Below are 57,671 nucleotides of genomic sequence, written 5' to 3'. Positions count from 1 at the left end.
AAACCGTCGCATATCAAATGCTTCTCGACGGCCGCGATGGTGCCCCGGATGCGCGGGTCTTCCGGCGCCAGGAAGCCGACACCGGGCAACAGCAGCAGGCTGGCATCGAGCAGTTTCGACCCATAGGATTCGACGAACGTCTTCTCCTGCGCATCAAATCCCTTATTGCAGACGTCGCGATGAATGGCCTCGCGCAAGGTGCGCCAGTGCAGCAGCGGCGCCCTGAAGCCAAACGTCTCGGCGCTCTTGATGGCCCGGTCGAAGGCAACCCAGGTCATTACCTTGGAGAACACGTAGTGCTTCGGCTCGCCGCGCCGCTCCCAGATGCCGTGATCGGGCTGGTCCCAGACTTCGGCAAGATGCTGCAGCACGGCGCATTCCAGCGCCCAGCTCTCCTCGTTCAGCTTGAGCCTGGCCATGCGTGACTGATGGAAGGCGTCAATCAGTTCACCGTACACGTCGAGCTGAAGCTGCGCATGCGCCGCATTGCCGACGCGCACCGGCTGTGCGCTCTCATAGCCGTCGAGCCAGCCGGCCTCCCATTCCAGGAGCCGCCGCTGCCCCCAGATGCCGTACATGATCTGCATGTTGGCGGGCGAACCAGCCGCTGCGCGCAGCAGCCAATTGTGCCAGGCTGACGCTTCCTCGGTGTAACCGGAGTTCATCAGCGCCAGCAACGTGAAGGTTGCATCGCGCAGCCAGCAGAAGCGGTAATCCCAGTTCCTGCTGCCACCAAGCTTTTCGGGAAGCGAGGTGGTGGGAGCCGCGACGATGCCGCCGGTCGGATCGAACGTCAGCGCCTTCAGCGTGATCAGTGAGCGCACGACCAAATCGTGATACGGGCCGTCGCGGGTACAAGGGCTGCACCACTCCTCCCAGAATTTCTCGGTCTCCCGGAGCGCGGTCTCCGGGTCGATCGGCTCGGGCGGATCGAGATGGGAGGGGCCGTAGGTCAGCACGAATGGCACGGTCTCGCCGGCTTTCACCTCGAACTCGGAGACCGTGGTCAGGTCCTCGCCGCGCGTCTCGGCCGGCGTGCGCAGCACGGTCATGTCCTGGCCGGCGATCGCCAGCAGCGAATGGTCGATCCGCCGTACCCAGGGGATATTGACGCCGAAGCCGAAGCGGAGCACGAGCTCCATCCGCATCTTCACTGTGCCCTCGAGGCCGCGCACCAGCCGCACGATGTCGGAAGCCTTGCCGCGCGGCGGCATGAAATCGATCAGCGCGACAATGCCGCTGTTCGTTTCAAAGCGCGTTTCCAGGATGAGGGTGTCGCCAACATAGCGGCGCGAAATCGCGGTCGCGTCCTCGCTCGGCGCGATCAGCCAGCGCCCATTCTTGTGGGTGCCGAGGATTGCGGCAAAGCAGGCGTCGGAATCGAAGGCTGGCCAGCACAGCCAGTCGATCGAGCCGTGCCGCCCCACCAGCGCTGCGGTCTCGCAGTCGCCGATCAGCGCATAGTCCTCGATCTTCTGTGACAATGTTTTCCGAACCCTGGAAATCCCGGTGAATCAACTCCCACCGTGCAGCGAACGTTCCCGCGTCGCGGCCTTCAAAGCCGCGAGATCGATCTTGGTCGCGATCTTGTCGAGGGCGACAGGCAGGCGCTGGCGCCAGTTCGGATGCTCGTCGATCGTGCCGGGAATGTTGGGCTGGTCGATCACCCCGAGCAGATCCTCCATCGACACCGCAAGCAGCCGCGAGGGCGTGCGCGACAGGAAGGTCAGCACCGAATAGAGATCGTTGGCGTTGATACCGTTCTGACGCAGGATCTCGTCGAGCCCGCCGAGCGCATTCCAGCGGGCCTGATCGTCCTCGCCGGGATCGAGCCTCAGCGATCGCTTCATCTTGAGATCGCTGAATGAGCGCCAGCCCGCATAGGTGCAGAGATCATGCGTGTTCAGCGTCACCAGCGCGTTCGGGCGGTAATGATCGACATTGCGGAAATGGCCGGCATCGTCGCGCTCGAACATCATGACGAGGTACGACCAGATGCCGAAATCCTGCATGGTCTCGCGAAAACCTTCCGGCACGGTGCCGAGGTCTTCGCCGATCACGATGCATTTATGGATGACGCTCTCGCGCACCACCGCGGCCAGCAGCGCCTCGAGCGGCATCTGCACATAGGCGCCGTTGTCGGGCTTGAAGCCGCGCGGCACCAGATAAAGCCGCTTCAAGCCCAGCACGTGATCGAGCCTGATGGCACCGGCATGGCGCATCGAGGCGGCCAGCATGTTGGCGAAGGGCACGAAGGATTGCGCCTCCAGGCCGCCCGCGTTGAAGCCGGCAAGGCCCCAATCCTGCCCGACAGTGTTGAGGACGTCGGGCGGCGCGCCGACCGCGAGGTGGCGGGAGATCGCCGCCTGCTCATTCCAGGCATCGAAGCCATTGGACTGCACGCCGACGGCGACGTCGAGATAAAGCCCGACGCGCATGCCGAGTTCGGTCGAGAGCTGCTTGGCCGCGTGCAGTTGCGCGTCAGCGGTCCATTGCACGAACTCGACGAACTCGACCTCCCGCCTGTCGGGGCCATTGCGCAGGCCAGCGCATTTGGCATCGTCCGGCTGCCGCCATTCCGCCGGCCATTCCCACCATGGCGCATTGAAACGATGCCGCAGCACTTCGAAGCAGGCAAAGCGCGATAACAGCGGTCCTCGGTCGGCGCGGAAAGCATCAAACTGATTTCGGCGGACGCCGCTCGCGCTTTTCACGAAACTGTCAAAGGCCGCACGCAGGCCCAGCCATTTCAGCGCCGCCATGTCGGCATAGGGGACACGGTCACCTTCGCGCAGCCGCGCGGCGGTGGCGGCCGCGTCCGGGATGAGGTCTGCCGAAAATTCCGGGATGGCCTCGACGTCGATGTAGAGCGGATTGAGAAACAGCCGGCTGTTCGGCGAGTAAGGACTGCAATCGCCCGGCTGGTCGTCGAACAGGACATGCAACGGATTGAGCCCGACGCCGTCAGCGCCCAATTGCTTTGCCAGCCTGACGAGGCCGGCGAGATCAGTGAAATCGCCGATGCCCCAATTGCGGTTCGAGCGGACGCTGTAGAGCTGCACGGCGAGCAACCAGCCGCGGTCGAACTCGCCGCCAAAGGCCCGCTCGGGTGCCACGATCATCGGCACCTCTTCCGTCGCCCCCGCACCGTCAGTCAGCGTCAGCCGGTGATAACCGAGCGGCAGGCCGGCGGGCCAGGCGATCACGGGCTCGCGCGTCTCGCCCCGTGCAATCACATTGGCTTTGTCATTGACTTGGCCGTTGGCGGTGATTTTCCACCTCAGCGGCGCAGTGCCGACAGAGGCAAGCTCGGTGCGCGGATTGCCCAGTGCGCGCACCACGACCGGCCCGCTTGCGAAGCAATAGACCCGCTTCTCCGGCAGGGCCTCGAGGATGGATTTGAGCGCCTCGGGCGCGGTGACCCGCAGCTTTCCGAGCGCATCGACGAATTCGGATTGGACGCCCTTGATCCGGGCTTGAGCTAAAAGGTCCATTCGGCACGCAGCTTGCAGGCCCTTATCAGGCCGGTGGCATCGATTTTAACGTGGTCGCGGAAGAGGTTAGTCGCACTTAACTCACGAACTGCGCCTGCTGTTCCCCAGGGAACCAATGACACACAAGCGGCTTTCTATAGTGGTATCAAGCGTAGGTTCCCGGCAAGGGAAACGGGCCCCTGCTTTCTTGTCAATGGCATCACCGTGAACAAGACAATTCAAACTGTCGAGAGTGCCGCTGCCGGCAGCGCTTTCCTGATCGAAGACGTCTATCCCTCGATCGACGGCGGCCGCTTCGCCGTGAAGCGGATTGCGGGCGATCGGGTCGAGGTGTGGGCCGACATCTATCGCGGCGGCGATGCGACCATCAGCGCCGCGCTGGTCTGGCGCGGCGAGCAGGAGCGGGAATGGCGACGCGAGACGATGATCCATCACGGCGATGACCGCTGGTCCGGCGCGTTCGTGCCGACCGAAGCAGGCCAATATGTCTATGCCATCGAAGCCTGGACCGACGAATTCGCCACCTGGCGCCACGGACTCGAACGCAAGCAGCTAGCCGGCGGCGATGTGACGCTCGATGCCATCGAGGGTGCGGGCCTGCTGACCAAGGCGCATGGTGCGCGGCAGGACGCCGCGGCCGTGATCACGAGGCAATGCGAGGATTATCTCGGCAGCGGCGATGTCGCGCCGCTGCTTGCGGCTGACCTTGGCGAGGCCATGGCCGAGAGCCAGGCCCGCCCCGACCTGACCCGCTCGCCAAACTTTCCGCTTGTTATCGACCGCGACAGAGCGCGCTTCGGCGCCTGGTATCAGATGATGCCGCGCAGTCAGAGCCAAGTTGCCGGCCGGCACGGCACGCTCCGCGACTGTATCGCGCGCGTGCCGGATATCGCCGCGATGGGCTTTGACGTCCTGTATTTCACGCCGATCCACCCGATCGGCCGCAGCAGGCGCAAGGGCCGCAACAATGCGCCGGTTGCAACCGAAGGCGAGCCGGGCTCGCCCTACGCCATCGGCGCTGCCGAAGGCGGCCACGATGCGCTGCATCCCGAGCTCGGCACCATCGAGGATTTCCGCGCGCTGGTCGCGACCTGTCTCGAATACGGCCTCGAGCTTGCGCTCGACTTCGCCGTGCAATGCTCGCCGGATCATCCCTGGCTGACGCAGCATCCGGAATGGTTCAAATGGCGGCCGGACCGTTCGGTGCGGACGGCGGATGGTCCCTATTCCGATATCGTGATTCCCGATTTCGCCTCCGTCGACCGGGTCGGGCTGTGGAACGCCTTTCGCGATGCCATGCTGTTCTGGATCGATCATGGTGTGACCATCTTCGCGATCGACAATCACGACACCGCGCCGCTTCCGTTCTGGGAGTGGCTGATCCGCGACATCCGCTCGCGACACCCGGAGGTGATCCTGTTCTCCAAGACCTTTGCGCGACCGAAGCTGATGAAGGGGCTCGCCAAGCTCGGCTTCTCGCAGTCCTTCAGCTATTTCCCCTGGCGCACCGGGAAGTGGGAGCTGGAGCAATATCTCGGCGAAATGACCGGCTATCCGGAGCGCGACTTCTATCGCCCGCACCTGTTCGCCAACACCGCGGACCTCCTGCCCTATCATCTCCAGAGCGGCGAAGCCTGGATGTTCAAGTCGCGCGTTGCGCTGGCCGCCACGCTGTCGGGCAATTACGGTCTCTATGGCGGCTTCGAGCTGCTTGAGCATGAGGCCCTCCCAGGCCACGAAGAATATCTGGATTCCGAGAAGTACCAGATCCGCCCGCGCGACTGGGACGAGCCCGGCAACATCAAGCCCTACATCACGGCGCTCAACCGCATCCGCAACGACAACGCGGCGCTGCAGCAGACCATCAATCTGCGTTTCCTCGGCATCGAGGACGGCGAGACGATTGCCTTCGTAAAGGAAGCAGCTGAGCTGGCCAACACCGTTGTCGCGGTCATCGCCCTCTCGCGCCACGTGCGTGAATTCTGGTTGCCACTCGGCGGCCTCACCATCGACGTCGGCGGCGAACGCCGCCACGTCACGACAATCGAAAATCTCATCACGGGCGAACAGTCCCGCATCGAATGGGGCGGGATCAGGTTGCGTATCGATCCCGACCGCGATCCGGCGCTCATGTTCCGCTGCCTGGCGTAAGGGGTCACGCCATGAATGTTCTGTCTTCCGTCGACACCAAGAAGGCTGAGGCTGCCGAGATCGTGGATGAGCTCTGGTACAAGGACGCCATCATCTACCAGCTCCACGTCAAGGCCTTCGCCGACAGCAACAATGACGGCATCGGCGATTTCGCAGGGTTGACCGAGAAGCTGCCCTATCTCCAGGATCTCGGCGTCACCGCGCTGTGGCTGCTGCCATTCTATCCCTCGCCCGGTCGCGACGACGGTTACGACATCGGCGACTACGGCGCCGTCAATCCTGATTTCGGGACGATGAAGGACTTCAAGCGCTTCATCCAGGAAGCGCAGAAGCGAGGCTTGCGCGTCATCACCGAGCTCGTGGTCAACCACACCTCGGACCAACACAAATGGTTCAAGCGCGCGCGACGCAGCCCCGCCGGCTCGAGTGCCCGCAACTGGTATGTCTGGAGCGACACCGACCAGAAATACCAGGGCACGCGGATCATCTTCACCGACACCGAGAAGTCGAACTGGACCTGGGATCCCGAGGCGGGCGCATTCTACTGGCACCGCTTCTTCTCGCACCAGCCCGACCTCAATTTCGACAATCCGCGCGTCGTCAGCGCCATCATCCAGGTGATGAAGCGCTGGCTGGATGCCGGCGTCGACGGCTTCCGGCTGGACGCCATTCCCTATCTCTGCGAGCGCGAGGGCACCTCGAACGAGAACCTCCCCGAGACGCACGCGATCATCAAGCGCCTGCGCCAGGAATTGGACGCCTACTCCAAGGGCAAGCTCTTGCTGGCCGAGGCCAATCAATGGCCGGAGGACGTGCAGGAATATTTCGGCCGCGGCGACGAATGCCACATGGCCTACCACTTCCCGCTGATGCCGCGCATCTACATGGCGATCGCGCAGGAGGACCGTTTTCCGATCACCGATATCCTGCGCCAGACGCCTGATATCCCCGCGAGCTGCCAGTGGGCGCTGTTCCTGCGCAACCATGACGAGCTGACGCTGGAGATGGTCACCGACGTCGAGCGCGACTATCTCTGGACTACCTATGCCAACGACCCCCGCGCCCGCATCAATGTCGGCATCCGCCGGCGGCTGGCGCCGCTGATGGACAATGACCGCCGCAAGATCGAGTTGATGAACTCGCTGCTGCTGTCATTCCCGGGCACGCCGATCATCTATTACGGCGACGAGATCGGGATGGGCGATAATATCTACCTCGGCGACCGCAACGGCGTGCGCACGCCGATGCAGTGGAGCCCGGATCGCAACGGCGGCTTCTCCCGTGCCGATCCCGCCCGCCTCTACGCGCCGCTGATCATGGATCCCGTCTACGGCTACGAGTCCGTCAACGTGGAGGCGCAGTCGCGCAGCCTGTCCTCGCTGCTCAGCGCCACCAAGCGGCTGATCTCGGTGCGCAAGTCGACGCTGGCCTTCGGCCGCGGCACCATGACCTTCATCCGCCCGGCCAACCGCGCCGTGCTCGCCTATGTCCGGCAATATCGCGACGAAGTGATCCTCTGCGTCGCCAATCTGTCGCGCGCGGCGCAGGCGACCGAGCTCGATCTGTCGCCGTGGAAGGACCGCATCCCGCAGGAAATGCTCGGCCGCACGCGCTTTCCGGCGATCGGCGAACTGCCCTACATGATCACGCTGGGGCCCTACGGCTTCTACTGGTTCCAGCTCCAGGAGCGCGACAAGTCCGAGCCGGTGGCGCCGCGCGCGGTGCCGGAGTTCGAAACCCTGGTGGTGCCGGTGAACTCGAACTGGGTCTCGCTCGCCCGCGAGCGCGGCGTGTTCGAGCGCGACGTGCTGCCGGGTTTCCTGTCGCGGACGCGCTGGTATCCCGAGCACAATCCCAAGCATATCAAAGCGACGCTGACGTCAGCGGTGCCCTTCAGCGACATCGGCGACAACAGGCCTTGGATCGCGTTCTTCGAGACGACGCAGGACGACGTCACGACCCGCTACGTGCTGCCGATGCAGATCGAGTGGGTCCGCTTCGACCGCGAGCGGTTCAACCCAAAGGCACTTGCCGCCGTGCGCCAGGGCGCACGCGAAGGTACGCTGCTCGACGTCGCCACCGACCAGATCTTCATCGGGCTGTTCCTGCGTGGCTTGTCGCAGAACCTGGTGGTGGAAGAAAACAATCTGCGGCTCGAGTTCAAGCCGACCAGCCTGTTCGCGGATTACATCGTGAAGGAGCCCGCGCGCATCCGTGCGGTCGAGCAGTCCAACAGCACTGCGCTGGTCGACAACCAATATGTCGCCAAGATCTATCGCCGCCTCGAAAGCGGCGCCAATCCGGAGATCGAGATCGGCCGCTATCTCACCGAGGTCGCGCGCTTTCCCAATACACCGGCGCTGCTCGGCAGCATCGAGCTGGTCGAGGGCGACACAAGCAGCGCGATCGGCGTGCTGCATGCCTATGTCGAGAACCAGGGTGACGGCTGGGCCGTCACCACGGGCTATCTCGACCGCTATGTCGACGAGCAACGGGTGTTGCCGGCCGGCGAAACGCAGCGCGAGACCCAGGAGCAGGCGCCCTATCTGCACTTCATGGCCCAGATCGGCCGCCGGCTCGCCGAGCTGCACATGGCGCTCGCCGCCGCAAAATCCGCCGACCTGGCCCCTGAACCTGTCGGTCCCGCGGACATCAAGCGCTGGACGACCGACCTCAGGGCGCGCGCGGAGCGCGTCCTCGAGCGGCTCGCCGATATCAGGGAGGGCCTGCGCGAAAGCGACCGGCCACTGATCGATCGGCTGGTCGCAGTGCGCGCGGCCTTGCCGGACCATATCAACGCGCTCTTGCCATCCGACATCGGCGGGTTGAACATCCGTCATCATGGCGACTTCCGTCTCGGGCAAACTCTGATCGTGAAGGATGACATCTTCATCATCGACTTCGACGGCGATCCGCATCTGGCGCTGGCCGACAAGCGGCGCCGGCTGCCGGCGGCCCGCGACGTCGCGGGCCTCGTCCGCTCGATTGATCTTTCGGTTAACGCGGCGCTCGCCCGGGCGCTCTCGGGCGGGAGCGACGAACAGGGCCGGATCACCACCGCGCTCGAGGAATGGCGCAAACACGCTACCGCGACCTTCCTGTCCGCCTACCGCGAGACCATGACCGACCGGCGGCTCTGGCCGGAAGAGAACCATTCCGCGGAAAGCATGTTAAGGTTTTTCCTGCTTGATCAAGCGTTCGACGAGGTAGAGTACGAGCTGTCCCACCGGCCTGAGGGACTCCACGCGCCGCTGGCCGGCCTGCTTCGCATTCTGTCCAGTGCCGCGAGCGGAGCCCATGCCTAAACTGCCTGCCGAAGCCTATGCGATCATCGAGGGCCGGCACTCCGACCCCTTCCACTATCTCGGACGCCACCCCGAAGGCGGCAAGAATGTCGTGCGCGCGTTTCTGCCCGACGCCTCGAACGTCGAGGCGGTCGGAGAACATGGCGAGGTCGCCAGGCTCGACCGCGTCCACGATTCCGGTCTGTTCATCGGCGCATTGCCCAACGGCTCCAGGCACTACCAGCTCCGGGCAAAATTCGGCGACAACGTCGTCGAATTCGAGGATGCCTATCGTTTCCCGCCGATCCTGACCGACTTCGATCTTTATTTGCTCGGCGAAGGCACGCATCAGCGCCTTTACGACAAGCTCGGGGCGCATCCGATGCGGCTGGAGGGCATCGACGGCATCGGCTTCGTGGTGCTGGCGCCGAATGCGCGGCGCGTCTCGGTGGTCGGCGATTTCAATTTCTGGGACGGACGGCGTCACCCGATGCGGGTGCGCGGCGCCGGGTATTGGGAATTGTTCATTCCCCACGCGAAGGCGGGCGATCATTACAAGTTCGAGATCATCGGGCCACACGGCCACCTGCTGCCGCTGAAATCCGACCCGCTGGCGTTCGCGAGCGAGCTGCGGCCGAAGACCGCCTCCATCGTGTTCGACGAGGCGCACTTGCCGCGGCCGCGCCCCGCGCCCGATGGCATCAACGCGCTGGCGGCACCGATGTCGATCTACGAGGTCCATCTCGGCTCATGGCGACGCAAGGACGGCAACGAATGGCTGAGCTATCGCGATCTCGCCGAGCAGCTGCCGGCCTATGCGCGCGACATGGGCTTCACCCATCTCGAATTCCTGCCTGTCAGCGAGCATCCGTTCGACGGCTCCTGGGGCTATCAGCCGACCGGACTCTATGCGCCGACCAGCCGCTTCGGCGGGCCTGGGGATTTTGCCGCGCTGATCGATGCCTGCCATCGCGAAGGCATCGGCGTGCTGCTCGACTGGGTCCCCGGCCATTTCCCCGACGACCCGCACGGGCTCGGCCAGTTTGACGGCACCTCGCTCTACGAGCACGCCAACCCGCTGCAGGGCCGCCATCTCGACTGGGGCACACTGATCTACAATTACGGCCGCACCGAAGTGACCAACTTCCTGGTCTCGAACGCGCTGTTCTGGCTGGAGCGCTATGCCATCGACGGCCTGCGCGTCGACGCGGTCGCATCCATGCTGTACCTCGACTACAGCCGCCCGCCCGGCGCCTGGATCCCGAACCAGTACGGCGGCCGCGAGAACATCGAGGCGATCAATTTCCTGCGCCGCTTCAACACCGAACTGTTCGCGCGTTTTCCGCAGGCGACCACGGCGGCTGAGGAGTCGACCGCCTGGCCGCAAGTCTCGCGTCCCGTGGAGTTCGGCGGTCTCGGCTTCGGCTACAAGTGGAACATGGGCTGGATGCACGACACGCTGAACTACATCAGCAAGGATCCGATCCACCGCAAATACCACCACGGCGAGATCCTGTTCGGCCTGCACTACGCGTTCTCGGAAAATTTCATCCTGCCGCTGTCGCATGACGAAGTCGTGCATGGCAAACGCTCGATCTTCGGCCGCATGCCTGGTGACGAATGGCAACGCTTTGCCAATCTGCGCGCCTATTACAGCTTCATGTTCGGCCATCCCGGCAAGAAGCTGCTGTTCATGGGCGGCGAGATCGCGCAGAGCAGCGAGTGGAATCACGACCAGTCGCTCGACTGGCACCTGCTCGAATACAAGTACCATCAGGGCATCCAGTCGCTGGTCCGCGACCTCAACCGGCTCTATCGCGCCGTGCCGGCGCTGCACCAGATGGATTGCGACCAGGCCGGCTTCGAATGGCTGATCACTGATGATGCCAACCGCAACGTTTTCGCCTGGCTGCGCAAGGGCTTTGACGACCACGCGCGGTGTCTCGTGGTCGTCAACTTCTCGCCCAATGTCTATCGCAACTACCGCGTCCCCGTGCCGTTCGCCGGCAAGTGGAAAGAGGTGTTCAATTCGGACTCCGCCCATTATGGCGGCACCAATGTCGGGAACATCGGCGAGGTCCAGACCGTTGACGGCAAGGCGCCCGAGCTCCGTCTCACCATTCCGCCACTCGCTGCGATCTTCCTCGTTCCGGAAAGCTGACCGATGCGCCTGACTGCTGGATCGCCCGCCCGCCTCGGTGCAAGCTGGGACGGCCGCGGCACCAACTTCGCGCTGTTCTCCGCCAACGCGCAGAAGGTCGAGCTGTGCCTGTTCGACACCCAAGGGCGCCGCGAGCTCGAGCGCATCGAGTTGCCGGAGCGTACCGAGGACGTCTGGCATGGCTATCTCAACGACGTCTCGCCGGGCCAGCTCTACGGCTATCGCGTGCACGGTCCCTACGAGCCCGAGCATGGCCACCGCTTCAATGCCAACAAGCTGCTGCTCGATCCTTACGCGAAGCGCCTCGCGGGGCGACTGGTGTGGAGCGACGCCCATTTCGCCTACCGCACCGGCTCGGCGCGCGAGGACTTGTCGTTCGACCGGCGCGACAATGCGCGCGGCATGCCCAAGGCCGTCGTGGTCGACGAGACCTTCAACTGGGGCCGCCGCGAGATCCGCCCCAACATCCCCTGGGAAGACACCATCATCTACGAAGCCCACGTCAAGGGCCTGACGCAGAAGCGCGACGACGTGCCGCCGAATTTGCGCGGCACCTATGGCGGCCTGTCGTCGCCCGCGATGATCGAGCATTTGAAGAAGCTCGGCGTCACCACGATCGAGTTGCTGCCGATCCACAGTTTCGTCGACGACCGCATCCTGGTCGAGAAGAAGCTCGCCAATTATTGGGGCTACAATACGTTATCCTTCTTCGCGCCCGAGCCGCGCTACGCTCAGGACAATGCACTCGACTCCTTCCGCACCACGGTCGCGCGTCTGCACGATGCCGGCATCGAGGTGATGCTAGATGTCGTCTACAACCACACCGCCGAGGGCAACCATCTCGGACCGACGCTGTGCTACCGCGGCATCGACAACGCCTCTTATTACTGGCTGAACCGCGAGAACCCGCGCTACTATGACGACTTCACCGGCTGCGGCTCGTCGGTGAACCTCACCCATCCGCGCGTGCTGCAGATGGTGATGGATAGCTTGCGCTACTGGGTCGAGGTCTGTCACGTCGACGGCTTCCGCTTCGATCTCGCCACGACGCTGGCGCGCGGCCCGAACGGTTTCGATCGCGGCATCTCGTTCCTCACCGCGATCCGGCAGGACCCGGTGCTGGCGGCCGTCAAGCTCGTCGCCGAGCCGTGGGACCTCGGCCTCGGCGGCTATCAGGTCGGCGCATTCCCCTCGCAATGGTCGGAGTGGAACGATCGCTATCGCAGCGCCATGCGCCGCTACTGGAGCGGCGAAGGCAGCCTGATCGGCGACATCTCCAGCCGCATGACGGCGTCCTCCGACCTGTTCAACCACGACGGACGGCGGCCCCGCGCCAGCATCAACCATATCACCGTGCATGACGGCTTCACGCTCGCCGACCTCTTCAGCTATAACGAGAAGCACAACGAGGCCAACGGCGAGGACAATCGCGACGGCTCCAACGACAACCACAGCAACAATTGCGGTATCGAGGGTCCGACCGACGATCCCGATATCGTAGCGCTGCGGCGGCAGCTGCGCAAGAACGCGCTGGCCTGCCTGATGCTGGCGCAGGGCATTCCCCTGATCCTTGCCGGCGACGAGGTCGGCAACACGCAATCCGGCAACAATAACGCTTACTGCCAGGACAACGAGGTCGGCTGGGTCGGCTGGGAGAATCTCGGCAAGGAGGGCGACGACATGGTCAGGTTTGTCGCCGATCTCGCCGACATCCGCCGCCGCTTCTCGCAGCTGCGCAGCCATCGCTGGCTCGACGGCCGGCCCAAGGATGGCATTTCCTACGGCGCGCTGTGGCTGACGCCCGAAGGCAACGAGATGACGGAGAGCGACTGGACATTCCCGGACGGGCGGTTCCTGTCTTATGTGATGGGACCGATGGAACCGGCCAGCGCGGCAATATTTATCGTATTGAACGCCGCTCCCGAAGAGATCGCATTCAAATTGCCCAAAATGCCCGAATACAAGAGCTGGCAGCAGATCCTGAACACGACGGATGCCAAGCTGAACAGCGTTGACTTCCTGCCGGGAAGCGACAGCAAGGCGCCGCCCCGCTCTGTGCTCGCCTTCGCGGGGGCGCTATGAGGCCATCGTTCGGGGCGAAGCCGACCAAGGATGGCGTGTCGTTCCGTTTGTGGGCACCAGGTGCGCGTCGGGTCGATCTCCTGCTCGAGCGACGACATGCGATGCAGCGCCGGCAGGACGGTTGGTACGTCGCCGAGATTGCCGACCTGCCCGTCGGCAGCCGCTACAAATTCAGGATCGACGACGACATCGACGTGCCCGATCCCGCCTCCGCGTTCCAGCCGGAGGACGTGTTCGGTCCGAGCGAGGTGATCGATCACGATGGCTTCGCTTGGCGCGCGGAGGACTGGCGCGGACGTCCCTGGGAAGAGACGGTGCTGATCGAGGCCCATGTCGGCACCTTCACGGCGGAAGGAAGCTACCGCGCCATGATCGACAAGCTCGATCATCTCGTCGCGACCGGTATCACCGCGCTGGAGCTGATGCCGCTGGCCGATTTTGCCGGCCGCCGCGGTTGGGGCTATGACGGCGTGCTGTGGTACGCGCCCGACAGCGCCTATGGCCGGCCGGAAGAGCTGAAGACGCTGATCGACGCAGCGCATCTGCGCGGGCTGATGGTATTTCTGGACGTCGTCTACAATCACTTCGGTCCCGAGGGAAACTATCTCGGACGCTACGCGCCTGGTTTCTTCACCGACGCGCACACACCCTGGGGCAGCACGATCGATTATCGCGTGTCGCAGGTCCGGGCCTTTGCCGTCGAGAACGCGTTGTCCTGGCTCACCGACTATCGCTTCGACGGCTTGAGGCTCGATGCCGCCAACCACATCATGGCGATTCCGGGCGAGCAGTCGATGCTGCAAGACCTCAGCGTCGCCGCGGGCGAGCTCGCGCGGGTCACAGGGCGGCACATCCATCTCGTGCTGGAGAACGGCGACAACCGCGCCAGCCTGCTCGACGCTGCGCAGGAGCCGCCGAATGGCAAATATCGCGCACAGTGGAATGACGATTATCACCACGCCTGGCACGTGATGCTGACCGGCGAGCACGCCGGCTATTACGCCGATTATCAGACGCCGCGCATGGATCTGGCGCGTGCACTCGCCTCCGGCTTCGTCTATCAGGGCGAGATCTCGGAGTTCTGGGGCAAGAAGCCGCGTGGCGAACCGAGCGGCGAGCTGCCGCCGGCGACCTTCGTCAACTTCCTGCAGAACCATGACCAGATCGGCAACCGGCCTCTCGGCGAGCGCCTCGAGAGCCTGGCACCGCCCGTGCAGATCGAGGCCGCACTCGCGGTGACGTTGCTCGCGCCGATGGTACCCATGCTGTTTCAGGGCGAGGAATGGGGCTCGAAAGTCCCCTTCCCGTTCTTCTGCGACTTCCAGGGCGGGCTCGCCGAGGCCGTGCGCAAGGGCCGCAAGCAGGAATATGCGTGGGCCTATGAGAAGTACGGCGACGAGGTGCCCGATCCGCTCGACCCGGCCACGCCGCAATCGGCGGTGCTGGACTGGACCAGCCGCACGCCGGAGCAAAATGCCCGGCTCGCGCTGGTGCGCGAGCTCCTCGTGCTCCGCCGCAACGAGATCATGCCACGGCTGAAGGGGGCGCGCTTCGGCAATGCCGAGGCAACGGACAACGGCGTGCTCACCGCGCATTGGCGCATGGCTGACGGCGCGACCCTGCGTCTCCTTGCCAACCTCTCCGACAAGGATGTTGCGTATTCCAACAGCATGACGGGCGCGCCGATCTGGGGCGGCGCGACCGGCGACCGGCTATCACCCTGGTCGGTGATCTGGCATCTCGGAGGTTGATATGCCTTCGGCGATTCCTCTCGCGACTTACCGGCTTCAGCTCACCTCGGATTTCGATTTCGACAAGGCCGCCGCCGTGGTGCCTTACCTCAAGGCGCTGGGCATCACCCATCTCTACGCCTCGCCGGTGATGAAGGCGCGCAAGGGCTCGACCCACGGTTACGACACGGTCGACCACAGCCAGTTCAATCCCGAGCTTGGCGGCGAAGCCGGGTTTGACCGGCTGAGCGAAGCGCTGGCACGTCACGACCTCGGGCTCATCATCGATTTCGTGCCCAACCATGTCGGCGTGCATTTTTCCGACAATCCCTGGTGGCTGGACGTGCTGGAATGGGGCCAGGCCTCGCCGCACGCAGTCTCCTTCGATATCGACTGGGATCAATTGCCCTACCGTGCCCGTGGTGGCGTGCTGCTGCCGATCCTCGGATCGTCCTATGGCGAGGCTCTGGAGCGCGGCGATATCGAGTTGCGCTACGATCCCGGCGAAGGCAGCTTTTCAGCCTGGTATTTCGAACATCGGCTGCCGATCGTGCCGGAGCGCTATGGTGAGATATTGCGGATGATCGTCAAGGAGGCAGACGCCGCCGAGACCGAAGGGGGCAGACGCCTGCTCTCGCTCGCCGCGCGCTACACCGGCTTGCGCCGTCCCAACCGCAAGGAGGCCCCCGCCTTCAAGGCGGAGCTGACGGATATCGCTGGCGCAGCCGGCATCATCGCCCACGGCCTTGCCGCTTACCGCGCCGGCAAGGATCGCCCGGCACAGACACTGGCGCTGCATCACCTGCTGGAGCGGCAGAACTACAAGCTCGGCCATTGGCGCCTTGCATCGAGCGACATCAATTATCGCCGCTTCTTCGACGTCAACGGACTTGCCGGACTGCGGGTCGAGGACGCGAGCACTTTTGCCGCCACGCATCGGCTGGTGAAGCAACTCGTCGCCGACGGCAGACTGCAAGGCATCCGCCTCGATCACATCGACGGCCTGCGCGATCCCGCGCAATATTGCCAGCGGCTGCGCCGGCTGGTGCGCGACGCGCAGGGCAACACAAAACCGTTCTATACCGTGATCGAAAAGATCCTGTGCGAGCACGAGAAGCTGCCGCATTTCGCCGGCGTGCAGGGCACCACCGGCTATGAGTGGATGAACGCGATCACCCAGGTGCTGGTGGATGCCAAGGGGCTGGACGCACTGGACGAGACCTGGCGACAGATCAGCAACCGGCCGCCGCGGCTCGCGCCCTACGTCAAGGAGGCCAAAAGGCGCGTGCTGGAAACGCTGCTGACCAGCGAATTCATCGTGCTGACGCGCCTGCTCGCACGCATCGCCAACGGCCACTATTCGACCCGTGATTTCTCCGCCGACAGCCTGCGGCAGGCACTCGAATTATACGTGCTGCATTTCCCGGTCTACCGCACCTATCTGACGCATAGCGGCCCGACCGCCCTCGACCGCAAGCTGATCGACGACACCATCGCGCGCGCCCGCGCCGAATGGTTCGCCGCCGACGAAGGCATTTTCGACTTCCTGCGCGATGCCCTGACCATGGACTTGCTCAAGCCCGGTCGTCCACCGCACAGCGCCCCGCGTGTGCGCCGCTTCGCGCTGAAAGTGCAGCAGTTCACCGGGCCTGTCATGGCGAAGTCGCTGGAGGACACGGCGTTCTACCAGTTCCATCGACTGCTCGCACTCAACGAGGTCGGCGGCGATCCCGCGAGCAAGGGCCTCACTATCCCCGCCTTCCACGAGGCGATGCGGGCGCGCGCCAGGGAATGGCCGCAAGGGATGACCGCGACCGCGACCCACGATACCAAGCGGGGCGAGGACGCCCGCGCGAGAATCGCGGCGCTCAGCGAGATCCCTGGCGAATGGACCAGCGCGGTGGCACGCTGGAAGGTGCTGAACGCGCCGCACCTCGCGCTTCACGGCCATCTGCGCGCGCCATCGGCAACCTTCGAATACATGCTCTATCAGACCCTGCTCGGCGCCTGGCCGCTGGAGGAGCCGGATGCCGGTTTCGTCGAACGCATCCAGGCCTATGCGCTGAAAGCCGCACGCGAAGGCAAGGAGGAGACGAGCTGGCTCAACCCTCACGAGGCTTATGAGAGCGGCATCAAGAGCTTCATCGGGAAGATCCTCGATCCGGCACTATCGGGCGAATTCCTGGACGCGCTCCGGACCCTGGCCCGGCGCGTTGCGCTGCTTGGCGCACTGAATTCGCTGAGCCAGCTCACGTTGAAGGCCACACTGCCGGGGGTTCCCGATTTCTACCAAGGCACCGAATTCTGGGACTTGTCGCTGGTCGATCCCGACAACCGCCGGCCGGTGGATTTTGCCGCGCGAGAGGCGGCGCTGGGCGCGCTGCACAATCCGGATTGGCGCGGCCTGACCAGGTCGCGGCCCGACGGCCAGATCAAACTGGCCTGGACGCGACACCTGCTCAAGCTGCGCAATGAGCTCCCCGACATCTTTGCCCAGGGCGACTACCGGCCGCTCGACGTCCAAGGTGCGCACGCCGATCATGTCATCGCCTTCGCTCGCCGCCGTGGCCGAACCGCGGCGATCGTCGTGGTCGCGCGCCAGTTCGCCCCTTTTACGCAAGCGGGTCGGGAATGGCCAACGCTCGAAGGATTCGACGCAACGGTCGACATCACCGGCTATACCGCACCTCACCTGACAAGCAATCAACTCCCCGTCGCGCAGGTTTTCCGTGATTTTCCCGCCGCCGTCATCGAAGCTCGTGCGGCAAGCGCCATCAGGGCTCCGCGGCAGCGCCTCAGCTCCTGAACCTACTTCCCCTCGTCCTTGGTCAGCAGCAATTGCCCGCGCTTCTTGATCGTCGCCTGCGCCATCTCGGCAAAGCGCTGGAGCAGCCAGGGCAGCACCACCTGCACCTTGACGTGATCGTCGGCAACATCGACCTGACCGCTCGCGACCTGGCCGAGCGCGCGGATTCGAAAATTCATGCTGTCGCCGGTCCAGCGCTCCTCCTCGACCTGCATGACTGGAATGCTCGCTGCGGCGCGGCCGAGGCCGGTCTTGAGGCGACGTAGCGCCTCCTCGCGGCCGAGGCGATGCGGAATGGAGACGACAAGCGGTGCTGACATGGCTTTGCCCCGTGATGAGTGATCCTCATCTAATCATGCCGGCTCGGCGAACAAAGGTTCCATGCAAGTCGGACCTGCGGCCCCGTTGCAAGACCGGAACTTTAAAACCGGGGCCAAGTTGCCTCCGCACCACAGGGACAGGTTCAAGCGACCCTTTGAAAAAAGGGCTGGAGGAAATTCATGTCTATTGGTCTGATCGTTCTGATCATCTTGATCATCGCACTGCTCGGCGGCTTCAGCGGCGTCGGCGGCGGCCCGTTCTATGGCACCGGCTATTACGGCGGCGGCGGCCTCGGGCTCGTCATCATCATTCTGCTGATCCTGCTGTTGATGGGAAGGATTTAGCGGCACTGCGAGAATCTCGTGAGGTGGGCAAAGGCGCCCTTGCGCCGTGCCCACCATCTCTCCCGGTCGCAAAAAAGCGTGGGCACGCTTCGCTTTGCCCACCCTGCGGCAGTTGCTCCCATAGCACCGGCCTACTTCATCTTTCCCGCCAGCTTCTTCATCGCCGCCTTGATCGAAGCGGCCGCATCGTCATAGCCATCCCAAGCCTTCGACCGCGGTAGCAAACCGGGCACCGTGCGCAGGGTGTATCGCTTCGGATCGAGATCGCTCTTCACCTGCGCCCAGGTCAGCGGCATCGACACCGTGGCGCCGGCGCGTGCACGCGGCGACAATGGGGCCACCGCCGTCGACATGCGGTCGTTGCGCAGATAATCGAGGAAGATCTTTCCCTTGCGCTGCTTCTTCGACATGTTGAGCAGATAGCGCTCGGGATCGTCATCCGCCATCCACTGGCAGACGCCTTGCGCGAATGCCTTGGCCTCCTTCCAGTCCACCTTGTCGCGCGCGCCGTGAAGCAGCGGCACCACGACGTGGAGGCCCTTGCCGCCGGTGGTCTTGCAGAAGCTTTCCATGCCGAGACCGGTCAGACGCTGCCGCATCTCCTTCGCCGCCTGCACGACCGCGGCGAAGTCGATATCGGGCGCCGGATCGAGATCAAACACCAGCCGCCCCGGCGTGTCGTAGGCATTGGGGGCGCAGTTCCAGGGGTGCAACTCGACCCCGCCGATCTGCGCAACGGCAGCGAGCCCCTCGATCCGGTCGATCTGCAGGTAAGGCTTGCGGTCGCCGGAGACTCTTGCGAGTTCGAGCAGGTTCGACGTGCCCTGCATGGCATGCCGCTGGAAGAAGCATTCGCCCTTGATGCCGTCGGGGGCGCGGATCAACGAGCATGGCCGGCCCTTCAGGTGGACAATCATCCATTCACCGACGGCTTCGAAATAGCGCGCGAGATCCAGCTTGGTCACCGGATGGCCCTCACCGTCGTCGGGCCAAAGCTCCTTGTCCGGCTTGGAGATGACAACACCCATCACCTCCGCGGTGCCGCCTGCCTGCTTCGCGGACCGAACGGATTTCGCATTTGCCCGGGATTTCGCCCGCCCCCTGGTCGAGGGCTCGGCGAGCTCGGTATCGACGGGCGTCTCGGCCTCGACCTCCTCAGCCGGCTTGTCCTGACGCAGGCCCTTGAACGCGGCCTGGCGGATATTGCCCTCGGCTGTGAAGCCGGCGAATTCGATCTCGGCCACGAGCTCGGGCTTCAGCCAGTGCACCTCGCGGGTCTTCTTCGGCGCATTCTTGCCGCCGAAGGGGCTCTCCTTGGCTTCCATGGCTTTCAGCGACGGCATGATCCGCTTGATCTTGTCGGCGCCAAAGCCGGTCCCGACCATGCCGACGAAGGCGAGATGGTCGCCGCGATGCACGCCGGCCATCAAGGAGCGGAATTTGCCATTGGTGGTTTTGTAGCCGCCGATCACGACCTCATGGCCGGCGCGGCATTTCGACTTGGTCCAGCTCTCCGTTCGTCCCGAGCGATAAGGTGCATCGAGCTTCTTCGACACCACGCCTTCGAGCTCGAGCTTGCAGGCCGATTGCAGCACCGCCTCGCCGCCGCTCTCGAAATGCTCGACATAGCGGATCTGCGCCGATTTCCGCTTGCGCGCCTCCAGCAAATCCTTGAGCCGTGCCTTGCGCTCGCCGAGCGGCAGACGGCGGTAGTCCTGTCCCTCGGCAAACAGCAGGTCGAAGGCAAAGAAGATGAGGCTTTCGGTCTTGCCGTCCGACAGCGCGGCCTGAAGCGAGGAGAAATTCGGCGCGCCGTTGTGGTCGAGCGCAACGATCTCGCCGTCGATCATCACGTCCGGCAGTGCGCCGGCCTCCTTCGCGATGCCCGCAAACTTGTCGGTCCAATCGAGGCCCTTGCGCGTCTTCAGCGTCGCCTCGCCGTCCTCGACCCGGAGTTGGACGCGATAACCGTCGAACTTGATCTCGTGGCACCAGCCTTCGCCGGCGGGTGGCCGTTCGACCGGGGTGCAGAGCTGCGGCGCGACGAAATCCGGCATCGCCGAGACCTTCCCGGCGTTCGTGGCCGTCGTCGTCTTCTTTCCCGCCTTTCGAACCTTCAAGGCCGTGCGCGGCGCAGGCTGCAAGGTCCTGCCTTTGGTCTCCTCCGTGCGATTGGACTGCCAGACGGCATTGGCTTTGCCCGCCCCCTTCGGCAGCATGAACGGCTTGGGCGCGCGCCCCTTGCCTTCGGCGATCTGCTCCATCGCTCGGCCGGAAGCGACGGATTTGTCTTCCTCCAGAATATCGTTATCCGCACCCTCGCGAACATATTCGTCGCGGTGCTTGATCAAGAGCCAATTGGTGCGCTTCTCGCCGCCGCGGTTGCGCATACGCACCAGCACCCAGCTGCCATGCAACTTGTCGCCGTGAAGGGTGAATTTGAGGTCGCCCTTCTTGAAACCGGCCTCCGGATCCTCCGCTTCCCACGTGCCGCGGTCCCACAGCATCACTGTGCCGCCACCATATTGGCCTTCCGGAATGGTGCCTTCGAAATCGCCGTAGTCGAGCGGGTGATCCTCGACCTCGACCGCCAGCCGCTTGTCGTGCGGATCGAGCGAGGGCCCTTTCGTCACGGCCCAGGACTTGAACACGCCGTCGAATTCGAGCCTGAGATCGTAATGCAGCCGGGTCGCATCATGCTTCTGGATCACGAAGCGACGCTGCTTCGAGGGCGCCACGGCGGTCCTGCCCGACGGTTCGGGCGTCTTCTCGAAATCACGCTTCTTGCGGTAGGTGGATAGTTTTTGCAGCACGACCGGTCCCGCTTCTCTTTCGGCATTCAGCCTATCACGGCCAAAGTCCCGCCCGGAACCAAAACCCGATCGCGCGGTTGGGGTTCCAAAACGCCTTGAAATCGCTGGAGAATGGAATGGCCCCGCACGCCTATTGGAAAGGAACGTTGAAACTGTCGCTGGTCAGTTGCCCGGTCGTGCTCTATCCGGCGACCACCGCCGCCGAGAAGACGCGGTTTCACCTGATCAACCGCGAGACGGGGAACCGGCTCAAGCAGCAGATGATCGATTCGGAAACCGGCGAGGTGGTCGAGAGCGAACAGAAGGGTCGCGGCTACGAGCTGCGCAAGGGCAAATATGTCGCGATCGAGCCGGAGGAGCTCGAGGCGGTGCAGATCGAGAGCAATCATACCATCGACATCGAGAGCTTCGTGCCGAGCGAAGAGATCGACCAGCGCTATCTCAACCACCCCTACTACATCGCACCCGACGGCAAGGCCGCCGTCGACGCCTTCGCGGTGATCCGCGACGCCATGAAGGATCAGGACCGCGTGGCGCTCGCAAAAATCGTGCTCACCAATCGCGAGCACATCATCGCGATCGAGCCGCTCGGCAAGGGCCTGCTCGGCACCACTTTGCGCTTTCCTTACGAGCTGCGCGACGAGGACCAGTTCTTCGACGACATCAAGAGCCCGAAGATCACCAGGGACATGGTCGATCTCGCCGGCCATATCCTGCACACCAAGGCGGCGCATTTCGATCCGAGCAAGTTCAAGGACGAGTACGAGACCGCGCTGAAGGCCCTGGTGAAACGCAAGGCAAGCGGCAGGACCATCGAGCTTCCCGAACCGGAGGAGCGGCCGAGCAACGTCGTCAGCCTGATGGATGCGCTGAAGCAGAGCCTGAAGGGCCGCGGCGGAAAGAAGACCGCGGCGAAGTCCCACGCAAGAAGGGCGACGGGACGGCGGCAAGCTGCGAGGAAGACCCACCGCTCGACGGCACGGCACCGGAAGGCGGGCTGAGGAGGCTGCCCGCCTAGTCCTCGACATCGTGGGGTGGGCACAGCGAGGCGTGCCACGTATCGTTTCCGATCGAGAGAGTTGGTGGGCACGGCGCTTTGCACCTTTGCCCCCCTACAGGTCTGGAATCAATCCCCCGCCTTGAGCCGATACCCGATCCCTGTCTCGGTCAACACATATTGCGGCCGCTCCGGATCGGTTTCGATCTTCTGGCGCAGTTGGCGAACATAGACGCGTAAGTATTGCGCGTCGGTCAGCTCGTCCCAGAGCTCCTTGAGCAGGAATCTGTGGGTCAGCACCTTGCCGGCGTGCTGCACCAGCACGCGCAGCAGGTCGTACTCCTTCGGCGACAGCCTGATCTCGCGCTCGCCGAGCTTGACGATGCGGCGCACGAGATCGACCGAGAGATCGCCGCTGCGGAATACCGGGCGCTCGCCTTGCACCTGGAGCTGATGGCGCAGCGCGGCGCGCAAGCGCGCCAGCAGCTCGTCCATGCCGAATGGCTTGGTCAGATAATCATCGGCGCCGAGATCGAGCGCCTGCACCTTGCCGGCCTCGTCACCACGGCTCGACAGCACCACGATCGGTACGCTCTCATTGCGGGCGCGGATGGTGCGCAGCAGCTCGTGCCCCTGGATGTCGGGCAGGCCGAGATCGAGGATAATCAGCGCCGGCTGCTCCGTGAGCTTCTCCAGCGCGCCTCTGCCGTTCGACGCTTCCAGGATCTCGTAGCCCTGCGTCGACAGCCCCATCCGTAGCAATTTGCGGATCGGCGGCTCGTCGTCGATGACCAGGACCTTGATCGGGGCGGCGCTCATGCGGCGGTATCCAATGCGTGGGTCTGCGCCGGAACAGGCAGGCGGATGGTGAGGATCGCGCCGCTTCGGTCACTCCGATTGGCAGCTGAGATCGTTCCGCCCATCGCCTCGACGAAGCCGCGGGAAATGGCGAGCCCAAGTCCTGTGCCGGGACGGACGTGATCGCCCTTCTGCACACGATAGAACTTGTCGAACACGCTCTCGAGCTCGTCCGGCGGAATGCCATCGCCTTCGTCGGCGACCTCCAGGAGCACCTGGTCACGTTCGCGCCGGCTCCTGATGGCGATCGTCGTGTCGGGCGCCGAATATTTCGCGGCATTGTCGAGCAGGTTGAAGAGCGCTTGCTCGAACAGCACGGCATCGAGCTCGAGCATCGGCAGATCGGCGGCCAGGAGCAGTTCCACCCTGTGTGCGGTCAGGATCTTGGAGGCCCGCCGCAGCGCGCTGCCGACGATCTCGCCGAGATCGTGCAGAGCGGTGTTGGGCACGATCGCCCCGGACTCGAGCTTGGTCATGTCGAGCAGATTGGCGATGAAGCGATTGAGCCGCTCGGACTCGTCGATCACGGTGGCGAGCAGGTCCCGCTTCTCGGTGTCGGACAGCGCGCTGGCGAGATCGCGCAGGGTCGAGGCCGCGCCCAGCACCGAGGCGAGCGGCGTCTTCAGGTCGTGCGAGATCGAGGTCAACAGCGCGGAACGCAGCCGCTCGGATTCGACGGTGCGCTTGACGCGGTCCATGTCCTCGACCAGCAGCACGCGCTCGATCGCGAGCGCGCCCTGGTCGACCAGCGCGTCCAGCAGCCGGCGCTGGTCCGGCGTCAGCAGCGGGCCGGTGCGATCGTTGTCGATGCCGATCACCCCGATCGGCCCGCGCCCGGTGCGCATCGGCAGGAACAGCCGCTTTGCGCCCGGCAGCGTATCCGCACCGCGGCCGGCGGAGCGATCATTGCTCCAGGCCCAGTTCGCGGCGGCAAGGTCGGCCTGGTCGAGCTGGTCCTCCGGCGGATAGCCGGACTTCACCGTCAAAAGCCCGTCCTCCGGCAGCAACAGCACCACGCGGACCTTCAGCATCAACGCGATCTGATAGGCCGTCGCCCACAGCACGTCGTCCAGCGTCGCGGTGCCGGCGAGCTTGCGGCTGAACGCATGGAGTTGCTCGGTCATCCTGATCCGGCCGGTCGCGGTGTCGGCCTGGGTGCGCACGCGCGCTGCGACATTGGAGACGAGCATCGCCACCACCGTGAACAGGATGAAGGCGGCGACGTTGGTCGGATCGGTGATCGTGAAGGTGTAGATCGGCGGGATGAAGAAGAAATTGTAGCAGAGCGACGCCGCCACCGTCGCCAGCAGGGACGGCCACAGGCCGTACCGGACGGCAACCGCCACCACCGAAGTCAGCAGCACGAGATCGACATTCTCGATGCCAAAATGGGGCTGGATCAGCTCTGCGGCGCCGAGACCGATCAGCACAATCCCGAGCGCCTTCAAGTAAGGCAGCGGATCGAACGGCTCGGACCGCACTGCGGTTTGCACCGCGCTCCTGGCCGCGGCCTCGTCAGGCAGCTCGTTGCCGGCGATGACATGGACCGTGATGTTGCCGGCGCGGCGCACCAGGTCGTGCACGACCGAGCCGCGCGTCATCTCGAACCAGCGCGAGCGGGTCGACTTGCCGATCACGATCTGGGTGACGTTGTTACCTTGCGCAAAATTGATGACGTCGTCGGCGATGCGGCGGCCGACCGCCGGAATGGTCAGCGCCTCCCCGCCGAGCGATTCGGCGAGCCGCAGCGTATCGGCGAGCCGGTCGCGCTCCTTGTCCGAGAGCTGGAGAGAGCGCCGCGTCTCGATCGAGAGCGCGGTGAACGGCGCATGCAGCCGGTCGGCCAGCCGCTTCGTGTATCGCACCAGCCCCGCCGCGCGCGGATCCTCGCTGACACAGACGAGGATGCGCTCGCCCGCGGCCCAGGGACCGGCGATGGCGTTGGCCTGCATATGGGTGAGCAGCTGCTCGTCGACCCGTTCCGCCGTGCGCCGCAGCGCAAGCTCGCGCAGCGCGGTCAGATTGCCGGGCGAGAAATAATGCTCCAGCGCCCGCTCGGCCTGTTTGGGGACGTAGACCTTGCCCTCGCGCAGGCGCTGGATCAGATCGTCGGGCGTGAGATCGATCAGCTCGATCGCATCGGCGCGGTCGAAGATCGAATCCGGCACGGTCTCGCGCACCCGGACATGGGTGATCTGGGCGACGACGTCGTTCAAGCTCTCGATGTGCTGGATGTTGACGGCGGTGTAGACGTCGATGCCGTGGGACAGCAGCTCCTCGACATCGAGATAGCGTTTGGGGTGGCGGCTGCCGGCAGCGTTGGTGTGAGCGAGTTCGTCGACAAGTGCAATCTGCGGCCGTCGGGCGATGACGGCATCGAGGTCCATTTCCTCGACGATCTGGCCGCGGTAATCGAGCCGCTTGCGCGGGACGACCTCGAGCCCTCTCACCAGCGCCTCGGTCTCGGCGCGACCATGGGTCTCGACGAAGCCGACCACGACGTCGACGCCGGCCTTGCGCCTGGCATGGGCGCTTTGCAGCATCTCGTAGGTCTTGCCGACGCCGGGGGCGGCGCCGACGAAAATCTTCAGCTTGCCGCTCGCGCTCTCCTCCCGGCGCGCAGCCTGCAGCAGCGCCTCCGGCGACGGACGTTGTTCGGGATCGCGGCGCTGCTGAACCATTAGTTCAGTATAATCATCCCGGCATTCTCAGCCTAGAGCGCTACTTCGCGGATGCTCGATCCAGCGCGAGGTTCAGCGCAAGAACGTTAACCCTGGGTTCGCCGAGCAGGCCGAGCAGACGGCCTTCCGTGTTGGCGGCGACGAGCTGCTTCAGCGCATCCTCGGACATATTCCGGACCTTGGCCACGCGCGGCACCTGGAATTGCGCCGCCTCCGGAGAGATGTCGGGGTCGAGACCGCTTGCCGAAGTCGTGACCAGATCGACGGGCACGGCGGCGTTCGGGTTCTCGGCCTTCAGCTTGTCCACGTCCTCCTTCAGCCGATCGGCCAGCGCCTTGCTGGTCGGGCCGAGATTGGAGCCGCCCGAATTGGCGGCGTTGTAAGGCGCGGGGACCGTCTTGGTCGAATCATTGGGGTCCGGCGCCAGCGTCGCCGAGGGGCGGCCGTGGAAATATCTGTCGGCCCTAAACTCCTGTCCGATCAGGGTGGAGCCGATCACCTTGCCGTCCTTCTCGATCAGGCTGCCTTGTGCCTTGGCGGGGAAGATCGCGCCGGCGATGCCGGTCATGGCGAGCGGATAGGCCAGGCCCGTGATGGTGGTGAGCGCCAGCAGCAGGACGATGGCGGGGCGGATTTCTCTGAGCATGTGGTTCTCCAATTTCTTCCGTCATTGCGAGGAGCGAAGCGACGAAGCAATCCAGGCTGCCAATCGTCGAAACATTTCTGGATTGCTTCGCTTCGCTCGCAACGACATGGGTTATGCCAGGTGCAAGGCAACGACGACGAGGTCGATCGCCTTGATGCCGATGAAGGGAATGACGATGCCCCCTAAGCCGTAGATCAAGAGGTTACGGCGAAGCAGCGCGCCGGCACCGACCGCACGATAAGCAACGCCCTTCAGCGCCAGCGGGATCAGGCCGATGATGATGAGCGCGTTGAAGATGATCGCCGACAGGATGGCGCTCTGCGGGCTCGACAGGTTCATGACGTTGAGCACGTTGAGCTGGGGGTAGAACGCCAGGAACATCGCCGGGATGATCGCGAAATACTTGGCGACGTCGTTGGCGATCGAGAAGGTCGTCAGCGCACCGCGCGTCATCAACAGCTGCTTGCCGATCTCGACCACCTCGATCAGCTTGGTCGGGTTGGAATCGAGGTCGACCATGTTGCCTGCCTCGCGGGCGGCCTGGGTGCCGGTGTTCATGGCGACGCCGACATCGGCCTGCGCGAGCGCCGGCGCGTCGTTGGTGCCGTCGCCGCACATGGCGACCAGCTTGCCCTTGGCCTGCTCGTCGCGGATCAGCTTGAGCTTGTCCTCGGGCGTTGCCTGCGCCAGGAAGTCGTCCACGCCGGCCTCCGCAGCAATCGCAGCGGCCGTCATCGGGTTATCACCGGTGATCATGATGGTGCGGATGCCCATGCGGCGCAGCTCGGCGAAGCGCTCGCGGATGCCGCCCTTGACGATGTCCTTGAGCTGGACGATCCCGAGCAATCTGCCATCCTTGGCGACGGCCAGCGGCGTGCCGCCGGACTTCGACACGTCATCGGCAATGGCCTGGATCTCACGGCCGAGTTCGGAAAGAGCGGCAGGCTGCATCGCCCGCGCCGTGTTGCCGGACGCAACCGCAGTCGGCGCGCCGCCGCCGAGATAATTGAGCATGGCATCAACCGCGCCCTTGCGCACCGACGAGCCGCCGGCATCGACGCCGCTCATGCGGGTCTGGGCGCTGAACGGGATGAAGGTCGCGCCAAGCTCGGCCATGTCGCGGCCACGGATGCCGTACTTCTCCTTCGCCAGCACGACGATCGAGCGGCCTTCCGGCGTCTCGTCGGCGAGCGAGGCCAGCTGGGCCGCGTCCGCCAGCTCCTGCTCGGTCACGCCGCGCACGGGGCGGAAGGCGGTCGCCTGGCGGTTGCCGAGGGTGATGGTGCCGGTCTTGTCGAGCAGCAGCGTGTCGACGTCGCCGGCGGCCTCGACCGCGCGGCCGGACATCGCCAGCACGTTGAAGCGCACCAGACGATCCATGCCGGCGATACCGATCGCCGAGAGCAGCGCGCCGATCGTGGTCGGGATCAGCGTCACGAACAGCGCGACCAGCACGATCACCGAGATCGAGCCACCGGCATAGGCCGCGTAGCTCGGAATGGTGACGGTCGCGAACACGAAGATGATGGTGAGGCCGGCCAGCAGGATGTTGAGCGCAATCTCGTTCGGCGTCTTGGCCCGTTCAGCGCCCTCGACCAGCCTGATCATTCGGTCGATGAAGGTCGAGCCCTGCGCGGCTGTGATGCGGACGCGGATCCAGTCGGACAGCACCTGGGTGCCGCCCGTCACCGCCGAGCGGTCGCCACCGGATTCGCGGATCACAGGAGCGGATTCGCCGGTAATCGCAGCTTCGTTGACGGAGGCGACGCCCTCGATCACCTCGCCGTCGGATGGGATGATGTCGCCGGCCTCGACCAGCACGATGTCGCCGACCTTCAGGCTCGTGCCCGGCACCAGTTTAAAGTCCTGACCGGCGCCGGTCAGGAGCTTGGCCTGGCTCTCGGTGCGAGTCTTGCGCAGGGACTCAGCCTGGGCCTTGCCGCGCCCCTCGGCGACCGCCTCGGCGAAATTGGCGAACAGCACTGTGAACCAGAGCCAGACGATGATCTGGAAGGTGAAGCCGAGATTGGCGCCGCCCGTGACGAGATCACGCAGGAAGATCGCCGTGGTGAGCGCAGCCACGACCTCGACCATGAACATGACCGGGTTCTTCACCATCAGCCGCGGATCGAGCTTGGCGAAGGAGGCGCGGATCGCGGGCAGCACGATTCTCGGATCGAGCATCGCCGACATCGGCGCACGCTTTTGCAGTTTCATCGTATCCATGGAGGTCGCTCCAGACAATCAGAAGAGGTTGCCGGCGTTCATCGCCAGATGCTCGACGATCGGGCCGAGCGCGAGTGCCGGGAAGAAGGTCAGGCCGCCCATGATCAGGATGACGCCGACGACGAGGCCGACGAACAGGCCCCCGGTGGTCGGGAACGTGCCCATCGACGGCGGAATCGATTTCTTCTCCGCAAGCGACCCTGCGATCGCCATGGCCGGCACGATCATCAGGAAGCGGCCGACGAACATCGCGCAGGCACCGGTCAGGTTATAGAACAGAGTGTTGCCGGAGAGGCCGGCGAAGGCTGAACCGTTGTTGCCGGTTTGCGACGAATAGGCGTACAGCACCTCGGTGAAGCCGTGCGGGCCGGCATTATTCATGGAGGCCACTGCAGGCGGCAGTACAACGCCGACCGCGGTCCAGCCCAGGATCATCAGCGGCAGGATCAGGATTGCGAGCATCGCCATCTTGACCTCGCGCGCCTCGATCTTCTTGCCGACATATTCGGGGGTACGGCCGACCATCAGGCCTGCGACGAAGATCGCCAGGATGACGAACAGCAGCATGCCGTACATGCCGGCGCCGACGCCGCCGACAATGATCTCGCCGAGCTCGATGTTGATCAGCGGGATCATTCCGCCGAGCGCGGTGAAGCTGTCATGCATGGCATTGACCGCACCGCAGGACGCCGCCGTGGTGATCACGGCGAACAGCGAGGAGGCAACGATGCCGAAGCGGACTTCCTTGCCCTCCATATTGCCGCCGGCAAGCCCAAGCGCCTGTAGCGTCGAGGTGCCATTGGCTTCCGCCCAATAGGTGATGGCGACACCGGCGACGAACAGCACGCCCATCACCGCCAGGATCGCCCAGCCCTGCCGCTGGTTGCCGACCATGCGACCGAACACGTTGGTCAGCGCCGCGCCCAGCACGAAGATCGACAGCATCTGCACGAAATTCGACAGCGCGGTCGGATTCTCGAACGGGTGCGCGGCGTTGGCGTTGAAGAAGCCGCCACCATTGGTGCCCAGCATCTTGATCGCGACCTGCGAGGCGACCGGGCCGACCGCAATGGTCTGCTTGGCGCCTTCGAGCGTGGTCGCCTCGACGTAATCGCCGAGCATCTGCGGCATGCCCTGCCAGACCAGGAACAGCGTGTAGACGACGCAGATCGGCAGTAGCACGTAGAGCGTGCAGCGCGTGACATCGACCCAGAAATTGCCGACCGTCCGCATCGAGGCGCGCGAGAAGCCGCGGATCAGCGCCACGGCCAGCGCGATGCCGGTCGCGGCCGACAGGAAGTTCTGGTGCGTCAGGCCGACCATCTGCACCAGGTAGGACAGCGTGCTCTCGCCGCCGTAGTTCTGCCAGTTGGTGTTGGTGATGAAGGAGACGGCGGTGTTGAAGGACAGATCCTCGGCGACCGCCGCCTGCCCGGCCGGATTGAAGGGCAGCACGGCCTGCAAGCGCATCACACCGTAGATGACCAGGAAGCCGCCGACATGGAACAGCAGCATGGCGACCGTATAGGTGAGCCAATGCTGCTCGCGCTTCTCGTCGACGCCGGAGATCCAGTAAATGCCGGCCTCGATCGGGCGCAGCACCGGCGAAAGGAATGTCCTCTCGCCGTTGAACACGCGCGTCATATACCAGCCGAGCGGTTTTGTCAGCGCGACGATGATCGCACAATAGAGAACGATCTGGAGCCAACCGATCATGGTCATGGAATCAACCCTTCAGGCTTGGTGCGCGGCGCAACAGCGGCAGCAGCACCACGAGCAGGCAGCCGACCAGCGCAACGTCCGCCAGCAGCAATTCGACAAGCAGCAGCACGGCTCAGAACCGTTCCGGCCGCAGCAGCGCATAGGTGAGATAGATCAGGAGGCCGAACGAGACGGCGCCGGCGAGCGCATAATCGAAGATCATGATCCGTTCCATTACAGCCGTTCGCAGACGTAGGTGTAGCCGATCGCAAGGGCAAAGAAGCCGAAGCCCAGCGCCAGCATCAGAATGTCCATCATGGAGATGCTCCTCGTTGCACCCCATGGCGGGAGCAACACGTTCTCGAGAGAGCCGGCGGAGCCTGCGGAAGGACGCGAAGCGCATTCGGTAAGGGATCAGCCGGACTTTTGACCGCGCTGAAGTGCCATCCCGGGCATAGGTTTTCGAGACGAGGGCTATGGCGAAGTTATAGGAATCTCATAAAGGCTGGCCACGATGCTCCGTCAGTTCGCAGCCGTCGGCCCGGCCTAGCGCGCAATTGCGCGCGGGGGGCCGGCACGACGACGGAGCATGATGTTCCAGACTGCATAACTCACGCACGGCGCCCCGCCTTTATGAGATTCCTATATCTCCCGTCCCCTTCCCTTCTCGTTTTCAAATGCCATTCCCGCCACCCTGAGAAGGCCGGCCGACTGACCGACGTCCATTCCAGGAGGCTGAATGTCCGCCACGCTTCCACATTACGATCCCTCCTCGCTCAGCGATCGCCTGCGCAATGCGCAAGCCATGACCCGGCCCTTGATGCTCGAGATCATCGACAAGGCCTGCCGCCGCTTTCCTTCTCTCGGGCAGACCGAGCGCACCGCGCGCCTCATGCGCCTGATCGACGTGGAGGCGTGGGCTGACGCCGCGATGGCGCTGATGGAACTGGAATTGCCGTTGTGGCACGTTCGCCGCATGGCCTATGACGAAGGCGAATGGCATTGCGCGCTGTCGCGCGAACGCGAGCTGCCGGATTGGCTGGACACCGCGACCGAAGGCTGCCACGGTGATCTCGCGATTGCGCTGCTTTCGGCGTTCGTGGAAGTCCAGGTGCGGGCCGTGGAAACGACGCGGCCGAGCGTTCCCAACGTGCGCCCCGCTGCGGTTTCGCTCTACGAGCCGGCGTCTTGCGAGAATTTCAGCTGAGCGAATGCAAAGCTATGGTGTTCCAATCCGGCAGCCCCGCCTAGCATGAAACCCTTCAGAGGACAGTTCGAGCACGCGGTCACCACGGCCATCCTGACCATGACATTGAGCCTGGTCTGGGGCAGCATCCTGACGATCGTGATCACGCTCGCGGCGCGCGGGCTCGGCGTCTAGAACCTTCACCTCGCCACTTCACGCGATCGACCGCGAATTGATCATGGCTGCCTACGCGGCGAGCAACCGGGGACGAACGACGGTCGCACCGGCCCCGGCCCGGCCACCCCGCTGCTTGCGGAAAACGCCTGGCCGATCTGGCGCAGTTTCGCGGAACCGTGTTAGATCGCTCGCATGAGCACAAGCAGCGTCAACGTCGTCGCCCACCCCCTGGTCCAGCACAAGCTTTCCCTGATGCGGGAGAAGGACCGCTCGACCAAGAGCTTTCGCGAGATCCTGAACGAGGTCGGGATGCTGCTCGGCTACGAGGTGACGCGCGATCTGCCGCTGGAGCTGGTCGAGATCGAGACACCGATCTCGCCGATGCAGGCGCCGAAGATCGCCGGCAAGAAGCTCACGCTGGCGCCGATCCTGCGCGCCGGCGTCGGCTTCCTCGACGGCATGCTGGCGCTGATGCCCTCGGCCCGCATCGCCCATATCGGGCTCTACCGCGATCCGGAGACCTTGCAGGCCGTGGAATATTACTTCAAGGCCCCGCAGGACCTGTCCGACCGCACCGTGATCCTGATGGACCCGATGCTGGCGACCGGCAATTCGGCCTGCGCCGGCGCGTCCCTGCTGAAAGACCGCGGCGCCCGCGACATCCGCTTCGTCTGCCTGCTGGCGGCGCCGGAGGGCATCGCGCAATTCCAGAGCGAGCATCCCGACGTTCCGATCTGGACCGCCGCGATCGATGAACGGCTCAACGATCACGGCTACATCGTGCCGGGCTTGGGCGATGCCGGCGACCGGATGTTCGGCACCAAGTAGACAGGTTGGCGCGATCGGGCTACTCCGGTTGCCATGCATGCCGACGATGTTTCACTGCAATCGCTGATCGGATCGGAGGCCGCTGCCGAGCCGGCCTTCGTGTTCGATGGCATTCCCGTTTCGCGCGCGAAATTTACTGGGAAGGTCGAGCAGACCACGGCCTGGCTAGCCGCCCAAGGCATCGGCAAGGGCGACGTGGTCGCGGTCTGGCTGGTCAACCGCGTCGAGTGGATCGCGCTGCTGTTCGCCGCCGCCCGGCTTGGCGCGATCGTTGCCGCCGTCAATACACGCTACCGCAGCGCGGAGGTCGCGCACCTCCTGGCACTGTCGGGCGCCAAGCTATTGGTGGTCGAGGCGGCGTTTCGCTCGATCGATTTCGCCGCGATTCTCGCCGACATCTCGAAAGACGAGGTGCCTGCGCTGCAGACGCTGGCAGTGGTCGGCCCGAATGCGATCCCCGCGCAATGGCCTAGCGTGCGTTTCGATGCGTTCGAGAAGCCCTATCCGCCGGTCCTTGCCCAGCACGATATCGACCTGCCGGTCCTGCTCTACACTACGTCGGGCACGACCAAGGGGCCCAAGCTCGTCGCGCATTCGCAGCGAACGCTTGCGAACCACGCCAACGCCGTGGCCACGGCGCTCCAGCTCTCCCCCCAGCGCCATTCGCTGCTGGCGATGCTGCCATTCTGTGGCACCTTCGGCATGACGAGCCTGCTCGGCTTCATCGCAGCCGGTGCGACCATCCATGTGCTCGATGCCTTCGAGGCGGTGCCGGCGCTGAAGATCCTCCGCGAGGATGGGATCACGCATACCTTCGGCTCCGACGAGATGTTCCGCCGCATCCTCGCGCTCACCGACGCGCCGCGGCCATTCCCTCATCTCGAAGTCTGCGGCTTCGCCGCGTTCCAGCCCGGCTGGCGCGAACTGGCTGCGGAAGCCGAAGCGCGCGGCCTGCCGCTGTTCGGCCTCTACGGCTCGAGCGAGGTGCAGGCGTTGTTCTCGATCGGCCGTGCCAGCGATGCCCTCGCCGAGCGCATCGAGGGCGGCGGCTGGCCGATGTCACCCGGCGCGAGGGTCCGGGCACGCGACACCGAGACCGGCGAGCTTGCCGCTCCCGGCGTCGCCGGCGAGATCGAGATCAGCGCGCCATCGCGCTTCCTCGGCTATTTCAAGAACGCCGAAGCAACGCGCGAAGCGATCACTCCGGACGGCTTCTTCCGCACCGGCGATATCGGTCGGCTCCGCGGCGACGGCTCCTTTGTCTATGAGACCCGTGCGGGCGATGCCATGCGCCTCGGCGGCTTCCTGGTCGCGCCCGGCGAAATCGAGGACGAGCTCAAATCCTGTGCCGGCGTTGCCGATGCCCAGGTCGTTGCGGTCGACCTGAACGGCCAGGCCCGCTGCGTTGCCTTCGTCATCCCGGCAGGTGAACCGCCACAACAGGAGGCGCTGACCGCACGTCTGCGCGAGCGGCTCGCCGGCTATAAGGTGCCGGCACGGATCTATTTCGTGGATGCCTTCCCGGTCACCGACAGCGCCAATGGCGTCAAGATCCAGCGCGCAAAGCTCCGTGCCATCGCGATGGAGCGGATCGCGGCCGAACCCGCGTCGTCTGGTTCAGCCAGCTAGGCGGGATTGCCGCGGAGTTGCGCCGACAGAACATCCCGGTGCTCGGGCGCTGCGATTGCGATCAAGCGGCGCGCGCGCTCGGCAAGACCACAGCCGCGCAGCTCGGCAATGCCCCATTCGGTCACGATCGCATCGACATCGGCGCGAGGGGTCGTCACCGTCTCGACATGGGCGACGAGCCGGCTGCTCCCATCGGATGCCGTCGCGGGCAGCGCGATGATCGCCCGGCCGCCCTCCGACGCATTGGCTCCGCGCACGAAATCGAGCTGTCCGCCGATCGCACCGATGGCGACGCCGTTCAACGTCTCGGAATTCACGCTGCCGTCGAGGCCGACCTGAAGCGCCGAATTGATCGCGACCAGCCGTTTGATCCGCGCGAGCACGCCTTGGGCATGCGTGTAAGATGCCGGCCGCACCACGACCGCCTTGTTCTCGTGCACGAAACGATACAGCCGTTGAGTACCGATCACCTGGTTGGTGACGGTGATCCCGGCATCGATGCCCTTCTCCGCATTCGTGACCGCGCCGCGCTCGATCAGATCGACGACGGCGTCGTTGATCAGGCCGGAATGAATACCGAGATTGCGGAGGTGCGAGAGCGAGGGGAGAATCGCATCCGGAATACGGCCGACGCCGAACTGAAGCGTGCTGCCGTCGGAGATCAGGCTCGCGGCATGCGCCGCAATCCGCCGCGATATGTCGTCAAGCGGCGGTGAGGCCAATTCCACCGGCGGACGGCGGGCCGCCACGCGCATATGGATCGGCAGGTCGTCCGGCCATTCGGCCCCGAACGTAAAGGGCGCACCCGGATTGATCTCGGCAATCACGAGACGGGCGCCGCGCGCGGCATCGATGACGTAGTCGTTGGAGAGGCTGGCACTGAGCCGGCCGTCGCTGGCCTCCGCAAGCTGAACCAGCACGACATCGGCACGATGACGGCGGGAGGCGACATCGGCGCAAAACGCGCTGTAATTGCTCGGGATCACGTCAAGCCGGCCGACCCTGGCGAGCCGACGCACATGGCCGATCACGCCATAGCTCTGGAACGAGACGTTCGGCGCGCAGGATCCGGAGAACGTCTCCGAGAAGATCGGCCCGACCATCATCCGAAATGGCGGAAGATGCGCCGCCTGTCCCACCAGCGCTTCAGTCAAGGTGACCGGCTCGGCCGTTGCCTGACCGCACACGACGAGATCGTCCTCGCGGATCAGGCCGGAAAAATCGAGGCTCATGAGATCCTTGCCGAGCGCTCCGTGCCGCTAGTAAGACTTCGCGAGCCCCAGCACCTTTTCCGCAATGAAGCTGAGCGCAAGCTGCGGGCTGACCGGCGCGATGCGCGGGATCAACACCTCGCGTAGATAGCGCTCGACGTGGAATTCCTTGGCATAACCGAAGCCGCCATGGGTCATCACGGCCTGCTCGCATGCCGAGAAGCCGGCCTCGCCCGCCAGATATTTGGCGGCATTGGCCGCAGCGCCGCAAGGCATGCCCTTGTCGTATTGCCAGGCAGCCGACATCACCATCAGCCACGCAGCCTCGAGCTCGACCCAGTTCACCGCGAGCGGATGCTGAATGCCTTGATTCTTGCCGATCGGCCGATTGAACACCACGCGCGTCTTGGCGTATTCGGTCGCGCGCGACAGCGCGAGCTTGCCGAGGCCGACGGCTTCCGCCGCGATCAGGATGCGCTCGGGGTTCATGCCTTCGAGGATGTACTGAAAACCCTTGCCTTCTTCGCCGATGCGGTCCTCGATCGGGATCTCGAAATCCTCGAAGAACAGCTCGTTGGAATCGACGATCTTGCGGCCCATCTTCTCGATCTCGTGGACCTTGATCCTGTTGCGGTCGAAATCGGTGTAGAACAGGCTGAGGCCATGGGTCGGCGAGCGCACCTCCTCCAGCGGCGTGGTGCGCGCCAGGAGCAGGATCTTGTGCGCGACCTGCGCGGTGGATATCCACACCTTCTGGCCGTTGACGATGTAGCGGTCGTTCTTGGCGACGGCGCGGGTCTTGAGCTGGGTGGTATTGAGGCCGGTGTTGGGCTCGGTCACGGCGAAGCAGGCTTTCTCGCGGCCCTCGACCATCGGCGGCAGCATGCGCTTGCGCTGCTCCTCGGTACCGAACACGACGACGGGGTTGAGACCGAACACGTTGATGTGCACGGCGGAGGCGCCGGACATGCCGGCACCGGATTCGGCGATGGTGCGCATCATGATCGCGGCTTCGGTGATGCCGAGACCTGAGCCGCCGTACTCCTCCGGAACGCAGATGCCGAGCCAGCCCGCATCGGCCAGCGCCTTGTGGAAGTCGTGCGGGAAGCCGCCGTCGTGGTCCTTCTTCAGCCAGTAGGCATCGGGAAAGCCTTCGCAGATCTTTGCAATCGCATCGCGAATGGCTTCCTGCTGATCGGTGAGCGCGAAGTCCATGTTCTTGATCTCCTTCTTGGGAGCCGCGAGCTCCGATCTTAGCGCCCCATCTGCGAGGGCAGCCAGAGGACGATAGACGGAAACGCCACCAGAATCGCGATCGCGATCAGGTGCGCGATGAAATGCGGGAAGGTGCCGTGGAACACCTCCGCCACCGGCCGCTTGGCGTAGCGGGCGACGATGAAGCAGTTCAGCCCGACCGGCGGCGTGATCATGCCGACTTCGGCGGTGACGATCTTGATGACGCCGAACCAGATCGGATCGAAGCCGAGGGTCTTGATCAGTGGCAGCACGATCGGAACCGTCAGCACAAGGATCGCGATCTGGTCCATGAAGGAGCCGAGCACGATGTAGCCGCACAGGATCAGCGTGATGATCACCCAGCGCGAGGTCTGCAAGCTGCCGATCCAGGCAACGAGATCCTGCGTGACGTGGGTGAGCGTGAAGAAATAGCCGAAGATCGAGGCGCCGACGAGGATCATGATGATCATGCAGGTGCCGTGGCAGGCGCGCAGCAGCGTCCTGTAGAGCGAGCTTGGGGTGATCTTGCCCTTGACGATCGCCAGCAAAAAGGCACCGAACGCACCGAAGGCGGAAGCTTCCGTCGGCGTCGCGACGCCGAGATAGATCGTGCCTGTCACGATCGAGAACAGCACTACCATCGGCGAAACCTGCCAGAGCAGCGCAAATTTCTCCCGCCACGGCACCGATTTGGCAGCCGGCGCACGCGAGGGATCCTGCCAGACCAGGAAGTAGATCGTCGCCATGATGGTGATGGTGACGAGGATCGCAGGGATGATGCCGCTGATCAGAAGCTTGCCGATGTTCACCTCGGCCAGCAGGCCGAAAATGACCAGCGCGACGCTGGTCGGCAGCAGCATCGACAGCGTGCCCGAGATCGCGACGACGCCCGCCGCCATCTTCGGCTCGTAGCCCTGGCGGATCATCGCCGGCAAGCTGGTCGAGGACAGCGTCGCGGCCGACGCCGTCGAAGTGCCGCAGATCGCGCCGAAGCCGGCGCCGGCCAGCGCGGTCGCCATGCCGAGGCCGCCGGGAACGCGGCCGACCCAGGCCGAGGCCGTCTTGAACAGATCATCCGCGACGCCGGAGAGCAGAACGAGGTCCGCCATCAGCAGGAACATCGGGATGGTGATGAGCTCGTAAGACGAGACCGTCGAAAGCGGCGCGGTCTCCAGGATGCCTGACAGCGTCGCAAAGCCGCCGACCATGACGAGGCCAATCGAGCCGGAAAACGCCATGGCGAAACCGACGGGCGTGCCGAGCGCGAGCAGGCCGAACAGCAGGGCGAGAACGATAAGGGGTGTCATGGATGTCTGCCCTTACTCGAAGCCGCGCGCTTCGCCGACGCCGGTCACCGGCGGCAGCGGATAGAGGTCGCGTCCGCTGACGAGGCTCAGCACATTGCCGACGAGTTGAAGCGCGAGCCGCAGCACGAGCACGCTGCAGCCGAACGGCACCAGCGCCGCCGAAATCCAGGTCGGCCACGGGATGGCACCCGACAGCACGTCGTGCTGCTCGTAATTCTCCAGCGCGCGCGCGAAGCCGACCTTGCAGATCAGGACGAATACGAACAGGCCCGCGAGCGCGGTGACGATCTCGGACAGCCGCCGCCCCGTCGGCGAGAAGCGCGACAACAGGATATCGACGCCGACATGAGCATGTTCGCGCAGGGCGTCCGACAGCGTGAAGAAGAACACGCCGGCGAGCAGATAGAGCCCGATCAGATCATAGGTGAAGGAGAACGGGCTGTTCAGCGCGTAGCGCATGAACACGTCGGTCACGACCAGCACCATGATCACGAACAGGAATACCACTGCGATCACAGTCAGCACGCGCTCAAGCGCACCGAGCATCTGCCCTGCCCGTTCGATCACTTTGTGCCTCCCTCTTTCCCGGATTACTTGCTGCCGGCGGCAAGCAGATCTTCGAACTCCTTCAGCGCTGGCGAGGCCTGCTTGCCGCGGCTGTCGAGCCCGCTCGCCCATTCCTTGCCGACGCCCTTCAGTTTGTCCTTGATCTCGGCGCGGGTCGCCTCCGGCAGCGGATCGAAACTGATGCCCTCGTCCTGCATGTGCTTCTTGGTCGCCTCGCCTTCCTTGTCGACATCGGCACAAGCTTTCGGCGTGATCGCTTCGGAGGCTTCGTTCATCGCCCTCTTGATGTCGTCAGGCAGCTTGTCCCAGACCGACTGGTTGATGGAGTAAGCGACGATGAAGCTGCCGAAGCTGACGCCTTCGGTGGCGTGCTTGACCAGCTTGTCGAGACCGTAGGACACGACGCTGTCGAGCGGAAACAGGAGGCCGTCCATGGTGCCGCGCGACAGCGATTCATAGGCATCGGGCGCGGCCATCCGCACCGGCACGGCATTAAGCGCACGCAGGGTCAGGTCCTGCGCGCCGCCCGTGGTGCGCAGCTTCAGGCCTTGCATGTCCTTGACCGTTTCCACCTTCGACTTGACGGTCCACACCTGATACGGCGGCAGCACGACGGCCATCAGCAGCTTGATCTTGTTCGGCGCGTATTCCTGCTTGGCCAGCACGCCGTCGCGGGCGGACTTCCAGTAGGCGAGCGTACCCTGGCAGCTGGTGGCGAACGCGCCCGGCAATTGTGCGACCTCCGACAGCGGCATCTTGTCGGAGACGTAGGACGGCCCGATGTAGCCGATGTCGACGACGCCCGACTGCGTCAGCCGCAGCATGTCTGCGGCCTTGCCGATCTGCTGGTTCGGATAATACGTGAAGGTCACCGCACCATTGGTGCGCTTGGTGACATCGTCCATCCAGGGCTTGAGCATCAGTCGGACGAGATAGTGACCGGCGGGGAAGCTGTCGGCGATCTTCAGCTCGAGCGCCTGCGCCTGGTGCGCCGAGACCGGTAGCGACAAAGCGAGCGCGGCTGCGGCCCGGACCAAATTCTTCTTCATGTTTTTCTCCCTGACGCGTCCCATACCGAAGGCGGCAGCCCCTGGCTGCCAATCCGTTCGGCCGCTCGCTCCGTTTCTTGCTTGAGGAAAATGTACATATATGTGAATTTATCTGTCAAGCGTATGAATTATGCATAGAGTCATGCGCCATGCCGACGAGTTTCCGAATTGACACCGTCAGTTTGTGAACTCTAACTCCACCTATATGAATTCATTCACGGGACCCCATGGGACCGCTCGCCGGCTTCATCATTCTCGATCTGACCTCAGTGCTAATGGGCCCTTACGGCACTCAGGTGCTGGCGGACATGGGGGCCGATGTCATCAAGGTCGAAAGCCCCGAGGGCGACATCGTCCGCCAGATCGGTCCGGGCCGCACGCCGGGCATGGGCGGCATGTTTCACAATGCCAATCGCGGCAAGCGCAGCATCGTGCTCGATCTCAAAAAGCCCGAGGCGCGCGACACGCTGTTGCGGCTGGCGAAGACCGCCAACGCGCTCGTCTACAATGTGCGGCCGCAGGCGATGGCGCGGCTCGGCCTGGACTATGAGACGCTCGCCGCGGTCAATCCGGCCCTCGTCTATGTCGGCGGATTCGGCTACGGCCAGGCGGGACCATATGCCGCCAAGCCCGCCTATGACGACCTGATCCAGGGCGCAGCGACGATTCCGACGCTGCTCGCGGCGGCCGGCGACGGCACGCCGCGCTACGTCCCCGTCACCATCGCCGACCGCATTGTCGGGCTGATGATGGTCAACGCCATCATGGGTGGGTTGATGCACCAGCAGCGCACCGGCCAGGGCCAGCGCATCGATGTGCCGATGTTCGAATCGATGACCGAGTTCGTGCTGGTCGATCATCTCGGCGGTCTCACTTACGATCCGCCGCTCGATCATGGCGGCTACGCCCGCCTTCTCTCGCGCTATCGCCGCCCCTACAAGACCAGCGACGGCCATCTCTGCGTGCTCATCTACAACGACAAGCACTGGCGCAGCTTCTTCGAGGCGATCGGGCAGCCGCATTTCCTCGAGCAGCCGCGCTTTGCCAGCCATGCCGCGCGCACCAGGCATATCGACGAGATCTACGAGGAGATCGGCCACATCTTCGCAACGCGCACGACGGCAGAATGGCGCGAACTGCTGGAGCGTGCCGACATTCCGGTGATGCCGATGCATACGCTGGAGACCGTGCTGGACGACCCACATCTCAAGGCGATCGACTTCTTCAGGACGGTGGATCACCCGGTGGAAGGCCGCATCCGCCAGATGCGCGTGCCCTCGACCTGGAGCCTGACCCAGCCGGAGCCGGCCGGTCCGGCGCCAACGCTCGGCCAGCATGGCCGCGACATTTTGCGCGAGGCCGGCTACTCCGCTGAAGAGATCGAACGGCTCGCCGAGACAAAGGCTGTTCACCTGGCCGCGCCGCCCTGAAGGCAGGCGCTGGCCAAATCGCAAGTCAACAGGGAGGAAACCGCGATGGCCGGACTTTATTTCGAGGACTTTTCCGTGGGCCAGGAGTTCAGGCATCCCTTGACCCGAACCGTCACGGAAATGGACAACACCATGTTCAGCCTGCTGACGCTCAACCCGCAGCCGCTGCATATCGATGCGCATTTCGCGGAGAAAACCGAGTTCGGCCAGCGCATTTTCAACAGCCTTTACACCCTCGGCATCATGATCGGCATGACGGTCTATGATACGACCCTGGGCACCACCGTTGCCAATCTCGGCATGACCGACGTGACCTTTCCGAAGCCGGTCTTCCATGGCGACACCTTGCGGGCGACGACGAAGGTGCTTTCGTTGAGGGAATCCAAATCGCGCCCGAGGGCGGGCATCGTCGAGTTCGAGCACCACGCCCTGAACCAGAACGACGAAATCGTCGGCAAATGCCGCCGCATGGCGATGATGCACAAGAGGCCGGTCTGATGCGTTCGATGCTGTTCGTGCCGGGCGATTCCCCGCGCAAATTCGAGAAGGCGAGCGAAGGCAAGGCCGACACGCTGATCTTCGATCTCGAGGACTCCGTCGTCATCGACAAGAAGCCGGAGGCGCGCACCCTGACGCTGGCGATGCTGAAGAGCCGCCCGGGCCCGCACCAGCTCTATGTCCGCGTCAATGCGCTCGATACCGGCATGACGCTTGCCGATCTCGCCGCGGTGATGCCGGGCCGCCCGGACGGCATCGTGCTGCCGAAATCGCAAGGCGGCGACGACGTGCGGCAGGTCGCGACCTGGCTCGAAGCGCTGGAGGCGGCGGCCGGCATCGCGGTCGGCGCGACGCGCATCGTCTGCGTTGCCACCGAAACCGCCAGCTCGATCTTCGGCCTCGGCAGCTACAAGAACTGCTCGCCGCGCCTTGCCGGATTGATGTGGGGCGCGGAAGATCTCTCGGCCTCGCTCGGCGCCACCGAGAAAGCGAGCGGCGGCGTGTTCCACAGCCCCTATCGCCTCGCACGTGATCTCTGCCTGATGGCGGCAGCCGCAGCGGAAGTGGCGCCGATCGATACGGTCTATACCGACATCGACAATCTCGCGGGACTCGAACAGGAAACGCGCGCGGCCCGGCGCGACGGGTTCTCGGCGAAGGCGCTGATCCATCCCAAGCACGTCGACATCGTCAACGCGGCGTTCGAGCCGACCGAGGCCGAGCGAATCTGGGCGGAGAAGGTGATCGCGGCGTTCGCGACCAACCCGAATTCCGGCACGCTGCGGCTCGACGGCCAGATGATCGACAAGCCGCACCTTCGCGCCGCGAAGAAAATCCTCGGCCAGAGCTAGAGCAGGACGCAAAACCCCAGCATGATCGTTCGCCAAGCCGCCAACGTCCTGGAGATCATGGAATTCTTCGCGCAAACGAGGAAGCCGGCGACGCTTGCCGAGATCGCCGATCATTTCGGCTGGCCGCGCTCCTCGACCTTCAACCTGCTCGCGACGCTGTCGGAGAAGGGCTATCTCTACGAACCGCGACCGCGCGCCGGCTTCTATCCGACGCCGCGGTGGCTGGCGATGGCAAAGATGATCTCCGAGGTCGAGCCGCTGCCGCCCTGGACGCATCAGCTGATCGCCGATCTTTCCGCCGAGACCGGCGAGACGGCCTCCATCGTGGCGCCGGCTGGCGTGATGGCTGTCTTCATCGACGTCGTCGAGTCCCAGGCGCCGATCCGCTATTTTGCCACCATCGGCCACCGCGTGCCGATTCACGCCACCGCCAGCGGCCGCGCGCTGCTGCTGCAATATTCACCGGAAGAGCGCGACTCGGTCTATCGCAAGATCGAATTCAAGCAATACGGCCCGTCGACGCCGATCAGCATCGAAGCCGTCGAGACCGAGTTGCGCAACTCGATCGCGCGCGGCTACTGCCAGAGTTTTGCCGACTACAGCCGCGATCTCGCCGGCGCGGCGATCCCGCTGCCGATCGGCGACCGCAGGCTTTCGGTCGTTGTCGCAGGACCGGAGTTTCGCATCGGCCCCAAGATCGCGGATGTCGCGGCGCTGATCGCGCGAACGGTCGATCGGCTGCGGCCGAAGACGGCAGCGTAGATCTGTTGAATCGAGAGAGCTGAAGGCGAGCCTCGCCTTAGTCGAATCCCTGAACCGGCGGCATCGTGGTCTCCGCAGGCGCAGCTTGAGCCGGCTGAACCGCGGGGGCGGCCTGGACCGGCGGATTGCTTGCAGCTCGCATCTGACCGTTGGCTTCCACCGCCTGGCGCGTGCGCGGCGGCGCGTTGGTCGCAGCGACGGGGGACGCCTCGCGACGCGCCGGCTGCCGATGCCTTGCTGACCGCGACCCTCCCAGGCCCCATGACCTGGCGATCGTAGGTCCGGCGGTGTAGCCGATCACTGCGCCCGCGACGGCACCGACCGGACCGAGCACGACGGCCCCGGACAGGGCGCCCAGCGCCGCAGAACCAGCGCGCTCCTGCGCAACGGCGCTTGCCGGCACGCCAGCCACTAGCAGGATGGCAATGATCAGAGCCTTGTTCATCGAAGCGTCTCCCTCCCGGGAGATCACTCTTACCCAAATATGGCCACAGCGGGTTTGTTCGTGGCCGAAGACGGGGCAATCACGGATGGAACTCGGGCAATTCAAGGGCCTCCGCCGCCGATCACGGCTCCAGCGGAGGCCGGCCGGCGCGAGCTAGACGATCCTGATCGACATGTCGGGCAGGCCTTCGAGCTTGCACAGAAGCACGTCGCCCTTCACCACCGGGCCGACATTCTCCGGCGTGCCGGAATAGATGATGTCGCCGGCCTTGAGCTCGAACGCTTCCGACAGCTTTGCGATCTGCTCGGCGACGCTCCAGATCATCTTGCTGAGATCGGAGTTCTGCCGCACGGTGCCGTTCACGGCGAGCGAGATCGCGCCCTTCTCGAAATGGCCGGTCTTGCTCGCGGGATGGATCGAGCCGAGCACCGCGGCGTGATCGAAGCTCTTGCCGATCTCCCAGGGCTTCTTCTCCGCCGCCATGCCGTTCTGGAGATCGCGCCGGGTCATGTCGAGGCCGAGGGCGTAGCCGTAGACATGGTCGAGCGCCTTGTCGGCCGGGATGTTGGTGCCGCCGGATTTCAGCGCGGCGACCAGCTCGACCTCGTGATGATAGTTCTTGGTCAGCAACGGATAGGGATGATCGGCGACCTCGCCGATCGCGACGTTCTGGATCGCGTCGGTCGGCTTCTGGAAGAAGAACGGCGGCTCGCGGTTCGGATCCGAGCCGCGCTCGATCGCATGCGCCGCATAGTTGCGGCCGATGCAGTAGATGCGGCGAACCTGGAAGACCTGGCTCTCGCCGACGATCGGGATCGTGACCATCGGCACCGGAAAGATCGGCTTCGGTCCGGCCTGCGCCGCGGCGGGCGTTGCCTCGGCGATACCCGCCGCGGTCATCGCGGCTGCGACGGTGAGCACGCTCCGTCGGCTGGTCCTTGTCATGGCGTCACTCCCTGCATTCGCCGATCCCCTCTTGACGACAGTCATAGAGCCAAACGATGGGCGGGCCAATGCCCGCGCACGACATCATGGGACGCGTCGCAAACCTCTTGACACGGGATTCCGGCTGCATATTTTTTTCGCCGGGAAAGCACGCTTTCTCGCTCTCAAATATCAAAGGATCAAACGCGACCGTCTGGAGAGACGACGATGCTCGATGAGAATCTGGCCCGCATTCGTGCGCACCGCAACAACATCCACCGCTACCGGCGGCTGCTCAAGACCAGGCTGTCGGAGTTGGAGCGCCACTTCGTCGAGAGACGTCTTGCGGAAGAACGGACGGCGCTCGAGGGCCTGACCGCAGCGACCTTCCCCGTTGCCTTCTCTGCCACCCATGCGCCGATCGATACGAGGGGAGCTGTGCCATGACCAGTCAGCGAGACCTGCTCATTCGCGGCAGCGAGAAGGTCATCGGCCATTACGAGCTCCTGCTTGCAAGCGCGAAAAACGAGCACGAGAGCGAGCTCTACCGACAGCGCATCGAACGCGAACGCCGGTTGATCCGGGACCTGCAGGACGGGCTGGATCACCGGGCGGCCTGAGCGGCAAGGCTCTGATGCCGCGCCTTTTGAGGGAGCGACCACCGTGCTGCGCGCGGCACGCTCCCTGTTCATTCACTTCGATTGACTTGACTAATGGACGAGGCGGCTGGGGCATAGCCCTGCTTGCAGAGGCCGGCTGAGCGCCCGCGCATCGCCATCACCTGCCACCTCGCCTCGGATCGGAATGGAAAACTCTGGCCTCAGGTCTCGCCGCGTGACGCGGCGGCCAGGCCTTGCAGAGCCAGAAACGGAACGGCCCAAGCCGCCGAGACCTGGCCGAGTACGAGTCCGAGAACGGTCTGCGTGAGCATCATGCGCTTCGCCCCTCTACGGCGGCCCATGGCCGCCGCAGCCGCATCGGGACACCGCCGCCGCGCGGCGGGTCGTCATTGTCGTTATCCCCGTCGAGCTGGCGCAGGGCAGACAGGATATCGACGAGCCGGACCGTGTGGCTCATGCCCGGAATCTCGCGCAGGGCAGGACAGGATTCCACCGCATACATGTCGGACGCCCATGACGACAGGATAATGCGCTTCTCCGGCGTGGAGAGCTCCTGCGCCTTCAGGACGTCGGCAGGCGAGTCGTAATTGGCGGCGGGATGAAACAGCGGATTGAGAGTGCCGGCATTGGTATTGACGTTGGTCATCGACGGTGCCTCCCTCATGCTCCTTTCCAAGGGACGGGATTGTTGACAAGGACGGCGGCGCCAGCCGCCGCCGCCCGGCTTCATGTTAATGCGTGTTGATCGCGATGCGCTTGACGCCTTCGCGCCCCTTCTCGGATTTCGGCAGCGACACGGTCAGAACGCCGTTCTTGAACGATGCCTCGGCCTTGTCCTCCTCGACGCCCTCCAGCGGAATCTGTCGCTCGAAGGCGCCGTAATAGCGCTCGGTGAAGTATCTGCCTTCCCCGTTGCGCTCCGCCTTCTTCTCGCCGCGCACGGTCAGGACGCCATCGGCGATCTCGACCTGGACGTCCTTCTCGTCGAGGCCGGGAAGCTCGGCCGAGACGGTCAAGGTCTTGTCGGTCTCGCTGAGCTCGACCCTCGGCCAGCCGAAGCGGCCTTCCATCTGCGGCGACAGGCTGGTCCCGCCGAAGCCGCGGAAGACGTCGTCGAACAGACGGTTCATTTCGCGATGAAGCGTCAGGAAGGGATCGAAATTCTCGCGCGCAGGCGCAAGCTCCTGGTGTCTCGACCAGGGAATCAGATCACGAAAAGTCATGCTTCTCTCCTTGATGCATCGGGAGCGCGACGCGCATCGCACGCCGCGTTCCGCCACTGGACCGATCGAGCGCTCAGGCTGCTTTCTTCTGCTCGATCTGCGATGCCGCAGGAGTGCCACCCGCGATCGGAATCCGACGCGGCTTCATCGCTTCCGGAACCTCGCGGACGAGGTCGATGATCAGCAGACCGTCCTGGAAGGATGCCTGCTTCACCTGGACGTAATCGGCGAGATTGAACACGCGCCGGAACGGCCGGGCGGCGATGCCCTGGTACAGGTACTCCCGCGCAGTGGTCTCCGGCTTCTTGCCTTCGATCGTGAGCGCATTCTGCTCAGCCGTCACGGTGATATCGCCAGGGCTGAAACCTGCCACGGCAAGGCTGATCCGGTAGTGATCTTCACCGGAACGTTCGATGTTGTAGGGGGGATAATTGTCCTCGGTCGCCTGGCGCAACGTGCTGTCGACGAGGTCGGCCAAATGATCGAAGCCGATGGTGGAACGCCACAGGGGCGCAAAGTCGAAACTGGTCCTCATAACCAAGTCCTCCTGAGAGCAAGATGGATACGAAGGAGCGCAAGACAGGGTCATCAGACGAGGTCCGAAGACCGGCCCGGCGCCCGCGCCGGACCCGATGTGGCGCCCGGCACACCGCTCTCGCGGCGAAAAACGACTTAGAAAATCGGAAACCGGTTTCAAGAGGGGCTGTCGATTTTTTTCGTCTCGATCGATCGTCGGCCGCCGGACCGTCTCCTTTCGCGCTCGCGAAAGCCGGCTGCCGGGAGGCCCGACGCGGGGCCCAGAACGCTCCCCGCGGCCACGACGGAAGCAAAATGGAGATAGGATGCTCGATCTGCGCAAGCCCATGGTCGGCCCTGATGCATTTTGACTGGCGACGCATGACGAGGCACCGGCCCGCACACAGCAAGCTGCGATCTCGAGCGCGCCGGGCCGGTCAGGCAGCAGACGCGATGACGAGCATCCTGCTCGCCGCCTTGACGGCGTGTGCTGCGCAAGCCGGCGACATTTCCATCGCGCCCTCGCGCATGAAGGCGGTCGGCACGGTCGACGCGCGCTTCCAGTCCTACAATGTCGAGATGGTGGAGGTGACGGGCGGACGATTCTGGAAACCTTACGCGCAAGGCCGCATGCAGCGCGATCGCTACAGCAACAGGCCTCCGATCGACCTCGCCAATCCTCGCCTGCGCAAGCTCGCCGCAGCGCTGTCGCCGGCCTACATCCGCATCAGCGGCACTTGGGCGAACGCAACCTATGTTGCGGACACGGAGAGCGCGCCGGCCGCTCCGCCTGCCGGCTTCAACACGGCGCTCAGCCGCGCGCAATGGCGCGGTGTCGTCGACTTCGCCCGCGCCGCCAATGCGGAGATCGTGACATCCTTTGCGATCAGCCCCGGCAGCCGCGACGCAAATGGCGCGTGGAAGCCGGACCAGGCGCAGCGCCTAGTCGATGCCACCCGCTCATTCGGCGGCCACATCGCCGCCGCCGAGTTCATGAACGAGCCGACGCTTGCAGCGAACAACGGCGCGCCGCCCGGATATGACGCGGAGGCTTACGGCCGTGACTTCAGGATCTTTCACGCGTGGATCCGGCGTTCTTCTCCGGAGACATTGATCCTCGGCCCGGCCTCGACCGGCGACTCGGCAGCTCCGGGCGCCACCAGCATCCGCACGCGCGATCTGCTCGCGGCGTCGGGACCGGGTCTCGATCGCTTCTCCTATCATCACTACGACACGCTCTCGCCCCGCTGTGGGGTGCATGACCATCCGTCGCAGGCCCTGTCGGAAGACTGGCTGGCGCGCGGCGACGTCACACTCTCCATCTACCGAGCGCTGCGCGACGCGTTCGAGCCGGGCAAGCCGATCTGGCTGACGGAAACGGCGGATGCAGCCTGCGGCGGCAATCCCTGGGATGCGACCTTCCTCGATACATTCCGCTACCTTGATCAGCTCGGCCGTCTTGCGAAATCCGGCGTGCAGGTGGTGATGCACAACACGCTGGCGGCCAGCGATTACGGACTGCTCGACGAGCGGTCGTTTCGTCCGCGGCCGAACTATTGGGCCGCTCTGCTGTGGCGACGCCTCATGGGCACGACCGTGCTCGAGGCGGGAACCGCCTCGATGCCAGGCCTTCACATCTACGCGCATTGTCATCCTGCGAGAAAGAGCGCCGTCTCCCTGCTTCTCATCAGCACGTCGCCGAACGCAACGCGCCGCGTGACGCTGGAAGGCCCTGCCGAGCGCTACGTGTTGCAGGCCGATCGTCTGCAAAGTCCGACCGTCCGGCTGAATGGCGAGCCGCTGGAATTGGGCGCCCATGACGGCCTGCCTCGCCTTGCGGCGCACACCGTGCCGGCCGGCCTGCTCCGGATACCGCCGGCGAGCATCACCTTTCTGGTGATGCCGGACGCCGCAGCCTGTCGCTGACGCAAGCCGCTATTTCAGGCCGTCGCGCGCAGTCTCCGGCGCCAGCAAAGTCGCGATGATGGTGATGATCGACAGCGCGATGATGTAGAGCGACACCGGCCAGTAGGTCCCGGCCCAGGCCAACAGCGCGGCCGCGATCAGCGGCGAGAAGCCGCCGCTCAAGGCGGCTGCGACATTTGCGCCCAGCGAGGCGCCGCTGTAGCGCACCTGGGTGCGGAACAGCTCCGGCATGAACGCGGCCTTCGGCCCGAACAGCAGCGCATGCGTCAGCGTCATCGTGACGACCAGCGCCAACGTGATCCGCACCGGCTCTCTGGTATCGAGAAACCAGAATAGCGGGAACGCCAGCGCCACCGAGAAGACGCCGCCCGCCAGATAGAGCGCCTTGCGGCCAAAGACGTCGGAAAGCCAGCCGGCGAGCGGCAGGGTCACGAGTTCGACGAGTGCGGCATAGACCACCGCATCCAGGATCACCTGACGCGGCAACCCGAGCTTGGTCGTGGCATAGACCACGATGAAGACGGTGAGGAGATATGCGAGCCCGACTTCCGAGACCGTGATGCCGATCGCGAGCAGAAAGCTGCGCCAGTCGCGGATCAAAATATCCCAGACCGGCTGCGCCAAGACTTCCTTGCGCTCGACCACGGCCTTGAAGTGCGGCGTCTCGGCGAGCCTCATGCGCACGATGAAGCCGACGCCGACCAGCACAATGCTGATCCAGAACGGTACGCGCCAGCCCCAACTCAGGAAGTCCGCCTCAGGCAATTGCGTCATCAGCCCGAAGATGCCGGTCGAAGCGGCAACGCCGACGGGAAAGCCAATCTGCACCAGGCTGCCGTAGAAGCCGCGCCTGACGCCGGCATGCTCCACCACCATAACCACCGCGCCGCTCCATTCGCCGCCGAGACCGATGCCCTGGACGAAGCGCAGGATCACCAGCAGGATCGGCGCCCACGCGCCGATCTGGCCGTAGGTGGGCAGGCAGCCGATCAGGAAGGTGCCGAGCCCCATCGCGATCATGGTCGCGACCAGCATGGTCTTGCGGCCGAGCCGGTCGCCATAATGCCCGATGATCGCGCCGCCGATCGGCCGCGCCACGAAGCCGACCGCATAGGTCGAGAACGCCGCCAGCGTGCCGACAAAGGGATCGAAGCTCGGGAAGAACAGCTTGTTGAGCACGAGCGCGGCGGCGGTGCCGTAGATCAGGAAGTCGTACCACTCGATCGCGGTGCCGAGCGCACTCGCCCACACCACATGCGCCGTCGTCGACCTCTCCGCTGCAGCGGAGACCCCCGTTGCTGCAGTCATTGCCATCCGCCCCTTATTTCAGTGGGCATCATGGCTAATCGCGGTGACGGTTGCAACTTATCCGCGTACCGTCTCCGCCGAGCTCACAATGCGGGATTTTCGCACCGCCACTCTCCACACCCGTCATTGCAAGGAGCTCTTGCGACGAAGCAATCCAGATGTCCCCGCGGACACATTCTGGATTGCTTCGCTTCGCTCGCAATGACGTGCTGCGGCGGTTGCGCGCACGCCCCCCCCCCCCCGGATGTCGCCTGGCCGTCGCCTGGTCCATCCGCGCCCATATTCGTTATTGACAAATCTATTCGCTAATATCTAACTTGGTCTCCAGAATAACCGGCCGCGCTCGAGCGGCCCAAAGACGAGGGAACGACGATGAGAGGGCTTTTGGCCGCCGCCATGCTCGCGGCCATGACGTCTGCTGCCATGACCACGGCCGCCACCGCGCAAGTCTCCGACGACGTGGTGCGGATCGGCGTGCTGACGGATCTGTCGAGCTGGGGCCGCGACAATTCCGGGCCGGGCTCGGTCGAGGCCGCCAAGATGGCGGTGGAGGAATTCGGGCCGACCGTGCTCGGCAAGCCGATCGAGATCGTCAGCGCCGACCATCAGATGAAGACCGATGTCGGCGTGAACATCGTGCGCGGGTGGTTCGACAACGGCAAGGTCGACGCGGTCGTTGACATCCCCAATTCCGGTATCGCGATCGCCGTGCACAACATGGTGCGCGAGCGCAACAAGATCGCCCTGCTCTCCGGTCCCGGCGCAAGCTCGCTGACCGACGAGCTGTGCAGCCCGAACACCGTGCACTTCACCTACGACACCTACGCATTATCCAAGGTGACGGCTTCCGCCGTGATCAAGGAAGGCGGAAAGTCCTGGTACTTCATCACGGCTGACTACGCCTTCGGCCAGCAGCTGGAGAAGGACGCCACGCGCTTCATCAACGAGATGGGTGGCAAGGTGCTCGGCGGCGTGAAGCATCCGACCAACACCGCAGATTTCTCCTCCTTCGCGCTGCAGGCGCAGAGCTCGAAAGCCGACGTCGTCGCCTTCGCCAATGCCGGGCAGGACACCGACAACGCGATCAAGCAGTCGGGTGAGTTCGGCCTCGTCCAGGGCGGCCAGAAGCTCGTCGGCCTCCTGATGTTCGACACCGACGTGCATGCGATCGGGCTGAAGGCCGCGCAGGGCACCTACATGACGACGGCGTCCTACTGGAACATGGATGAGGCAACCCGCGCCTGGTCGAAGAAATTCTTCGCGCGCACCAACGTGATGCCGACGATGATCCATACCGGCGTCTACGGCTCGGTGCTGCACTATCTCAAGGCCATCAAGGCCGCCGGCACCGACGATCCGGCCAAGGTGATGGCGAAGATGCGCGAGCTGCCGATCGAGGATACATTCGTCCATGGCGGCAAGTTGCGCGAAGACGGCCGCGTCATCCGGGACATGTACCTGGCCAAGGTGAAGTCGCCCGAGCAGTCCAAGGAGCCCTGGGACTATCTGGAGATCATCAAGACGGTGAAAGGCGAGGACGCCTTCCGCCCGGTCTCCGAGTCCAAATGTCCGCTCTTGAAGAAGTGAGGTGAGACATGACCGGCAACGAGCAGAGCGCAGTTGAGACTTACGAGTGCGACGTGCTCGTCGCCGGATCCGGCTGCTCCGGCATGTCGGCGGCGATCACCGCCAGGTATCGCGGCCTAAGCGTGCTGATCGTCGAGAAGAAGCCGCGGTTCGGCGGCACCACCGCCCGCTCCGGCGGCTGGCTGTGGATTCCCGGCACCTCGCTGGCGAAGGCCTATGGCATCCAGGAAACACCGGAGCAGGCCCGCACATATCTGCGGCACGAGGCCGGCAACAATTTTGATGCCGCGCGCGTCGATGCATTTCTGTCCGCCGGCCCCGAGGCCGTCGATTTCTTCACGAGCAAGACGGCGCTCCGCTTCGACATGCCACTGGTGTTTCCCGACTACCATGCGGAGGCACCCGGCGGCGCGCAGGGCGGCCGCTCCATGGTGACGCGTCCGTTCGACGGCCGCGAGCTCGGTGACCTCATCAAATCGCTCGGCATGCCGCTGCCTGAACTCACCGTGTTCGGCATGATGCTGGGTTCAGGCAAGGAGATCATTCACTTCATGCGGGTGACGAAGTCGCTGACCTCGGCGATGTACGTGGCCAAGCGCCTGTCGCGGCATCTGATGGACGTGCTGCGCTACGGTCGCGGCATGACGCTGACCAACGGCAATGCCCTCGCCGGCCGTCTCGCTAAATCCGCCCAGGATCTCAAGATTCCGATGTGGCTGTCCTCTCCGGTGCGCGAGCTCACGGTCGAGAACGGCGCGGTCACCGGTGCGATCGTCTCGCGCGAGGGACGCGAGGTGCGTGTCCGCGCACGACAAGGCGTCGTGCTCGCCTGCGGCGGCTTCCCGCATGATGTCGAGCGGCGCAAGAAGATGTTTCCGCATGCGCCGACCGGCCACGAGCACTTTTCGCCAGGGCCGAGCGGCAACACCGGTGACGGCTTGCGCCTTGCCGAAAGCGCCGGCGGGCATGTCGAGGATCGGCTGCCGAACGCGGCGGCCTGGGTCCCGGTGTCGCTGACCACGCGCAAGGACGGCTCGAAAGGCGTGATGCCGCATTTCATCGACCGCGCCAAACCCGGCGTGATCGCGGTGATGCGCGACGGCAAGCGCTTTGCCAATGAAGGCAATTCCTATCACGACTTCGTCCAGGCCATGGTCAAGGCGGCCAGGCCCGGCGAGGAGATCGCGGCCTATCTCGTCTGCGATCACAAGACGCTGCGCAAATACGGCCTCGGCTGCGTGCCGCCGTTCCCGATGCCGCTCAGGCACCACCTCGATACCGGTTATCTCATGCGCGGCGACACGCTGGAGGCGCTGGCGGCGACAGCCGGGATCGATGCCAAGGCCTTCGTCGAGACCGTCAGGCAGTTCAATGCGATCGCGCCGCTGGGCCACGATGCCGCCTTCGGCAAGGGCACGAAGGCCTATAACCGCTACCAGGGCGACGCGCTGCACGGGCCCAATCCCTGCGTCGCCCCGATCGAGAATGGCCCGTTCTATGCCATCAAGATGGTGATCGGCGATCTCGGCACCTATGCCGGCATCGTCACCGACGAGAACGCCCGCGCGCTCGACGCCGAGGGCCGGGTGATTCCAGGGCTCTATGCCGCCGGCAACGACATGGCGAGCATCATGGGCGGCAATTATCCCGGCGCCGGCATCACGCTTGGGCCGGCGCTGACCTTCGGCTACATTGCCGGCCGTCATCTCGCCGACAGCGCCGCCAGGCGTGACGCGGCGTAAGCATGATCCGGAAAAGTGTGCAGCGGTCTTCCGAAAAGACCATGCTCAAACAAGAGTCCAAGCGCATCGGAGGCGTATGAAGAGAGAAAGCCGCGGCATCCAGTCGATCGAGGTCGGCGGAGAATTGCTCCGCGCACTGGCGAGATGCGGCGAGCCGATGATGCTGCGCGATCTTGCGCGCGAGGCCGGCATGACGCCGGCCAAGGCGCATCCGTATCTCGCCAGCTTCTCCCGCATCGGACTGATTGAGCAGGATGAGACCACCGGCCGCTACGAGATCGGCGCGCTGGCGCTCGAGCTCGGCCTGATCAGCCTGCGCCGTCTCTCGGGCGTGCGCATCGCGCGGCCGAAGATCGCCGCGCTCGCGAGCCAGATCGGGCACGCGGTCTCACTCGCGGTCTGGGGCACACATGGTCCGACCGTGGTGCAGATCGAAGAGCCGGCCCAGCCCGTCCACATCGTGATGCGACCCGGCTCGGTGATGGCCTTGCTGGAGACCGCGACGGGGCGCGCTTTTGCCGCGTTCCTGCCGGAGAAGACGATCAACGCCGCACTCGAAAGCGGGCTCGATCGCCAGGGCGTCGGCTACAATCCAAAGCGCGCCGTGAAAGGCCCAAAGGTTGCCGAGATGCTCACCGAGGTCCGCAAGCACGGCCTCGCCCGCGCGCTCGGCGATCCCCTGCCCGGCGTCAACGCATTCTCCGCACCCGTATTCGACCATGCCGGCCACGTCGCGCTGGTCATCACCGCGATGGGACCGGAAGGCACGTTTGATGCGCGCTGGGACAGCCCGATCGCACACGCGCTGCGCGACTGCGCCGGCGACATTTCGAAGCGGCTGGGTCACGGGATGACGGTTGCGGCGGAGTGAGGCACCGCGCTACTACTTGTCCTTCACCGGCACCGTGTAGTTCAAAATCAGCCTTCCCCCATCCGGATAGATCGTCTGGCCGGTGATGTAGGACGCATCGTCGCTGGCAAGGAACGCCACGACGGAGGCGACCTCGCTCGGCTCGCCGCCGCGGCCCGCCGGCGTCCGCGACATCACGGTCTTGCGCGCATCCTCCGAGGTGTAGATCGACGACGCCACCATGTCGGTCAGGATCGTGCCCGGCCCGACGGCGACGACGCGGATGTTGTGCGGGGCAAGCGCGACGGCGGCGACGGAGGTGAGCTGCTTCATGCCCCCTTTCGACATGGCGTAGGTCGCGAGCGCCGGAATCGCCAGCAGCGCGTTCACCGAGGACATGTTGATGATGACCCCGCCGCCACCTTGCGCGATCATCTGCCGGGCCGCCGCCTGCACGCCGAAGAACGCGCCCTTCAGATTGATACCGATGATCTCGTCGAACTCCGCTTCGGATATCTCGAGGATCTCGCGGTTGCGCGCGACGCCGGCATTGTTGACCATGATGTCGAGGCGGCCGAATTCCTTCACAGCGGTTGCGACGAGCTGATCGACGTCCGCGCGCCTGGCGACATTGCAGACCACAGTGCGCAGCGCGTCCGGCCGCCCGAGTTCGGCGGCGGTTGCCGCAAGGCCCTCGGCATCGACATCCGAGATGACGACCTTGACGCCGTCGTCGAGGAATCGCTTTGCACAGGCCTTGCCGATGCCACGCGCCGCGCCGGTGATGGCTGCGACCTTGCCGTTGAGCTTCATGTGTGCCTCTCCCGAAAACAGGACGCCCTGCCGGACGTCAATTGGCCGCCGTTCGCGCCGCGGCCGGCATGTAGATCTGCGCGTAGCCTTCCTTGATCGCCGACGTGATCCGGTCGAGGCGGCGGTCGATGTGCCTCTCCAGCACCGAAACGCAGGCCTCTTCGTCCCGGCCCTTCAACCCTTCGACGACGGCCCGGTGCTCGGCTTGCGTCTTGGAGCGGTTGATGCTGTCCATGTCGATCCATCGCACGAAGCGGATCCGGGCGTTGACGTTGCGCAGGACGCGCAGCATCTCGGCATTGTCAGACATCGCCATCAGCCGCTCGTGGAAGGTCTCATCCAGCTCGACCAGCTCGATCGATGAACGCCCGCCGGGATCGGGACCGGTGGCTTCGAGGAATTTCAACAGCGCATCGATGTCCTCGTCCCTGGCGCGCGTGACGGCGAGACGGACCGCGGCGACCTCGATCGACTTGCGCAGCTCGTAGAGATCGAAGATCTCGCGCGCGTCGAGCTCGCGGCAGAAGAAACCCTTGCCCGGCGCGAAGCGCAGGAAGCCTTCGGTGTTGAGACGGTTCAGCGCTTCGCGCAGCGGCGTGCGGCTGACGCCGAGCCGTTTTGCCAGCTCGCCCTCGTTGAGCCGTTCGCCCGGCTTGAACTCGTAGCTCACAGCCATCGCCTTGAGCTGTTCATAGACGCGATCGACGATACTGTCGGAAGCCAGTTCCACGTTGGTCATCATCAGCTGCATTCATGCCGAACACAGCCCAACTATACCGGGCCGGCGGGAACGATTGCAATGCAGACGAAAGCGGAGGTTGTGAAGAGCTGCGTCACAGGCGGAATCAGGCGAAGACGCGCGGGCGCAGTCCGGCATGAAACCAGGTGATCATGGAATAGATGTCGTAGACGGGCAGGCCGACCTCGGCCTGGAGCGCCGCCGCATAGGGCGGCATGTTGGTGCATTCCAGCACAATAGCGCCGACATCAGGATTTTTGGCGACGAGCTCCTTGCCGGCCTCGACCACATCGCGCTCGGCCTGCGCGATGTCCATATCCTCCTTCTCGGCCTTGATCAGGACGCGAAAGAATTCCTTGCCGTGCTCGGTGCCGACCAGCGGCGTGTCGAGCGGCACGCCGGCGCCTTCGAGATGGGCCGGCGTCAGGGTCGATCCCGACACGGTGACGAGGCCGACGCGCTTGCCAGGCGGCAAGGTCGCCTGCACCCACGGCACCTGCATCAGCGACGAGGTCGCGACGGGAACGCCGACGGCGGAGGCGATCTCCTTCTGGAACAGCGAGAGGAAGCCGCAATTGGTGGTGATGGCTTCGGCTCCCAGACGCACCAGATCCTTCGCCGCGTCGATGAAATCAGGCAGCAGGCCTGCCGCGCCCTTCAGCACCACCTTCTCCGGCGAGGCGCCGCTCACGACGCGATAGAGCACGGGGAATGGCCAGGTCGTGCCGTTCCCCATGTCGCCGGGGATGCGGGGAAAGCGCGCTTCCAGCATCAGGATGCCGAGCGGCGCGCCGTAGATGGCCTTGCCGCCACGGGCGATGCGGGAAGTCGAGTTGGCTGCGTGGGTCATGGTGCGGTCTCAGAGGAAGCGGTTGGGCGAAAACGGCGCCAGTGGAATTTCCGGCGGCTTGCCGCTCAGGAGCTGCGCGACGAGACGGCCGGTGCGCGCCGAGCCGACCAGGCCGACATGGCCGTGTCCGAAGGCATAAACGATATCGCGCGAGGCGCGCGCATAGCCGATGCAGGGACGTCCGTCCGGCATGCTCGGCCGATGCCCGAACCAGGTCTTGATGCGCGAGGCCGGAATGTCTTTCGGCAGCTTCGGGAACATGCCGAGCAGGTGGTTGCGCAGAATCTCGGCGCGCTTCCAGTTCGGCGCGGCCTCGAGGCCGGCGATCTCGACCGTGCCGGCGGCACGCAGGCCCTTGTCGGTCCAGTTCACCACCATCTTGGCGTCGGAGGCCATCATCGAGCTGCGTGGACCCGTTTCAGGGTTCTCGATCACGACGTGATAGCCGCGCTCGGTCTCGAGCGGCAGGGGATCGCCGACCGACGCGGTGAGCTGCTTCGACCGCGCGCCGGCGGCGACCACCGCGGCATCGCAGGCGATCTCGCCGGTCTCGGTGAGGACGGCGACGAGCTTGTTGCCGGAGAGCTTGAGGCCGGTCGCCTTGGCGCGCACGAGCCTGGCGCCGCTCGCCAGCGCATGCTGGGCCAATGCGGCGACATAGGCGCCGGGATCGCGGCAGCGGCCGGCCTCCTCCACCACCACGCCGAAGGTGTAGCGCGGATGCAGGTCCGGCTCGCGCTGGCGCATCTCGTCGGCGTTCAGCTCCAGCCATGCGACGCCGACTTTCTTGCGCAGGCGCCAGCCGAGATCGTTGTCGAAATTGCCGCGCGACGGGAACACGTGCATCACGCCGTTGCGCTCGATCAGCTCCGGCACGCCCGCCTCCTCGGCGAGCTTGCGATGCAGCAGCGGCGCGTCCTTGAGCAGATCGCGCAGGGCGAAAGCGGTCTTCTCGACCCGCGCCGCGGTCCAGCCCGAGAGCAGGTACCTGACCAACCAGGGCAGCGCCTTCGGCAGATAGGACCAGCGGATCGCGAGCGGGCCGAGCGGGTCCATCAGATAGCCAGGCACCTTCTTCCAGACGCCCGGCTCCGCCGGCGGG

Annotated in this window: 47 protein-coding genes (2 of these 47 running past the window's edge); 22 read left to right on the top strand and 25 right to left on the bottom strand. The window is 64.7% G+C overall.

The window, feature by feature from the left end; all coding sequences use genetic code 11:
* Together XH88_RS15475 and malQ are read right to left on the bottom strand one after the other, a co-directional pair.
* Positions 1 to 1,484: the 5' portion of a glycoside hydrolase family 15 protein gene (locus tag XH88_RS15475; RefSeq protein ID WP_271669165.1), read on the bottom strand. The gene continues 316 nt to the left of window position 1, outside the view; the window shows 1,484 of its 1,800 coding nt (coding positions 1-1,484); the start codon lies at positions 1,482 to 1,484; its stop codon lies beyond the left edge, outside the window.
* A gap of 30 nt (positions 1,485 to 1,514) precedes the next feature.
* A complete protein-coding gene (malQ, locus tag XH88_RS15470) occupies positions 1,515 to 3,494 on the bottom strand; it encodes a 4-alpha-glucanotransferase (RefSeq protein WP_271669164.1) in 1,980 nt (659 codons plus the stop codon).
* Between the two features lie 204 nt (positions 3,495 to 3,698).
* On the opposite strand from malQ, the gene XH88_RS15465 reads away from it, so the two are divergent.
* From XH88_RS15465 to treY, 6 genes are read left to right on the top strand one after another with little or no spacing between them, the layout of a single operon-like run.
* Positions 3,699 to 5,645, top strand: coding sequence for a maltotransferase domain-containing protein (locus tag XH88_RS15465; protein ID WP_271669163.1), 1,947 nt, complete (start codon positions 3,699 to 3,701; stop codon positions 5,643 to 5,645).
* 11 nt (positions 5,646 to 5,656) lie between these two features.
* A complete protein-coding gene (treS, locus tag XH88_RS15460; protein ID WP_271669162.1) occupies positions 5,657 to 8,950 on the top strand; it encodes a maltose alpha-D-glucosyltransferase in 3,294 nt (1,097 codons plus the stop codon).
* Positions 8,943 to 11,090, top strand: coding sequence for a 1,4-alpha-glucan branching protein GlgB (gene glgB, locus XH88_RS15455; protein ID WP_271669161.1), 2,148 nt, complete (start codon positions 8,943 to 8,945; stop codon positions 11,088 to 11,090). The genes treS and glgB overlap by 8 nt, the downstream gene beginning before the upstream one ends.
* Before the next feature lie 3 nt (positions 11,091 to 11,093).
* Positions 11,094 to 13,172: a glycogen debranching protein GlgX gene (gene glgX / locus XH88_RS15450; protein ID WP_271669160.1), complete on the top strand. Its 2,079-nt coding sequence runs from the start codon at positions 11,094 to 11,096 to the stop codon at positions 13,170 to 13,172.
* Positions 13,169 to 14,923, top strand: coding sequence for a malto-oligosyltrehalose trehalohydrolase (gene treZ / locus XH88_RS15445; RefSeq protein WP_271669159.1), 1,755 nt, complete (start codon positions 13,169 to 13,171; stop codon positions 14,921 to 14,923). The genes glgX and treZ overlap by 4 nt, the downstream gene beginning before the upstream one ends.
* Position 14,924: 1 nt before the next feature.
* Entirely contained in the window at positions 14,925 to 17,708 is a 2,784-nt protein-coding gene (treY, locus tag XH88_RS15440) for a malto-oligosyltrehalose synthase (protein WP_271669158.1), read from the top strand.
* A gap of 2 nt (positions 17,709 to 17,710) precedes the next feature.
* Here treY and XH88_RS15435 read toward each other — a convergent pair whose 3' ends face one another.
* Entirely contained in the window at positions 17,711 to 18,028 is a 318-nt protein-coding gene (locus XH88_RS15435) for a polyhydroxyalkanoic acid system family protein (protein ID WP_271669157.1), read from the bottom strand.
* Between the two features lie 180 nt (positions 18,029 to 18,208).
* On the opposite strand from XH88_RS15435, the gene XH88_RS15430 reads away from it, so the two are divergent.
* Positions 18,209 to 18,373, top strand: coding sequence for a DUF3309 family protein (locus tag XH88_RS15430; RefSeq protein ID WP_271669156.1), 165 nt, complete (start codon positions 18,209 to 18,211; stop codon positions 18,371 to 18,373).
* Positions 18,374 to 18,504: 131 nt separating this feature from the next.
* On the opposite strand, the gene ligD is transcribed toward XH88_RS15430, so the two are convergent.
* Positions 18,505 to 21,186 carry a DNA ligase D gene (ligD, locus tag XH88_RS15425; RefSeq protein ID WP_271669155.1) on the bottom strand — a complete coding sequence of 894 codons (2,682 nt, stop codon included), beginning with the start codon at positions 21,184 to 21,186 and terminating at the stop codon, positions 18,505 to 18,507.
* Between the two features lie 116 nt (positions 21,187 to 21,302).
* Here ligD and ku point away from each other — a divergent pair, with 116 nt between their 5' ends.
* The gene (ku, locus tag XH88_RS15420; protein WP_271669154.1) at positions 21,303 to 22,187 is read left to right on the top strand and encodes a non-homologous end joining protein Ku; all 885 of its coding nucleotides are present in this window, start codon (positions 21,303 to 21,305) and stop codon (positions 22,185 to 22,187) included.
* A gap of 125 nt (positions 22,188 to 22,312) precedes the next feature.
* On the opposite strand, the gene XH88_RS15415 is transcribed toward ku, so the two are convergent.
* The 6 genes from XH88_RS15415 to XH88_RS15390 form a co-directional block, all read right to left on the bottom strand.
* Positions 22,313 to 23,002 carry a response regulator gene (locus XH88_RS15415; protein WP_271669153.1) on the bottom strand — a complete coding sequence of 230 codons (690 nt, stop codon included), beginning with the start codon at positions 23,000 to 23,002 and terminating at the stop codon, positions 22,313 to 22,315.
* Positions 22,999 to 25,722 (bottom strand): sensor histidine kinase, encoded by a 2,724-nt coding sequence (locus XH88_RS15410; protein WP_271669152.1) that lies wholly within the window; start codon positions 25,720 to 25,722, stop codon positions 22,999 to 23,001. The genes XH88_RS15415 and XH88_RS15410 overlap by 4 nt, the downstream gene beginning before the upstream one ends.
* A 40-nt stretch (positions 25,723 to 25,762) precedes the next feature.
* Positions 25,763 to 26,368 (bottom strand): K(+)-transporting ATPase subunit C, encoded by a 606-nt coding sequence (locus XH88_RS15405; RefSeq protein ID WP_271669151.1) that lies wholly within the window; start codon positions 26,366 to 26,368, stop codon positions 25,763 to 25,765.
* 111 nt (positions 26,369 to 26,479) lie between these two features.
* Entirely contained in the window at positions 26,480 to 28,594 is a 2,115-nt protein-coding gene (kdpB, locus tag XH88_RS15400) for a potassium-transporting ATPase subunit KdpB (RefSeq protein WP_271669150.1), read from the bottom strand.
* Positions 28,595 to 28,612: 18 nt separating this feature from the next.
* Positions 28,613 to 30,316, bottom strand: a complete 1,704-nt coding sequence (gene kdpA / locus XH88_RS15395) for a potassium-transporting ATPase subunit KdpA (RefSeq protein ID WP_271669149.1) — start codon at positions 30,314 to 30,316, stop codon at positions 28,613 to 28,615.
* Between the two features lie 112 nt (positions 30,317 to 30,428).
* Positions 30,429 to 30,518 carry a K(+)-transporting ATPase subunit F gene (locus XH88_RS15390; protein ID WP_035698142.1) on the bottom strand — a complete coding sequence of 30 codons (90 nt, stop codon included), beginning with the start codon at positions 30,516 to 30,518 and terminating at the stop codon, positions 30,429 to 30,431.
* Between the two features lie 516 nt (positions 30,519 to 31,034).
* On the opposite strand from XH88_RS15390, the gene XH88_RS15385 reads away from it, so the two are divergent.
* The 4 genes from XH88_RS15385 (at position 31,035) to XH88_RS15370 (ending at position 34,115) form a co-directional block, all read left to right on the top strand.
* Entirely contained in the window at positions 31,035 to 31,502 is a 468-nt protein-coding gene (locus XH88_RS15385; RefSeq protein WP_271669148.1) for a hypothetical protein, read from the top strand.
* Positions 31,503 to 31,547: 45 nt separating this feature from the next.
* Positions 31,548 to 31,676 carry a hypothetical protein gene (locus tag XH88_RS15380; RefSeq protein ID WP_271669147.1) on the top strand — a complete coding sequence of 43 codons (129 nt, stop codon included), beginning with the start codon at positions 31,548 to 31,550 and terminating at the stop codon, positions 31,674 to 31,676.
* Between the two features lie 174 nt (positions 31,677 to 31,850).
* Positions 31,851 to 32,486: a uracil phosphoribosyltransferase gene (upp, locus tag XH88_RS15375; protein ID WP_128964537.1), complete on the top strand. Its 636-nt coding sequence runs from the start codon at positions 31,851 to 31,853 to the stop codon at positions 32,484 to 32,486.
* A 33-nt stretch (positions 32,487 to 32,519) separates the two neighbouring features.
* A complete protein-coding gene (locus XH88_RS15370) occupies positions 32,520 to 34,115 on the top strand; it encodes an AMP-binding protein (protein WP_271669146.1) in 1,596 nt (531 codons plus the stop codon).
* Here the strand turns inward: XH88_RS15370 and XH88_RS15365 are convergent.
* From XH88_RS15365 to XH88_RS15345, 5 genes are read right to left on the bottom strand one after another with little or no spacing between them, the layout of a single operon-like run.
* Complete coding sequence (locus XH88_RS15365) at positions 34,112 to 35,347, bottom strand: acetyl-CoA hydrolase/transferase family protein (protein ID WP_271669145.1); 1,236 nt, start codon at positions 35,345 to 35,347, stop codon at positions 34,112 to 34,114. The two genes, XH88_RS15370 and XH88_RS15365, sit on opposite strands and share 4 nt — an antisense overlap.
* A gap of 27 nt (positions 35,348 to 35,374) precedes the next feature.
* On the bottom strand, positions 35,375 to 36,541 hold the full coding sequence (locus tag XH88_RS15360; RefSeq protein WP_271669144.1) for an acyl-CoA dehydrogenase family protein: 1,167 nt from the start codon (positions 36,539 to 36,541) through the stop codon (positions 35,375 to 35,377).
* A 38-nt stretch (positions 36,542 to 36,579) separates the two neighbouring features.
* Positions 36,580 to 37,869, bottom strand: a complete 1,290-nt coding sequence (locus XH88_RS15355; protein WP_271669143.1) for a TRAP transporter large permease — start codon at positions 37,867 to 37,869, stop codon at positions 36,580 to 36,582.
* A gap of 12 nt (positions 37,870 to 37,881) precedes the next feature.
* Positions 37,882 to 38,436, bottom strand: coding sequence for a TRAP transporter small permease (locus tag XH88_RS15350; protein ID WP_271669142.1), 555 nt, complete (start codon positions 38,434 to 38,436; stop codon positions 37,882 to 37,884).
* A 23-nt stretch (positions 38,437 to 38,459) separates the two neighbouring features.
* Positions 38,460 to 39,485, bottom strand: a complete 1,026-nt coding sequence (locus tag XH88_RS15345) for a TRAP transporter substrate-binding protein (RefSeq protein WP_271669141.1) — start codon at positions 39,483 to 39,485, stop codon at positions 38,460 to 38,462.
* Positions 39,486 to 39,712: 227 nt separating this feature from the next.
* On the opposite strand from XH88_RS15345, the gene XH88_RS15340 reads away from it, so the two are divergent.
* From XH88_RS15340 to XH88_RS15325, 4 genes are read left to right on the top strand one after another with little or no spacing between them, the layout of a single operon-like run.
* Complete coding sequence (locus XH88_RS15340) at positions 39,713 to 40,915, top strand: CaiB/BaiF CoA transferase family protein (protein ID WP_271669140.1); 1,203 nt, start codon at positions 39,713 to 39,715, stop codon at positions 40,913 to 40,915.
* Between the two features lie 9 nt (positions 40,916 to 40,924).
* Positions 40,925 to 41,413, top strand: a complete 489-nt coding sequence (locus tag XH88_RS15335) for a MaoC family dehydratase (protein ID WP_333909257.1) — start codon at positions 40,925 to 40,927, stop codon at positions 41,411 to 41,413.
* Complete coding sequence (locus tag XH88_RS15330) at positions 41,413 to 42,264, top strand: HpcH/HpaI aldolase/citrate lyase family protein (RefSeq protein WP_271669139.1); 852 nt, start codon at positions 41,413 to 41,415, stop codon at positions 42,262 to 42,264. The genes XH88_RS15335 and XH88_RS15330 overlap by 1 nt, the downstream gene beginning before the upstream one ends.
* 21 nt (positions 42,265 to 42,285) lie before the next feature.
* The gene (locus tag XH88_RS15325) at positions 42,286 to 43,026 is read left to right on the top strand and encodes an IclR family transcriptional regulator (protein WP_271669138.1); all 741 of its coding nucleotides are present in this window, start codon (positions 42,286 to 42,288) and stop codon (positions 43,024 to 43,026) included.
* Positions 43,027 to 43,063: 37 nt separating this feature from the next.
* Here the strand turns inward: XH88_RS15325 and XH88_RS15320 are convergent, their stop codons facing one another.
* Complete coding sequence (locus XH88_RS15320) at positions 43,064 to 43,471, bottom strand: hypothetical protein (RefSeq protein ID WP_271669137.1); 408 nt, start codon at positions 43,469 to 43,471, stop codon at positions 43,064 to 43,066.
* A gap of 153 nt (positions 43,472 to 43,624) precedes the next feature.
* Positions 43,625 to 44,416, bottom strand: coding sequence for a fumarylacetoacetate hydrolase family protein (locus XH88_RS15315; RefSeq protein WP_271669136.1), 792 nt, complete (start codon positions 44,414 to 44,416; stop codon positions 43,625 to 43,627).
* A 207-nt stretch (positions 44,417 to 44,623) separates the two neighbouring features.
* Here XH88_RS15315 and XH88_RS15310 point away from each other — a divergent pair, with 207 nt between their 5' ends.
* Together XH88_RS15310 and XH88_RS15305 are read left to right on the top strand one after the other, a co-directional pair.
* Positions 44,624 to 44,842, top strand: coding sequence for a hypothetical protein (locus XH88_RS15310; protein WP_271669135.1), 219 nt, complete (start codon positions 44,624 to 44,626; stop codon positions 44,840 to 44,842).
* Positions 44,839 to 45,015 (top strand): hypothetical protein, encoded by a 177-nt coding sequence (locus tag XH88_RS15305; RefSeq protein ID WP_271669134.1) that lies wholly within the window; start codon positions 44,839 to 44,841, stop codon positions 45,013 to 45,015. The genes XH88_RS15310 and XH88_RS15305 overlap by 4 nt, the downstream gene beginning before the upstream one ends.
* A gap of 310 nt (positions 45,016 to 45,325) precedes the next feature.
* On the opposite strand, the gene XH88_RS15300 is transcribed toward XH88_RS15305, so the two are convergent.
* The 3 genes from XH88_RS15300 to XH88_RS15290 all read right to left on the bottom strand — a co-directional run bounded on the left by XH88_RS15300 (position 45,326) and on the right by XH88_RS15290 (position 46,773).
* A complete protein-coding gene (locus XH88_RS15300) occupies positions 45,326 to 45,661 on the bottom strand; it encodes a hypothetical protein (protein ID WP_271669133.1) in 336 nt (111 codons plus the stop codon).
* An 85-nt stretch (positions 45,662 to 45,746) separates the two neighbouring features.
* A complete protein-coding gene (locus tag XH88_RS15295) occupies positions 45,747 to 46,238 on the bottom strand; it encodes an Hsp20/alpha crystallin family protein (protein WP_271669132.1) in 492 nt (163 codons plus the stop codon).
* 73 nt (positions 46,239 to 46,311) lie between these two features.
* Complete coding sequence (locus XH88_RS15290) at positions 46,312 to 46,773, bottom strand: Hsp20 family protein (protein WP_271669131.1); 462 nt, start codon at positions 46,771 to 46,773, stop codon at positions 46,312 to 46,314.
* A 434-nt stretch (positions 46,774 to 47,207) separates the two neighbouring features.
* On the opposite strand from XH88_RS15290, the gene XH88_RS15285 reads away from it, so the two are divergent.
* Positions 47,208 to 48,680, top strand: coding sequence for a hypothetical protein (locus XH88_RS15285; RefSeq protein ID WP_271669130.1), 1,473 nt, complete (start codon positions 47,208 to 47,210; stop codon positions 48,678 to 48,680).
* Between the two features lie 9 nt (positions 48,681 to 48,689).
* Here the strand turns inward: XH88_RS15285 and XH88_RS15280 are convergent, their stop codons facing one another.
* Positions 48,690 to 49,988 (bottom strand): MFS transporter, encoded by a 1,299-nt coding sequence (locus XH88_RS15280; protein WP_271669129.1) that lies wholly within the window; start codon positions 49,986 to 49,988, stop codon positions 48,690 to 48,692.
* A gap of 372 nt (positions 49,989 to 50,360) precedes the next feature.
* Between XH88_RS15280 and XH88_RS15275 the strand changes: the two genes are divergently transcribed.
* From XH88_RS15275 to XH88_RS15265, 3 genes are all read left to right on the top strand, one after another.
* Positions 50,361 to 51,575, top strand: a complete 1,215-nt coding sequence (locus XH88_RS15275) for an ABC transporter substrate-binding protein (protein WP_271669128.1) — start codon at positions 50,361 to 50,363, stop codon at positions 51,573 to 51,575.
* A gap of 8 nt (positions 51,576 to 51,583) precedes the next feature.
* Entirely contained in the window at positions 51,584 to 53,317 is a 1,734-nt protein-coding gene (locus XH88_RS15270) for an FAD-dependent oxidoreductase (protein ID WP_271669127.1), read from the top strand.
* 76 nt (positions 53,318 to 53,393) lie between these two features.
* Positions 53,394 to 54,188 carry an IclR family transcriptional regulator gene (locus XH88_RS15265; RefSeq protein WP_271669126.1) on the top strand — a complete coding sequence of 265 codons (795 nt, stop codon included), beginning with the start codon at positions 53,394 to 53,396 and terminating at the stop codon, positions 54,186 to 54,188.
* 12 nt (positions 54,189 to 54,200) lie between these two features.
* Here XH88_RS15265 and XH88_RS15260 read toward each other — a convergent pair whose 3' ends face one another.
* The 4 genes from XH88_RS15260 to XH88_RS15245 form a co-directional block, all read right to left on the bottom strand.
* Positions 54,201 to 54,980, bottom strand: coding sequence for an SDR family NAD(P)-dependent oxidoreductase (locus XH88_RS15260; protein ID WP_271669125.1), 780 nt, complete (start codon positions 54,978 to 54,980; stop codon positions 54,201 to 54,203).
* Positions 54,981 to 55,017: 37 nt separating this feature from the next.
* Entirely contained in the window at positions 55,018 to 55,722 is a 705-nt protein-coding gene (locus XH88_RS15255) for a GntR family transcriptional regulator (protein ID WP_271669124.1), read from the bottom strand.
* Between the two features lie 103 nt (positions 55,723 to 55,825).
* A complete protein-coding gene (locus tag XH88_RS15250) occupies positions 55,826 to 56,569 on the bottom strand; it encodes an aspartate/glutamate racemase family protein (protein WP_271669123.1) in 744 nt (247 codons plus the stop codon).
* A gap of 9 nt (positions 56,570 to 56,578) precedes the next feature.
* A protein-coding gene (locus XH88_RS15245) for an NAD(P)/FAD-dependent oxidoreductase (protein WP_271669122.1) crosses the window boundary here: on the bottom strand, positions 56,579 to 57,671 show its 3' portion. 173 nt of this gene lie beyond the right edge of the window; 1,093 of the gene's 1,266 nt are visible here — the last part of the coding sequence; the start codon falls outside the window, past its right edge; its stop codon occupies positions 56,579 to 56,581.

The organism is Bradyrhizobium sp. CCBAU 51627, from assembly GCF_028128765.1.
GTDB lineage: Bacteria > Pseudomonadota > Alphaproteobacteria > Rhizobiales > Xanthobacteraceae > Bradyrhizobium.
The sequence above is the reverse complement of the archived record's forward strand: the minus strand, read 5'-3'. Positions and strand labels throughout refer to the sequence as shown.

Coding starts and splice junctions, on each gene's coding strand:
- malQ (WP_271669164.1), bottom strand. CDS start 3,494: ATGGACCTTTTAGCTCAAGCCCGGATCAAGGGCGTCCAATCCGAATTC.
- treS (WP_271669162.1), top strand. CDS start 5,657: ATGAATGTTCTGTCTTCCGTCGACACCAAGAAGGCTGAGGCTGCCGAG.
- glgB (WP_271669161.1), top strand. CDS start 8,943: ATGCCTAAACTGCCTGCCGAAGCCTATGCGATCATCGAGGGCCGGCAC.
- glgX (WP_271669160.1), top strand. CDS start 11,094: ATGCGCCTGACTGCTGGATCGCCCGCCCGCCTCGGTGCAAGCTGGGAC.
- treZ (WP_271669159.1), top strand. CDS start 13,169: ATGAGGCCATCGTTCGGGGCGAAGCCGACCAAGGATGGCGTGTCGTTC.
- treY (WP_271669158.1), top strand. CDS start 14,925: ATGCCTTCGGCGATTCCTCTCGCGACTTACCGGCTTCAGCTCACCTCG.
- XH88_RS15435 (WP_271669157.1), bottom strand. CDS start 18,028: ATGTCAGCACCGCTTGTCGTCTCCATTCCGCATCGCCTCGGCCGCGAG.
- XH88_RS15430 (WP_271669156.1), top strand. CDS start 18,209: ATGTCTATTGGTCTGATCGTTCTGATCATCTTGATCATCGCACTGCTC.
- ku (WP_271669154.1), top strand. CDS start 21,303: ATGGCCCCGCACGCCTATTGGAAAGGAACGTTGAAACTGTCGCTGGTC.
- XH88_RS15415 (WP_271669153.1), bottom strand. CDS start 23,002: ATGAGCGCCGCCCCGATCAAGGTCCTGGTCATCGACGACGAGCCGCCG.
- XH88_RS15410 (WP_271669152.1), bottom strand. CDS start 25,722: ATGGTTCAGCAGCGCCGCGATCCCGAACAACGTCCGTCGCCGGAGGCG.
- XH88_RS15405 (WP_271669151.1), bottom strand. CDS start 26,368: ATGCTCAGAGAAATCCGCCCCGCCATCGTCCTGCTGCTGGCGCTCACC.
- kdpB (WP_271669150.1), bottom strand. CDS start 28,594: ATGGATACGATGAAACTGCAAAAGCGTGCGCCGATGTCGGCGATGCTC.
- kdpA (WP_271669149.1), bottom strand. CDS start 30,316: ATGACCATGATCGGTTGGCTCCAGATCGTTCTCTATTGTGCGATCATC.
- XH88_RS15390 (WP_035698142.1), bottom strand. CDS start 30,518: ATGATCTTCGATTATGCGCTCGCCGGCGCCGTCTCGTTCGGCCTCCTG.
- XH88_RS15385 (WP_271669148.1), top strand. CDS start 31,035: ATGTCCGCCACGCTTCCACATTACGATCCCTCCTCGCTCAGCGATCGC.
- XH88_RS15380 (WP_271669147.1), top strand. CDS start 31,548: ATGAAACCCTTCAGAGGACAGTTCGAGCACGCGGTCACCACGGCCATC.
- upp (WP_128964537.1), top strand. CDS start 31,851: ATGAGCACAAGCAGCGTCAACGTCGTCGCCCACCCCCTGGTCCAGCAC.
- XH88_RS15370 (WP_271669146.1), top strand. CDS start 32,520: ATGCATGCCGACGATGTTTCACTGCAATCGCTGATCGGATCGGAGGCC.
- XH88_RS15365 (WP_271669145.1), bottom strand. CDS start 35,347: ATGAGCCTCGATTTTTCCGGCCTGATCCGCGAGGACGATCTCGTCGTG.
- XH88_RS15360 (WP_271669144.1), bottom strand. CDS start 36,541: ATGGACTTCGCGCTCACCGATCAGCAGGAAGCCATTCGCGATGCGATT.
- XH88_RS15355 (WP_271669143.1), bottom strand. CDS start 37,869: ATGACACCCCTTATCGTTCTCGCCCTGCTGTTCGGCCTGCTCGCGCTC.
- XH88_RS15345 (WP_271669141.1), bottom strand. CDS start 39,485: ATGAAGAAGAATTTGGTCCGGGCCGCAGCCGCGCTCGCTTTGTCGCTA.
- XH88_RS15340 (WP_271669140.1), top strand. CDS start 39,713: ATGGGACCGCTCGCCGGCTTCATCATTCTCGATCTGACCTCAGTGCTA.
- XH88_RS15330 (WP_271669139.1), top strand. CDS start 41,413: ATGCGTTCGATGCTGTTCGTGCCGGGCGATTCCCCGCGCAAATTCGAG.
- XH88_RS15325 (WP_271669138.1), top strand. CDS start 42,286: ATGATCGTTCGCCAAGCCGCCAACGTCCTGGAGATCATGGAATTCTTC.
- XH88_RS15320 (WP_271669137.1), bottom strand. CDS start 43,471: ATGAACAAGGCTCTGATCATTGCCATCCTGCTAGTGGCTGGCGTGCCG.
- XH88_RS15315 (WP_271669136.1), bottom strand. CDS start 44,416: ATGACAAGGACCAGCCGACGGAGCGTGCTCACCGTCGCAGCCGCGATG.
- XH88_RS15310 (WP_271669135.1), top strand. CDS start 44,624: ATGCTCGATGAGAATCTGGCCCGCATTCGTGCGCACCGCAACAACATC.
- XH88_RS15305 (WP_271669134.1), top strand. CDS start 44,839: ATGACCAGTCAGCGAGACCTGCTCATTCGCGGCAGCGAGAAGGTCATC.
- XH88_RS15300 (WP_271669133.1), bottom strand. CDS start 45,661: ATGACCAACGTCAATACCAATGCCGGCACTCTCAATCCGCTGTTTCAT.
- XH88_RS15295 (WP_271669132.1), bottom strand. CDS start 46,238: ATGACTTTTCGTGATCTGATTCCCTGGTCGAGACACCAGGAGCTTGCG.
- XH88_RS15290 (WP_271669131.1), bottom strand. CDS start 46,773: ATGAGGACCAGTTTCGACTTTGCGCCCCTGTGGCGTTCCACCATCGGC.
- XH88_RS15285 (WP_271669130.1), top strand. CDS start 47,208: ATGACGAGCATCCTGCTCGCCGCCTTGACGGCGTGTGCTGCGCAAGCC.
- XH88_RS15280 (WP_271669129.1), bottom strand. CDS start 49,988: ATGACTGCAGCAACGGGGGTCTCCGCTGCAGCGGAGAGGTCGACGACG.
- XH88_RS15275 (WP_271669128.1), top strand. CDS start 50,361: ATGAGAGGGCTTTTGGCCGCCGCCATGCTCGCGGCCATGACGTCTGCT.
- XH88_RS15270 (WP_271669127.1), top strand. CDS start 51,584: ATGACCGGCAACGAGCAGAGCGCAGTTGAGACTTACGAGTGCGACGTG.
- XH88_RS15265 (WP_271669126.1), top strand. CDS start 53,394: ATGAAGAGAGAAAGCCGCGGCATCCAGTCGATCGAGGTCGGCGGAGAA.
- XH88_RS15260 (WP_271669125.1), bottom strand. CDS start 54,980: ATGAAGCTCAACGGCAAGGTCGCAGCCATCACCGGCGCGGCGCGTGGC.
- XH88_RS15255 (WP_271669124.1), bottom strand. CDS start 55,722: ATGATGACCAACGTGGAACTGGCTTCCGACAGTATCGTCGATCGCGTC.
- XH88_RS15250 (WP_271669123.1), bottom strand. CDS start 56,569: ATGACCCACGCAGCCAACTCGACTTCCCGCATCGCCCGTGGCGGCAAG.